At 66.5% G+C, this 55,939-nt stretch carries 57 protein-coding genes (2 of these 57 only partly in view); 29 read left to right on the top strand and 28 right to left on the bottom strand.

The genetic code is table 11. The features are described 5' to 3' along the window. The 3 genes from NDI89_RS17125 to NDI89_RS17135 all read right to left on the bottom strand — a co-directional run. Nucleotides 1-5, bottom strand: the 5' portion of a protein-coding gene (locus NDI89_RS17125; RefSeq protein WP_277523180.1) for a pyridoxal-phosphate-dependent aminotransferase family protein. Its footprint begins 1,108 nt before the window's first position; 5 of the gene's 1,113 nt are visible here — the first part of the coding sequence; the start codon lies at nt 3-5; its stop codon lies beyond the left edge, outside the window. A gap of 220 nt (nt 6-225) precedes the next feature. Beyond that, entirely contained in the window at nt 226-714 is a 489-nt protein-coding gene (locus NDI89_RS17130) for a plastocyanin/azurin family copper-binding protein (protein WP_277523182.1), read from the bottom strand. 121 nt (nt 715-835) lie between these two features. Further along, nucleotides 836-2,068, bottom strand: coding sequence for an MFS transporter (locus tag NDI89_RS17135; protein ID WP_277523386.1), 1,233 nt, complete (start codon nt 2,066-2,068; stop codon nt 836-838). Between the two features lie 137 nt (nt 2,069-2,205). Between NDI89_RS17135 and NDI89_RS17140 the strand changes: the two genes are divergently transcribed. Next, nucleotides 2,206-2,862, top strand: a complete 657-nt coding sequence (locus NDI89_RS17140; protein WP_277523184.1) for a DUF6517 family protein — start codon at nt 2,206-2,208, stop codon at nt 2,860-2,862. 56 nt (nt 2,863-2,918) lie between these two features. Here the strand turns inward: NDI89_RS17140 and NDI89_RS17145 are convergent, their stop codons facing one another. Then, nucleotides 2,919-3,257, bottom strand: a complete 339-nt coding sequence (locus NDI89_RS17145; protein ID WP_277523186.1) for a DsrE family protein — start codon at nt 3,255-3,257, stop codon at nt 2,919-2,921. 164 nt (nt 3,258-3,421) lie between these two features. Here NDI89_RS17145 and NDI89_RS17150 point away from each other — a divergent pair, with 164 nt between their 5' ends. Next, entirely contained in the window at nt 3,422-4,840 is a 1,419-nt protein-coding gene (locus NDI89_RS17150) for an O-acetylhomoserine aminocarboxypropyltransferase/cysteine synthase family protein (RefSeq protein ID WP_277523189.1), read from the top strand. Then, nucleotides 4,837-6,042 (top strand): homoserine O-acetyltransferase MetX, encoded by a 1,206-nt coding sequence (gene metX / locus NDI89_RS17155; RefSeq protein WP_277523192.1) that lies wholly within the window; start codon nt 4,837-4,839, stop codon nt 6,040-6,042. Before NDI89_RS17150 ends, metX begins: the two co-directional genes overlap by 4 nt. Before the next feature lie 47 nt (nt 6,043-6,089). Here metX and NDI89_RS17160 read toward each other — a convergent pair whose 3' ends face one another. Continuing rightward, complete coding sequence (locus NDI89_RS17160) at nt 6,090-6,467, bottom strand: hypothetical protein (protein WP_277523193.1); 378 nt, start codon at nt 6,465-6,467, stop codon at nt 6,090-6,092. Between the two features lie 187 nt (nt 6,468-6,654). Beyond that, on the bottom strand, nt 6,655-7,299 hold the full coding sequence (serB, locus tag NDI89_RS17165) for a phosphoserine phosphatase SerB (protein ID WP_277523195.1): 645 nt from the start codon (nt 7,297-7,299) through the stop codon (nt 6,655-6,657). A gap of 231 nt (nt 7,300-7,530) precedes the next feature. Here serB and NDI89_RS17170 point away from each other — a divergent pair, with 231 nt between their 5' ends. Further along, entirely contained in the window at nt 7,531-8,985 is a 1,455-nt protein-coding gene (locus tag NDI89_RS17170) for a PAS domain S-box protein (RefSeq protein ID WP_277523197.1), read from the top strand. An 11-nt stretch (nt 8,986-8,996) separates the two neighbouring features. Here the strand turns inward: NDI89_RS17170 and NDI89_RS17175 are convergent, their stop codons facing one another. Next, complete coding sequence (locus tag NDI89_RS17175; RefSeq protein WP_277523198.1) at nt 8,997-9,452, bottom strand: universal stress protein; 456 nt, start codon at nt 9,450-9,452, stop codon at nt 8,997-8,999. Nucleotides 9,453-9,737: 285 nt separating this feature from the next. On the opposite strand from NDI89_RS17175, the gene serA reads away from it, so the two are divergent. After that, on the top strand, nt 9,738-11,324 hold the full coding sequence (gene serA / locus NDI89_RS17180) for a phosphoglycerate dehydrogenase (RefSeq protein WP_277523200.1): 1,587 nt from the start codon (nt 9,738-9,740) through the stop codon (nt 11,322-11,324). Between the two features lie 151 nt (nt 11,325-11,475). On the opposite strand, the gene NDI89_RS17185 is transcribed toward serA, so the two are convergent. Next, nucleotides 11,476-11,847 carry a cupin domain-containing protein gene (locus NDI89_RS17185; protein WP_277523202.1) on the bottom strand — a complete coding sequence of 124 codons (372 nt, stop codon included), beginning with the start codon at nt 11,845-11,847 and terminating at the stop codon, nt 11,476-11,478. 150 nt (nt 11,848-11,997) lie between these two features. Here NDI89_RS17185 and hisI point away from each other — a divergent pair, with 150 nt between their 5' ends. The 3 genes from hisI (at nt 11,998) to NDI89_RS17200 (ending at nt 14,019) form a co-directional block, all read left to right on the top strand. After that, the gene (gene hisI, locus NDI89_RS17190) at nt 11,998-12,366 is read left to right on the top strand and encodes a phosphoribosyl-AMP cyclohydrolase (protein WP_277523204.1); all 369 of its coding nucleotides are present in this window, start codon (nt 11,998-12,000) and stop codon (nt 12,364-12,366) included. A 1-nt stretch (nt 12,367) separates the two neighbouring features. Next, nucleotides 12,368-13,549, top strand: coding sequence for a DUF7118 family protein (locus NDI89_RS17195; protein WP_277523205.1), 1,182 nt, complete (start codon nt 12,368-12,370; stop codon nt 13,547-13,549). Between the two features lie 74 nt (nt 13,550-13,623). Beyond that, nucleotides 13,624-14,019, top strand: a complete 396-nt coding sequence (locus NDI89_RS17200) for a universal stress protein (protein WP_277523207.1) — start codon at nt 13,624-13,626, stop codon at nt 14,017-14,019. A gap of 862 nt (nt 14,020-14,881) precedes the next feature. Here the strand turns inward: NDI89_RS17200 and glmM are convergent. Beyond that, nucleotides 14,882-16,258, bottom strand: coding sequence for a phosphoglucosamine mutase (gene glmM / locus NDI89_RS17205; protein ID WP_277523209.1), 1,377 nt, complete (start codon nt 16,256-16,258; stop codon nt 14,882-14,884). A 103-nt stretch (nt 16,259-16,361) separates the two neighbouring features. Between glmM and NDI89_RS17210 the strand changes: the two genes are divergently transcribed. The 3 genes from NDI89_RS17210 to NDI89_RS17220 all read left to right on the top strand — a co-directional run bounded on the left by NDI89_RS17210 (nt 16,362) and on the right by NDI89_RS17220 (nt 18,904). After that, nucleotides 16,362-17,228 carry an HVO_0234 family beta-propeller protein gene (locus tag NDI89_RS17210; RefSeq protein WP_277523211.1) on the top strand — a complete coding sequence of 289 codons (867 nt, stop codon included), beginning with the start codon at nt 16,362-16,364 and terminating at the stop codon, nt 17,226-17,228. A 155-nt stretch (nt 17,229-17,383) separates the two neighbouring features. Beyond that, a complete protein-coding gene (locus tag NDI89_RS17215) occupies nt 17,384-18,241 on the top strand; it encodes a ribose-phosphate diphosphokinase (protein ID WP_277523214.1) in 858 nt (285 codons plus the stop codon). Nucleotides 18,242-18,364: 123 nt separating this feature from the next. Then, nucleotides 18,365-18,904, top strand: coding sequence for a heme NO-binding domain-containing protein (locus NDI89_RS17220; RefSeq protein WP_277523388.1), 540 nt, complete (start codon nt 18,365-18,367; stop codon nt 18,902-18,904). Between the two features lie 86 nt (nt 18,905-18,990). Here NDI89_RS17220 and NDI89_RS17225 read toward each other — a convergent pair whose 3' ends face one another. The 3 genes from NDI89_RS17225 to NDI89_RS17235 all read right to left on the bottom strand — a co-directional run bounded on the left by NDI89_RS17225 (nt 18,991) and on the right by NDI89_RS17235 (nt 24,941). Continuing rightward, nucleotides 18,991-21,090 (bottom strand): CARDB domain-containing protein, encoded by a 2,100-nt coding sequence (locus NDI89_RS17225; protein ID WP_277523215.1) that lies wholly within the window; start codon nt 21,088-21,090, stop codon nt 18,991-18,993. Between the two features lie 322 nt (nt 21,091-21,412). Beyond that, complete coding sequence (gene ileS / locus NDI89_RS17230) at nt 21,413-24,619, bottom strand: isoleucine--tRNA ligase (RefSeq protein WP_277523218.1); 3,207 nt, start codon at nt 24,617-24,619, stop codon at nt 21,413-21,415. Nucleotides 24,620-24,710: 91 nt separating this feature from the next. Next, nucleotides 24,711-24,941 (bottom strand): DUF8151 family protein, encoded by a 231-nt coding sequence (locus tag NDI89_RS17235; RefSeq protein ID WP_277523221.1) that lies wholly within the window; start codon nt 24,939-24,941, stop codon nt 24,711-24,713. Nucleotides 24,942-25,059: 118 nt separating this feature from the next. On the opposite strand from NDI89_RS17235, the gene NDI89_RS17240 reads away from it, so the two are divergent. From NDI89_RS17240 to NDI89_RS17255, 4 genes are all read left to right on the top strand, one after another. After that, the gene (locus NDI89_RS17240; protein ID WP_277523222.1) at nt 25,060-25,746 is read left to right on the top strand and encodes a uracil-DNA glycosylase; all 687 of its coding nucleotides are present in this window, start codon (nt 25,060-25,062) and stop codon (nt 25,744-25,746) included. Nucleotides 25,747-26,298: 552 nt separating this feature from the next. Continuing rightward, the gene (locus tag NDI89_RS17245; protein WP_277523224.1) at nt 26,299-26,526 is read left to right on the top strand and encodes a HalOD1 output domain-containing protein; all 228 of its coding nucleotides are present in this window, start codon (nt 26,299-26,301) and stop codon (nt 26,524-26,526) included. A gap of 42 nt (nt 26,527-26,568) precedes the next feature. Further along, nucleotides 26,569-26,988: an HIT family protein gene (locus tag NDI89_RS17250; RefSeq protein ID WP_277523226.1), complete on the top strand. Its 420-nt coding sequence runs from the start codon at nt 26,569-26,571 to the stop codon at nt 26,986-26,988. 119 nt (nt 26,989-27,107) lie between these two features. Beyond that, nucleotides 27,108-27,338, top strand: a complete 231-nt coding sequence (locus tag NDI89_RS17255; RefSeq protein ID WP_277523227.1) for a hypothetical protein — start codon at nt 27,108-27,110, stop codon at nt 27,336-27,338. On the opposite strand, the gene NDI89_RS17260 is transcribed toward NDI89_RS17255, so the two are convergent. The 5 genes from NDI89_RS17260 to NDI89_RS17280 form a co-directional block, all read right to left on the bottom strand. Beyond that, on the bottom strand, nt 27,335-28,354 hold the full coding sequence (locus tag NDI89_RS17260) for an A24 family peptidase (RefSeq protein WP_277523228.1): 1,020 nt from the start codon (nt 28,352-28,354) through the stop codon (nt 27,335-27,337). The genes NDI89_RS17255 and NDI89_RS17260 overlap by 4 nt on opposite strands. A 152-nt stretch (nt 28,355-28,506) precedes the next feature. Continuing rightward, nucleotides 28,507-29,661 carry an ABC transporter ATP-binding protein gene (locus NDI89_RS17265; RefSeq protein ID WP_277523230.1) on the bottom strand — a complete coding sequence of 385 codons (1,155 nt, stop codon included), beginning with the start codon at nt 29,659-29,661 and terminating at the stop codon, nt 28,507-28,509. 31 nt (nt 29,662-29,692) lie between these two features. Further along, nucleotides 29,693-30,634 carry a carbohydrate ABC transporter permease gene (locus NDI89_RS17270; protein WP_277523233.1) on the bottom strand — a complete coding sequence of 314 codons (942 nt, stop codon included), beginning with the start codon at nt 30,632-30,634 and terminating at the stop codon, nt 29,693-29,695. Beyond that, nucleotides 30,631-31,623, bottom strand: coding sequence for a carbohydrate ABC transporter permease (locus NDI89_RS17275; protein WP_277523236.1), 993 nt, complete (start codon nt 31,621-31,623; stop codon nt 30,631-30,633). Before NDI89_RS17275 ends, NDI89_RS17270 begins: the two co-directional genes overlap by 4 nt. A gap of 24 nt (nt 31,624-31,647) precedes the next feature. Continuing rightward, the gene (locus NDI89_RS17280; protein ID WP_277523238.1) at nt 31,648-32,919 is read right to left on the bottom strand and encodes an ABC transporter substrate-binding protein; all 1,272 of its coding nucleotides are present in this window, start codon (nt 32,917-32,919) and stop codon (nt 31,648-31,650) included. Nucleotides 32,920-33,226: 307 nt separating this feature from the next. Between NDI89_RS17280 and NDI89_RS17285 the strand changes: the two genes are divergently transcribed. Then, nucleotides 33,227-33,733: an HPP family protein gene (locus tag NDI89_RS17285; protein ID WP_277523240.1), complete on the top strand. Its 507-nt coding sequence runs from the start codon at nt 33,227-33,229 to the stop codon at nt 33,731-33,733. A 363-nt stretch (nt 33,734-34,096) separates the two neighbouring features. Here the strand turns inward: NDI89_RS17285 and fer are convergent, their stop codons facing one another. From fer to NDI89_RS17305, 3 genes are all read right to left on the bottom strand, one after another. Continuing rightward, the gene (fer, locus tag NDI89_RS17295; RefSeq protein WP_226004777.1) at nt 34,097-34,486 is read right to left on the bottom strand and encodes a ferredoxin Fer; all 390 of its coding nucleotides are present in this window, start codon (nt 34,484-34,486) and stop codon (nt 34,097-34,099) included. A gap of 377 nt (nt 34,487-34,863) precedes the next feature. Next, on the bottom strand, nt 34,864-36,048 hold the full coding sequence (locus NDI89_RS17300) for an inorganic phosphate transporter (protein WP_226004778.1): 1,185 nt from the start codon (nt 36,046-36,048) through the stop codon (nt 34,864-34,866). 24 nt (nt 36,049-36,072) lie between these two features. Beyond that, entirely contained in the window at nt 36,073-38,100 is a 2,028-nt protein-coding gene (locus tag NDI89_RS17305; RefSeq protein ID WP_277523244.1) for an SLC13 family permease, read from the bottom strand. A 117-nt stretch (nt 38,101-38,217) separates the two neighbouring features. On the opposite strand from NDI89_RS17305, the gene hisA reads away from it, so the two are divergent. Then, complete coding sequence (gene hisA / locus NDI89_RS17310) at nt 38,218-38,970, top strand: 1-(5-phosphoribosyl)-5-[(5-phosphoribosylamino)methylideneamino]imidazole-4-carboxamide isomerase (RefSeq protein WP_277523247.1); 753 nt, start codon at nt 38,218-38,220, stop codon at nt 38,968-38,970. 400 nt (nt 38,971-39,370) lie between these two features. On the opposite strand, the gene NDI89_RS17315 is transcribed toward hisA, so the two are convergent. Both NDI89_RS17315 and NDI89_RS17320 read right to left on the bottom strand, forming a co-directional pair. Continuing rightward, nucleotides 39,371-40,867, bottom strand: a complete 1,497-nt coding sequence (locus NDI89_RS17315; protein WP_277523248.1) for a TrkH family potassium uptake protein — start codon at nt 40,865-40,867, stop codon at nt 39,371-39,373. Nucleotides 40,868-40,981: 114 nt separating this feature from the next. Continuing rightward, nucleotides 40,982-41,248 (bottom strand): DUF8028 family protein, encoded by a 267-nt coding sequence (locus NDI89_RS17320; protein WP_277523250.1) that lies wholly within the window; start codon nt 41,246-41,248, stop codon nt 40,982-40,984. A gap of 276 nt (nt 41,249-41,524) precedes the next feature. Here NDI89_RS17320 and hisB point away from each other — a divergent pair, with 276 nt between their 5' ends. Further along, a complete protein-coding gene (gene hisB / locus NDI89_RS17325; protein WP_277523252.1) occupies nt 41,525-42,112 on the top strand; it encodes an imidazoleglycerol-phosphate dehydratase HisB in 588 nt (195 codons plus the stop codon). Between the two features lie 67 nt (nt 42,113-42,179). Here the strand turns inward: hisB and NDI89_RS17330 are convergent, their stop codons facing one another. Continuing rightward, the gene (locus tag NDI89_RS17330) at nt 42,180-42,941 is read right to left on the bottom strand and encodes a hypothetical protein (RefSeq protein WP_277523254.1); all 762 of its coding nucleotides are present in this window, start codon (nt 42,939-42,941) and stop codon (nt 42,180-42,182) included. A gap of 146 nt (nt 42,942-43,087) precedes the next feature. Here NDI89_RS17330 and trpY point away from each other — a divergent pair, with 146 nt between their 5' ends. After that, a complete protein-coding gene (trpY, locus tag NDI89_RS17335) occupies nt 43,088-43,591 on the top strand; it encodes a TrpY family transcription regulator (RefSeq protein ID WP_277523256.1) in 504 nt (167 codons plus the stop codon). A 16-nt stretch (nt 43,592-43,607) separates the two neighbouring features. On the opposite strand, the gene NDI89_RS17340 is transcribed toward trpY, so the two are convergent. Then, entirely contained in the window at nt 43,608-44,015 is a 408-nt protein-coding gene (locus NDI89_RS17340) for a DUF7522 family protein (protein WP_277523257.1), read from the bottom strand. Nucleotides 44,016-44,198: 183 nt separating this feature from the next. Between NDI89_RS17340 and NDI89_RS17345 the strand changes: the two genes are divergently transcribed. Next, on the top strand, nt 44,199-44,822 hold the full coding sequence (locus NDI89_RS17345) for an IMPACT family protein (protein ID WP_277523260.1): 624 nt from the start codon (nt 44,199-44,201) through the stop codon (nt 44,820-44,822). 44 nt (nt 44,823-44,866) lie between these two features. Here NDI89_RS17345 and NDI89_RS17350 read toward each other — a convergent pair whose 3' ends face one another. Then, entirely contained in the window at nt 44,867-45,733 is an 867-nt protein-coding gene (locus NDI89_RS17350) for a hypothetical protein (RefSeq protein ID WP_277523262.1), read from the bottom strand. A gap of 161 nt (nt 45,734-45,894) precedes the next feature. On the opposite strand from NDI89_RS17350, the gene NDI89_RS17355 reads away from it, so the two are divergent. Both NDI89_RS17355 and NDI89_RS17360 read left to right on the top strand, forming a co-directional pair. Further along, nucleotides 45,895-48,009: a S9 family peptidase gene (locus NDI89_RS17355; RefSeq protein WP_277523264.1), complete on the top strand. Its 2,115-nt coding sequence runs from the start codon at nt 45,895-45,897 to the stop codon at nt 48,007-48,009. A gap of 133 nt (nt 48,010-48,142) precedes the next feature. Further along, nucleotides 48,143-48,346 carry a YgaP family membrane protein gene (locus NDI89_RS17360; protein WP_277523266.1) on the top strand — a complete coding sequence of 68 codons (204 nt, stop codon included), beginning with the start codon at nt 48,143-48,145 and terminating at the stop codon, nt 48,344-48,346. A 61-nt stretch (nt 48,347-48,407) separates the two neighbouring features. Here the strand turns inward: NDI89_RS17360 and NDI89_RS17365 are convergent, their stop codons facing one another. Beyond that, nucleotides 48,408-48,782 (bottom strand): cupin domain-containing protein, encoded by a 375-nt coding sequence (locus tag NDI89_RS17365; RefSeq protein WP_277523268.1) that lies wholly within the window; start codon nt 48,780-48,782, stop codon nt 48,408-48,410. Nucleotides 48,783-48,857: 75 nt separating this feature from the next. Continuing rightward, nucleotides 48,858-49,535, bottom strand: a complete 678-nt coding sequence (gene upp / locus NDI89_RS17370) for a uracil phosphoribosyltransferase (protein WP_277523270.1) — start codon at nt 49,533-49,535, stop codon at nt 48,858-48,860. Between the two features lie 182 nt (nt 49,536-49,717). Between upp and NDI89_RS17375 the strand changes: the two genes are divergently transcribed. The 4 genes from NDI89_RS17375 to NDI89_RS17390 all read left to right on the top strand — a co-directional run bounded on the left by NDI89_RS17375 (nt 49,718) and on the right by NDI89_RS17390 (nt 53,100). Continuing rightward, nucleotides 49,718-50,440, top strand: a complete 723-nt coding sequence (locus tag NDI89_RS17375; protein ID WP_277523272.1) for a DUF5828 family protein — start codon at nt 49,718-49,720, stop codon at nt 50,438-50,440. Between the two features lie 88 nt (nt 50,441-50,528). Next, a complete protein-coding gene (locus NDI89_RS17380; protein ID WP_277523274.1) occupies nt 50,529-50,960 on the top strand; it encodes a hypothetical protein in 432 nt (143 codons plus the stop codon). Between the two features lie 150 nt (nt 50,961-51,110). Next, entirely contained in the window at nt 51,111-52,304 is a 1,194-nt protein-coding gene (locus NDI89_RS17385; RefSeq protein WP_277523276.1) for an inorganic phosphate transporter, read from the top strand. Nucleotides 52,305-52,353: 49 nt separating this feature from the next. Further along, nucleotides 52,354-53,100 (top strand): hypothetical protein, encoded by a 747-nt coding sequence (locus NDI89_RS17390; protein WP_277523278.1) that lies wholly within the window; start codon nt 52,354-52,356, stop codon nt 53,098-53,100. Between the two features lie 3 nt (nt 53,101-53,103). Here NDI89_RS17390 and NDI89_RS17395 read toward each other — a convergent pair whose 3' ends face one another. Then, a complete protein-coding gene (locus tag NDI89_RS17395; RefSeq protein ID WP_277523279.1) occupies nt 53,104-54,510 on the bottom strand; it encodes a hemolysin family protein in 1,407 nt (468 codons plus the stop codon). A gap of 112 nt (nt 54,511-54,622) precedes the next feature. Between NDI89_RS17395 and NDI89_RS17400 the strand changes: the two genes are divergently transcribed. The 3 genes in view from NDI89_RS17400 to NDI89_RS17410 are tightly spaced (at most 58 nt apart) and all read left to right on the top strand, a layout consistent with a single transcriptional unit that may run on beyond the window. Next, nucleotides 54,623-54,928, top strand: coding sequence for a glutaredoxin family protein (locus tag NDI89_RS17400; RefSeq protein ID WP_277523281.1), 306 nt, complete (start codon nt 54,623-54,625; stop codon nt 54,926-54,928). Then, complete coding sequence (locus NDI89_RS17405; protein ID WP_277523283.1) at nt 54,928-55,443, top strand: redoxin domain-containing protein; 516 nt, start codon at nt 54,928-54,930, stop codon at nt 55,441-55,443. Before NDI89_RS17400 ends, NDI89_RS17405 begins: the two co-directional genes overlap by 1 nt. Before the next feature lie 58 nt (nt 55,444-55,501). Continuing rightward, nucleotides 55,502-55,939, top strand: the 5' portion of a protein-coding gene (locus NDI89_RS17410; RefSeq protein ID WP_277523285.1) for an L-threonylcarbamoyladenylate synthase. Its footprint extends 147 nt past the window's final position; only the first 438 of its 585 coding nucleotides appear in the window; its start codon is at nt 55,502-55,504; its stop codon lies beyond the right edge, outside the window.

Here is a 55,939-nt window from a genome sequence, read left to right on the forward strand (position 1 = left end):
GTCACGGAAACCACTCGAGTACGGGTCACTGGGACGCGTGACGGTATGGTACTTTTGATACCACAGCGGGAGTGGCGGGGTGAGTGACGCAGCGGTCGCTGCGACGGGAGCGGTACTCGCGGTAAAAACGGGCTGCGCCTCTCCGGCCCGACAGCCGTGCGATCGGATGCGAGCCGCGAGAGAGGACTCAGCGGCAGTCGCTGTCGGAAACGGCGGTGAGAGTCGTTACTCGACCGTGATGTCGCCGACCATCTGCGAGGAGTGGGGCTGGCAGACGTACGAAGTCATCTCGCTGCTGGCCGTGAAGGTCAGCGTCTGGTCCTCGCCCGGCTCGGACACCGTCTCGGTAGAGAGATCGTTGACGACCTCGTCGCTGTCGTTACGGATCTCGATGTTGTGTGGCTGGCCGTTGCCCTCGTTCCAGCCGATCGTGTACTCCTCGCCCTCCGAGAGGATGAGCGTCGGGTTCGACGAGCCCTCGATCGCCGAGGGGCTGACTCCCGTCCACTCGGAGGTCTGGCCGCTGAACATGATCTCGTCGCCGGCGCTGGCTTCGTACTCGCTTGCGCCGCCACCGTTGCCGTTACCGTTGCCGTTACCGTTTCCGTTACCGCCGCCGTTGCCGCCACTGCAACCGGCGACGAGCGCCGTCGATGCGGCCGCGCCCGTGAGCTTCAGTGCTGTCCGCCGTGAAACTGCCTTGTCTCGTGCCATCATCGGAAGTTGGGGTCGGCCACATAAAAATTGATACCTTCTATCACTCCGATGTTATGACAATACATACCACAATATACGTACTGTCGATCGGGGAGACAGTATGCGCTTCCGGACCGGTTCAGGCGTCGCCTCGATCCTCCGATCGGAACCGATCGGTCGGTTCGAGCGAGAGCCGCAGGAACGCCGGCACGGTGACGACGGCGATCGCGATCTCGAGGCCGCCGACGACGACGAACGCGAGGTCGTAGCCGTAGGTGCCGGCGACGGTGCCGCCGACGAGGAAGCCGCCGAGGAAGCCGAGGCTTCCGGCGAGGTTGAACCCCGCCATGGCGACGCCGCGCTCGTTTTCGTCCGCGAGGTCCGTGACCAGCGCCATCGTCGCGGGGGCGACGAGCGCGCCGAGGACGCCGACGCCCGCCATCGCGACCGCGGCGGTCGCCACCGAGGGGGAGGCACCGACGAGGAGGATCCCGCCGCCGTAACAGACGGATCCGACGACGATCGGGACCGTGCGGCCGATCCGGTCCGAGAGCGCGCCCATCGGGTACTGCAAGAGCGCGAAGGGCGCAAAGAAACACGCCAGCAGGAGCCCGGTCATTCGGGCGTCGAGGCCGAAGGTCTCCTGAAAGTAGAGCGTCCCGACGAGCGCGAAGAAGCCCGCCGTGAGCCGGTCGACGAAGCCGAACGCGTACGGAATGGATAACGTCGGCCGCCGGCGGATGCCGTCCGCGAGCGCGCTGATACTCCGCCGCTCGTCGGGAATTCGATCCTCGACGAGCGTGACGAGGGTACCCACGCAGACGAGCAAGCCGGCGGCGACGAGCAACGGCGCGACCGGATCGACCGCCGTCAGCTGCCCGCCGATCGGCGCGCCGAGCGCGGCACCGAGCCCGATCGCGATCCCGGCCGCACCCATGTTCCGGCCGTGGCCGCCCTCGAGGTCCATCAGCATGGTCATCGTCAGGGAGAACGCGCCGATGGTCATCGCGCCCTGACCGACGCGCAGGAGAAGCACCCCCTCGAAGGGGACAGTGCCGATGGCCGGGACCGCCGCGAGGGTAGCGTAGCTGAGCGCCCCGCCGAACGCGCCGACGACGATGAAGGGAGTCCGGCGTCCGGTGGCGTCGCTCGCGAGTCCCCAGAGCCCGACGAACGCGACGTAGGCGGCGAACTCGGCGACCAGGAACCACATGCTCGCGTCGAGGGACGTCGCCGCGAACGCCGAGGTCGCCGCGTCGGCGCCCAGCGTCTCGACGAGCGTCGCGACGCCCGGATAGAGCAGGAGCTGCGAGAACAACACTGCGAAGACGAGCGCGGCGAGCACCACCCGATCGCGGTCGCTCGAGTGCACGGACGTCCGTTGGTTCTCCGGGAGTATGAACTCGTTCGTTTCGATCCGGACGAGCATGATTTCTCCGGATCGGTAGAGGTGCCCATCCGGCGACCGGAACCGACGCGTTTTCGTTCATTGCGGACCTGTAACTACCGATGACAGTCACTCGCCGACAGCTCCTCGCCGCGGGGGCGACCGCCGGAACCGGAGTCGTCGCCGGCTGTACGGATATCGTCCGGGATTCGCTCTCGTCGACGCGGGGGACCGTGTCCGAGGCGGCGCTCGAGGAGACCGGGTACAGCGAACACACCGTCGAGGAAGTCGTCGTGGAACGGACCGTGGGCCGGTTCGGAATCGAACGGACGATCGAGGCCCGGAACTGGTACGCCGAGTACGATCGGTCGATCGCGCTCGATTCGGTCGGTCTGACGCGCGCACAGGCGGCGATCGTCTCCGTCCTCACGACGCCGCAGGTGTCGGTCCTCGGGAAGACGTTCAACCCCGTCGGCGAGTACTCGACCGACGAGCTCGTCGAACTGATCCAGAGCCGATACGACCGGCTCGAGGACGTCCGCTCCGCCGGCGAGGAGTCCGTGTCGATTCTGGGCACCGAAACGACGCTCGCCCGCTACGAGGGGCGCGCTCGGCTGCTCGAGCCCGGCGTGACGCTCGACGTCTACCTGCAGATCAGCGAGCCCGTCGCCCACGGCGACGACTTCGTGATCGCCATCGCGGTCTACCCGCAGTTTCAGGGCCTCGAGACCGAGTCGGGTGCGGTTCGGACGATGCTCGAGTCCCTCGAGCACGAGTGAGCCCCTCGAAACGCGGCGAGACCTATGGGCGCACGTGGTCTCGAAATCCGAGGGTCCTACGGACGAATGTAGGCGTACCCCTCGCTCTGTAGCCGGGTGAGCTCGCCGCCGCCGGAGGGGACTGTTTCGACGCCTTCGACGAGGTCCGAGTCGGCGAGGTCTTTCATTTCGAGCGTGTTGCTGCAGGCTTTGACTGCGATGCCGGCCTCGAGCAGCGATTTGACCGTCTCGCTGCCGTCCCCGCCGGCCGTCAGGGGTTCGATCCCGTCGGCTTGCGCGACGATCGCGACGTCGTCGATTTCCACGGAGTCGTCCTCCGTGAGGTTCTCCGCGATGGTGAGTGCGGTCCGTTGCTGCGCCGGTTCGTCGGCGATGAGGTGGAAAACTGTCTGCACGTCTCGATAGCAGCGTCGTCTCTCAATAGTGGTTGAGCCTGCGAGCGAACGCGTTCGACGCGACCGCCGGCCCGAGCCCAGTGGTTCGTGCGTGACATTCTCTAGTCTTCGTTTTTTGCCGTTACTGCGACGCATATGAATCTGGAGGAGTATGCATACTAAACATGAGCGACGACGCGAGCGACGGGCACGATGCCGACCGCGAGACGTCTTCGACGTCTCGAAAAGGAGGCGGTGAAACCGCCGACTCCGACCACGAGACGCCGGAGGCGTCTCGAGACGGCGAGCACGGACTCGGCACGCGCAGCGTCCACGCCGGCCAGTCTCCCGATCCGGAGACCGGCGCGATGGCACCGCCGATCTATCAGACGACCTCCTACGTCTTCGAGGACGCCGACACCGCCGCCGATCGCTACGCCCTCAAGGACGACGGCTACATCTACTCTCGCATCGCGAACCCGACCGTCAGCACGCTCGAGGATCGCCTCGCGGACCTCGAGGGCGGCGCGGGCGCGGTGGCGACGGGCAGCGGCATGGCCGCGCTGGATTCTGCAGTACTGATCCTCGCCGAGGCGGGCGACAACGTGGTCTGTTCGACCGACACCTACGGCGGGACGACCGCCTACTTCTCGAAGACGGCGACCCGACGGGACATCGAGCCGAAATTCGTCCCCACCCTCGAGTACGACGCCTACGAGGACGCCATCGACGAGGACACCGCCTTCGTCCACGTCGAGACGATCGGGAACCCCTCGCTGGTGACGCCCGACTTCGAGCGCGTCGCCGAGATCGCCCACGACAACGGCGTCCCGCTGGTCGTGGACAACACCTTCGCGACGCCGGCGCTCTGTCGCCCCCTCGAGCACGGGGCTGACGTCGTCTGGGAGTCGACCACCAAGTGGCTCCACGGCTCGGGCACGACGGTCGGCGGGGTCCTCGTCGACGGCGGCTCGTTCCCCTGGGGCGAGCACGGCTACGAGGAGATCGCGGGGCCGAACCACGCCTACCACGACGTCGACTTCTCGCGGGACTTCCCCGAGGCACCCTTCGCGGCGACGGCCAGGTTCCGGTCGCTGCGCAGTCTGGGCAACCAGCAGTCACCGTTCGACGCCTGGCAAACGCTGCAGGGGCTCGAGACGATGCCCCTGCGCGTCGAGAAGCACTGCGAGAACGCCTCGATCGTGGCGGACTACCTCGACGACCACGAGGACGTCGCCTGGGTCACCCATCCGGGGCTCGTGGACCATCCCACCCACGACAATGCCAGACGATACCTCGAGGACTACGGCGGGATGGTCGCGTTCGGACTCGAAGAGGGATTCGAGGCGGGGAAGGCTTTCTGCGAGAACGTGGAGGTCGCCCAGTTCCTCGCGAACATCGGCGACGCGAAGACGCTCGTAATCCACCCGGCGAGTACGACTCACGGGCAGCTCTCGCCCGAAGAGCGGGCAGAGGCGGGCGTTACGGACGACCTGATCCGGATGTCGGTCGGGATCGAGGATCCCGCGGACATTCTCGCCGACCTCGAGCAAGCGATCGCGGCGGCGACGCGAGCCTGTCGCGAGGAGGGTGAGACATCGTGACGACGAAGAACACGGTCAGTCTCGGGCAGTTCCAGTTCGAGAGCGGGGAGTCGATCCCGAGCCTCGAGGTCGCCTACGAGACCTACGGTGAGTTCACCGGCGACAACGCGGTGCTGGCCTGTCACGCGCTGACCGGCAGCGCCCACGTCGCCCGCCGGCCGGACGCGGGCGGCGACACGGCGGGGCAGGCCCGGGCCTGGTGGGGCGACGTCGTCGGCCCCGGGAAGGCGATCGACACGAACGAGTACTACGTCATCTGTGCGAACGCGCCCGGCTCGTGTTACGGGACGACGGGGCCCGCGAGCGAGAACCCGGAGACGGGCGAGCCCTACGGGACCGACTTCCCGCCGGTCACGGTCGGCGACTGGACCCGGGCTCAGCGACAGCTACTCGACGAGCTCGGCGTCGGGCGGCTCCACGCCGTCGTGGGCGGCAGCGTCGGCGGGATGAACGTCCTCGACTGGCTGCGCCGGTATCCCGACGACGTCGAGCGGGCCGGCGCGGTCGCCACCGCCGCTCGGCTCGACGCCCAGTGTCTCGCGCTCGATACCGTCGCTCGGCGGGCGATCACGGGCGATCCCAACTGGAACGGCGGCCACTACTACGGCGGCCCCGAACCCGAGGAGGGGCTGGCTCGAGCGCGCCAGATCGGCCACATCATGTACCTCTCGAAGGCCTCGATGGGACGCAAGTTCGGCCGCCGGTCGGCGGGGCGGGCGGCGGTTCGCGAAGAGCCGCCGGACCCCGCGGCCGCGTTCTTCCCGTATCGGGAGGTCGAGTCCTATCTGGACTACCAGGCCGACAAGTTCACCGATCGGTTCGACGCCAACAGCTACCTGTACATGACGCGCGCGATGGACGATTTCGACCTGTCGGCGGGCTACGAGTCCGACGCCGACGCGCTCGCGGCCTTCGAAGGGGAACTCCTCCTCCTCTCGTTTACCGGCGACTGGCACTTCACCGTCGAACAGGCCGAAGCGCTGGCCGAGTCCTGCCGCGAGGCCGAGGTCGACGTCGCCCACCACGTCGTCGAATCCGATCACGGCCACGACGCGTTCCTCGTCGAGCCGGAAAAAGTCGGGCCGCCGCTGGCCGACCTGCTCGAGGACGGGCTCGCCGGCCGTGCGATCACCGACACGGCACCGGAGGCCGACGACTCCGGCGAGTTCGCTCCGGTCCACACGAGTCTGTTTTCGGAGTGAAGAGACGCGATTCGACCGTTCGAATAGCGACGAATCCCGAGTCCGTTCTACAGTCGATCGATGTCCGCGGACTCGAACGAGACGTACTGATCGGCGACCGACCGGTCCGACCGGCGGCGGGCGAGCCAGTGTTGCACGTCGGAGGCGAACAGCGCGAGGTTTTCGCGGCCGAGCAGCGCGATCGAGATCCCCTGCGGCGAACGGAACAGGGCGATCAGCGACCACATGGTACCGGCCGCGACCGCGCCGGCGGCGGAGAAACTCATTCCCAGCGTGAAGAAGGTCATTCCGTACACGAATCCGATCCCCATCGACGGGAGGCTCGTGCCGAGCGGAACCCGCGCGCTCGCGTCGCGCAGGGTCGGCGCGAGAAAGACGATCGAGAGGCCGCTTCCGAGCATGAATACGAGGTCTTGCCACATCATCAAAACTACTTACTCGCTCACGAGTTAATAACTTCGTCGGTGCCGAAATCGGTCGTTAGCCATGACAGTCGCTGGAATCGGCCGTTCGAACGGATCGGTGAGTAGAAACCGCAGACGGGTATCGGTGCCGCGCCGGAGAAGTGCAAGCCGGATTACGACGGCGAGAATCGGCTCGGTCGCCTCCCGATCAGCGCTCGGCGAGGACGCCGTCGTCGACGAGCGTCTCGCGAGCCTCGGCCATCGACGTGACGACGACGTCGCAGTGCGGTTCGACCGCCGGTTTCGGCTCGAAACCGATCGCCAGCCCCGCGACCTCGAGCATCGGCAGATCGTTGGCCCCGTCGCCGACCGCGACGGTGTCCGCGAGGTCGACGCCGACGTCGGCGGCGAGGTCCGCGAGCGCGTCGTCCTTGGTGCCCTCGATCAGCGGCCCGTCGACCGCGCCGGTGAGCTCGCCGGCTTTCATCGGGAGCCGGTTCGAGACGATGTGATCCACGGAGACGCCTTCCCGCTCGAGCGCCGTCGCGACGCCGCGTTCGAACCCGCCGGTGAGGATAGCGGTCGTGACGCCGGCCTCGTTCAGTTCCGCGATGAGGTCGGCGGCCCCCTCGCGGAGGACGACCTCGTCGAAGGCGGCCTCGGCCTCGGCGTCCGGCAGTCCCTCGAGCAGCGCCGCGCGCCGGCGCAGGCTCTCGGCGTACCCGATCTCGTCGTTCATCGCGCGCTCCGTGATATCGGCCATGCTATCGGCGACGCTGCGGCGGTCGCCGAGCAGCACGGTCATTTCGGAGTCGGAAAGCGTCCCGTCGAAGTCGAACGCAACGACTGTCATTGCCCCCCGATTGTCGGGCCCCGGATAAACCAGTTCAGGTTTTCCCGTCGCGATCGTCGTCGCGGCCCCTCTCGGTGCGGTCGTCGCTATCCGGCCGCTGCGCAGGCGTTCGCGGCGATCGGGACCGCCGTTTCGTGTCCATCGCGACAACCCGAGAACCCGACAGTCGCTCGTCTCGCGTCACGACGGGTAGCCGGTGTATATATAAGGAGTCCCACCTGTTTCCCTGGTGTGACCGACGGCGATCGGAAGCGCGAGCGGTCGAGATCGACCGACGCTCTCGAGTCGCCGCTGTACCCCTTCGAGGAGGGCGAGTTCTTCCGACAGCTGGTCGCCAACACTTCGGAGGGGTTGTTGACCATCGACGAGGAGAGCACCATCGTCTTCGCCAACCCCGCGATCGAGTCGATCCTCGGCTACGACCCCGCGGAACTCATCGGCTCCTCGAAGATGACGCTGATTCCCGACCGACTTCAGCCGGCCCACGCCGCCGGGTTAGAAAAGTACCTCCGGACCGGCGAGAAACACATCGACTGGGACGGGATCGAACTTCCCGCCGTACACAAGCACGGCCACGAGGTGCCCGTGCTGGTAAGTCTGCGGGAACACACCCACGACGGCGAGCGGCTGTTCACCGGCCTCTTTCGGGACATCTCCGACCGAAAGGCCCGAGAGCGCCGCTTCGAGGCCGTCTTCAACAACACCTACCACTTCACCGGCCTCCTCGATCCCGACGGCACCGTCCTCGAGGTGAACGAGACCGCGCTGGCGTTCGCCGGGCTCGAGCGGGACGACGTCGTCGGGAAACCGATCTGGGACACCTACTGGTTCCAGTTCGGAGACGAGTCGCGCGAAACGGCCCTCGAAGGAGTCGAACGCGCTGGCGAGGGAGAGCTGTTCCGGGACGAAATCCGTGTTCGAGGAAACGACCGAACCGCCATCATCGACTTTTCGATCCGACCGATCACCGACGAGCGGGGCGAGATTCAGCTGCTCGTCCCCGAGGGGCGAGACGTCACCCCACTGAAACTCCGGGAGCAGCACCTGCGAGTCCTCCACCGACTGCTCCGGCACAACCTCCGCAACGAACTCAACGTCATCGGCGGGTACGCAGAGACGCTGCTCGCGGAACTGACGGACGAGGCCCACCGCGAGGAGGCGGCCGAGATCGCGGCGGCGGCCGAATCCCTGATCGAACTCAACGAGTCGGCGAAGGAACTCGCCGACGCGACCCTCGAGGACGGTCGCCTGCGGACGCCGGTGGCCGTCGGCGACGTCCTCGAGACGGTGGTCGACGACCTCCGCGATCGATATCCCGCGAGTACGGTCACGATCACCGGGGCCACGGACGCGGTCGTCCTCGGCGACGATCGGGTCGCGACCGTTCTCGACGAACTCGTCCAGAACGCGATCGTTCACACCGACGAGTCGGTCGTGGAAATCGTCGTCGACGAGGGCACCGAGACGGTCTCCGTTCACGTCCACGACACTGGCCCCGGTATCCCCGCGTCCGAGCGGGCCGGAATCTTCAACGACGAACCGGTCACGCAAGTCAGACACGGCAACGGGCTGGGACTGTGGCTCGCCAGCCTGATCGTCGACGACTACGGCGGCTATTTCGACTACGCGCCGCGCGACGACGGCGAGGGGAGTTGCGTCACCGTCCACCTCCCGCGAACGCAGTGACGAAGGCGGGGCTACTCGCCGTCCACGACCGGGGTCTTGACGATCGTCACCGGACGGGAGGCCAATCGGGCGACGCGGTCGGTGACGCTGCCGAGCAACTGGCGGTACTCGCCGGATCGTTCCTTCGACCCCATGACGATCAGATCGGCGTCCGCCTCGTCGGCGTACCCGATGATCTGCTCGTGTGGCGAGCCGTGCCTGACGACCGTCGTCGGCTCGAGTCCCGCCGCCCGGGCCGCCTCGGCGGCCGATCCGAGCGCGTCCTCGCCGATCTGCTCGAGGGCGGCCTCGAGCCCCTCGAACTCGTGGACGTACTCGTCGCCGCTGTAGGAGCTGTAGACGTCGCTATCGACGACGTACAGCAGGTCCAGCGCGGCGTCGGTGTGTTCCGCGAGGGCGATCGCGTGTTCGATCGCCAGTTCCGTCCCCTCCTCCGCGTCGGTCGGCAGTAGGATCCGATCGTACATACGAAACAGTGTGTTCCGGAGACATATAACGGCGACCGGTAGTTCCCGACTGGCGGGAGCGAGACGCCGAATCCACTGACGGCGATCGCGGGAGGTTCCGGTGCCGATCGGTTACCGTTCACCGTCGAATACGACACGGCCCGTGGCGGCGTCGACAGCGTCGGGGCCCACGCCTGCGTCGTTCGTCCCGCGTGCTCCCTCCCTCGATCGCGACAGGCAGCGGTATTTTTTGCCGCGCACGACCACAACGGAAGGGTTTACGTGTTCCGCGCGATTGTCTCGCGCATGAAGGTTCTCGTCACGGATCCCATCGCGGATGCGGGTCTGGACGTACTCAGAGACGCCGGGCACGAAGTCGAGACGGGCTACGAACTCGAGGGCGACGCCCTCCTCGAGGCGGTCTCCGACGCGAACGGACTGATCGTCCGCTCGGGAACGGAGGTCACCGAGGAGGTCCTCGATGCTGCGGAGGATCTGGTTATCGTCGGCCGAGCGGGGATCGGCGTCGACAACATCGACATCGACGCCGCGAAAGATCACGGCGTCATCGTCGCCAACGCTCCCGAAGGGAACGTTCGCGCGGCCGCCGAGCACACCGTCGCGATGACGTTCGCGACCGCCCGATCCATCCCGCAGGCCCACATCCGCCTGAAAAACGGCGAGTGGGCGAAGAGCGACTACCTCGGGACCGAACTGGACGGCAAGACCCTGGGCGTCGTCGGCCTCGGCCGCGTCGGCCAGGAGGTCGCAAAGAAGCTCGACTCGCTGGGGATGGACATCGTCGCCTACGACCCCTACATCAGCGAGGAGCGCGCCGACCGCATCGGTGCCGACCTCGTCGAGTTCGAGCCGTGTCTCGAGGCCGCGGACTTCCTGACCGTTCACACGCCGCTGACCCCCGAGACGGAGGGGCTGATCGCCGAGGACGAACTGGACCTGCTGGGCGACGGCTACCTGGTCAACTGCGCCCGCGGGGGCGTCGTCGACGAGGACGCGCTGGCCGCCAAGGTCGAGGACGGGACCCTCGCCGGCGCGGCGATCGACGTCTTCGCCGAGGAGCCGCTCCCGGCCGACTCGCCGCTGCTCGAGCACGACGACATCATCGTCACGCCCCACCTCGGTGCCTCGACGGAGGCCGCACAGGAGAACGTCGCCACCTCGACGGCGAAACAGGTCAACGCCGCACTGATCGGCGAACCCGTCGCGAACGCCCTGAACGCGCCCTCGATCGACGAGAGCGCGTTCCCCCGCGTCGAGCCCTACATCGACCTCGCGGAGACCGCCGGCAAGGTCGCCGCACAGCTCCTCGACGGCCGCATCGAGGACATCGAAGTCGTCTACGAAGGAGACATCGCCGACGAGGACGTCGAGTTCGTCACCGCGAGCGCGCTCAAGGGCGTCTTCGAACCCCTCGAGTGGCAGGTCAACGCGGTCAACGCGCCCCAGATCGCCGAGGACCGGGGCGTCGACGTCACCGAGTCCAAGACCAGACAGGCCGAGGACTTCCAGAGCCTGATCTCCGTGACCGTCAGCAACGACGACGACGAGGTGTCCGTCGACGGCACCCTCTTCGCCGGCGACGACCCGCGCATCGTTCGCATCGACGGCTACCGCGTCGACGCCATCCCCCACGGACGGATGGTCATCGCGCGCAACACGGACGAGCCCGGCGTCATCGGCCTGATCGGCTCGGTAATGGGCGACCACGACGTCAACATCGCCGGCATGTTCAACGCCCGCGAGACCATCGGCGGCGAGGCGCTGACCGTCTACAACGTCGACAGCGAGGTCCCCGACGCGGCCAAGGAGGAGCTTGAGGCCGACGAGCGAATCATCGGCATCAGCGACATCACGCTGAACGGGCAGGCCTGAGCGGGCTCGAGGATACCGACCGACGCGGCAGTCGCTTTCGTCTCGTGCGTTCTTTCTCTCAGGACCGCAGTAGCCGCTGAAACTCACTGCACACCTGATCGCACGACTGCATTGCGATCAGTGTGTGAATCGGTTCAGTGGCGACTATAGATCAATCCTCGTAGGCGTGGGCGTCGCTGACCGGCGGTGCCCCCATTCCGATAACCGTCGCCTCGCCGTCGGCGTCGGAATCGGTGTACGCCCGGTGCGGGCTCCCCGGTTCGGCGACGAAGAACTGGCCTCGATCGACGCGGTAGTCGCGATCCGGCGTCTCGACGCTGAGCGTCCCGTCGGCGACGTAGAACACCTCCTCCTGCTCGTCGTGGTAGTGGAGGCCCGATAGCGGGATTTCCTCCCCTGGCGCGACGCGATACATCCGAAGGCCCAGGTTCGCCATGCCGATCGCGTCACTGATGTAGCGCGTCTCCGACGGCCGATTCGATTCCGGCGCGATGTCATCCGGGTCGACGACGTGATATCCCATAGGAAACAGTTGCAGGCCGTCTCTATAACGGTGATCCGTCTGCCGGCGAATACCGACGGTACTGAGCGGGATCGGTCGCCCGAACCGATCGCGCCGCGAACGCTCCGCCGCGGCAAAAGACCTATCGCTCGGACGACCGATATCGCGAGTATGGACGACGACGTTTCGGTCGACTTCGGCGAGGACGGGCTCGTCCCCGCCGTGGCACAGGACGCCGACACCGGCGAGGTACTCATGCTCGCGTACGTCTCGCCGGCGGCCCTCGAGCGGACCCGCGAGACCGGCCGAGCGCACTACTACTCCCGGAGCCGCGATGAACTCTGGGAGAAAGGGGCGACGAGCGGCCACGTGCAAGCAGTCCGGGAGGTGCGAGTCGATTGCGACGCCGACACCCTCCTCTACCTGGTCGACCAGGAGGGCGGCGCGTGTCACACCGGCCACCGGTCGTGTTTCTACCGGACGGTCGAAGGCGAAAACGTCGGCGAACGGGTGTTCGATCCCGAAGCAGTCTACGAGTGAGATGAGCGAGCGCGTCCCTCCAGCCGACGCCCGCTCGAACACCGGTACCGGGACCGACGACGGCGAGCCGACGCCGCTCGAGTCCCTCGAGGCCGCCCGGCAGCGACTCGAGACGGTCGAGACGCGGATCGGCGACCACGGCGAAGAGACCGTCGCGGAGGTCGCGACGGCCTACCGGAACGCGACGAAATTACTGGACGACTACGTCGACCGCGCGACGGGCACCGGCAAGGAGAACTTCCAGGCGTACATCGAACTCGAGGGAAAGTTCGACGGACTGGTGTCGGGACTGTCGGACGACATCCCCGAATACGAGGCCTTCGAGGAGGCCCTCGAGCGGATCGACAAGCGTCGGCTCAGCGAGTCGGACTTCGAGCGAGCCACGGAGGCCCTCGAGCCGGCCGCCGAGTACGCCGACCTGCTCGAGGAGCGAGAGGCCGCCCGCGAGGAACTGGCGGAGGCCCGCAAAGAAGCGAATAAACGCCTGCGGACCATCGGTGACGAGATCGAGGAGCGCGAACGGCTCCTCGAGCTGGCGACCGCGGATCTGGACGCGCCCGTCGACCGCCTCCGGGAGCCGATCGAGACGTACAACGAAGCGATCCGCGAGGCGTTTCGAGAGTATCGGCTCGAGGCCAGCGCCCGCGAGGTGTTCGACCTGCTCGAGCGAAGTCAGTGGTACCCGTTCGTGGACTACGAGCAGCCGCCCGACGAACTGTTGGCGTACGTCCGCGAGAACGAGGCCGGCGAGTATACGATCCCCGAGTTGCTCGAGTACGCGGACTACTCCCGATCGAAGCTCTCCCACTACGTCGAGAGCGCCGACGAACTCAAGCGATCGGTCGCGACCCAGCAGACGTATCTGGACGGCATCGACGCCGAACCGCTGACGATCGACTGGCCGCCGGAACCCGCCGGCGCGCTCCGTTCCCGGGCGCGCGAGTACCGGCCCTTCGTCGCTCGGATCGCCGACGAAGACGTGGTCGCGACCCTGCGCGAGGTCCGCCTGCTCGCGACGGAGTCCGACTACGGCCGGCTGCAGACCGCCGCCCGGGCCGTCGCACAGCTCACCCCCGCCGAACGCGAGCGGCTGACCGACGGCCGCGTCGCGGACGAACTCGAGGCCCTGCGGACCGAACGGGAGCGACTCGAGGCGGCGCTCGAGGTCGACGACCCGGTCTGACGGTCGCCGTGCCCGTCGACGTCGGCGTCGGCTGGCGACCTCGGATTTTAGCCGTCGCCGCCCGAAGGAGACGTATGTCCAGACACGTCCTCGTCCCGATGGACGACTCCGACCCGGCGCGAGCCGCCCTCGAGCACGCGTTCGAGTGGGTTCCCGCCGATCAGATGTCGATCGTCCACGCGGTCGGCGATCTCGAGGCGGACTACGGCAGCATCGTCTCGGCGGACGACGAACCCCCGTTCTTCGCTGACGTGCGAGCGATCGCCGACGAGTACGACCGCTCGACCGAAACGGCCGTCGTCGACGGCGACGGCGTGGCGGACGCGATCCTCGAGTACGCCGACGAGGCGGGCGTCGACGCGATCGTCATGGGGAGCGAAGGAAAAGCCGGCGTCTCGCGGATGTTGCTCGGGAGCGTCGCGGAAGCGGTCACGCGCCGCGCGGCGATTCCGGTGACGATCGTGCCGTGAGAGCGGTCCCGGTTGCGGGCCGACCACCCGACGGCGTCGTCGATTGTGGTGGTCGAGGGGCGGTGTGTCTCGAATGGTGGGTTCGACCGAGCGCGATCGAGTGGTCGGCTCTCCGCCGGGGCTCGAGGGTCCCGCGCACGACCGAACATCCGCGGGGGGAGGCAGTCGGAGAACGAGGCCCCGAGGCGATCGAACGCCGTTTCGATCGAGGAGGCCGTCTCTGGGTGCCATCGCCGGATCACACCCGTCCGTTCAGGAGTTGCTACTGGGGTGTGTCCCCTTCCCCGTCGGTCATCGCGGCCTCCGGGAACGGCACGGACGGTCCGTGCGCCGAGTGCTGTCGCTCCTCGACGGCGTTAATTTCACTCCGTTTCAGGACGTTTATATCTCGGCGGGATGTACGTGTGCATGCTTCCGAAACCCTCGGTAGGGGTTTGGAAGCAAGTCTCGGGTGTCCTAACCACCCGGGGCGTTTGGGTGCGCTGCCCCCTGCGCTCGTGCCTTTGGAGACTTGCTCCAGTTGAACGTTACCGTAACCTTACTTATAACTAATGAAAACGTGACAGGTAATTATCTGGTGCCGGTTCGAGTACCGATGGAATTTCTCGAGTGCGGAGCGAAAGCGGAAGGTCGCTGGCATCGCGGGGCGGCGTTACCGCATCGAACGACTTCGTTCACTGCGTCTTCGCGCGGCAACGCCGCGCGAACGATCCGAGTGACCGCTGGTCCCCCGCTATTCACGAAAACCACGGGCAAATTCGTTCCGCGGGTCGCCCAACGGCGACCCGATCACAGCGCGTCACCGCACGTCGGCTCCCCTACTCGAGACGAGCGATCGCCGAATTATCGAGCCGAAGCGACCTCAGGCGTCGGCCTTCGCCTCGGCCAGCGCCTCGTACATGTCCTCGGCGAGCGTCTCGGCGCGGTCGCCGTCGCGAGCCTCGGCGTAGATCCGGACGAGCGGTTCGGTTCCGGAGGGACGGGCGAGCACCCAGGCGTCGCCGTAATCCAGCCGGTAGCCGTCTCGAGTGTTGAGTTCCGCCTCGGCGGCCTGCGCCTGGTTGGCCGCCGCGTCGAGCATCGCGTCGCGCTCGGCCGTCGACTCGTACTCGATGTTGCGCCGGACGTTGACGTAGCCGTCGTAGGGGGAGACGATCTCGCTGACGGGCCGTTCGGCCACTAGCTCGAGGAATCGCGCGGCCGTGAAAGCGCCGTCCCGTGAGAGCCGATAGTCGGGGAAGAAGATCCCGCCGTTGCCCTCGCCCGCGACCGGCACCCGTTCGCCGTTGTCCTCGAGTTCCTCGATCCGCGTGATGATGTTCGTGGAGCCGATTGGGGTGAGCTCGAGCTCGGCCCCGACCTCGTTCACGACGTCGACCAGCCGCTGGGAGACGTTGACCGCGGAGACGGTGGTGTCGCCGGGCTCGAGTTCGGCGGCGGCGAGCGCGGCGAGAGTGGCGTCGCCCTCGACGTACTCGCCGTGCTCGTCGAAGAAGATGGCGCGGTCGGCGTCGCCGTCGTGGGCGATGCCGACGTCGGCGTCGGTGGCCCGAACGAGCCGACCGAGATCGGTGAGATTGTCCGGGACCGGCTCGGGATCGCGGCCGGGGAAGTGGCCGTCCGGCTGGGCGTTGACCGTCACGACGCGACAGCCGAGTTCGCGAAAGAACTCGGGGCTGGTCAGCGATCCCGCACCGTGACCCGGATCGAGCGCGACGGTGAGGTCGGCGTCGGCGATCGTCTCGCGGTCCGCGGCCGCGAGCAGGTCGGCGACGTACTCCCGGCCGACGCCGTCGATCTCGTGGACGCGACCGGTCTCGTCCCAGGGAGCGACGGTGAACGACTCCGCGAGCAGGGTCTCCTCGATCGCCTCGAGGTCGGCGACCGCGAGTTCGACGCCGTCGCTCCCGACGAGTTTGACCCCGTTGTACGGCGGCGGATTGTGCGACGCCGTGATCACCATCACGGGGACCCCTTCCCGTTCGGCGTAGGCCTGTGCGCCCGGCGTGGGGACGATCCCGAGGCGGTCGACGTCGGTTCCCGTACTCGCCAGCCCGCTGGCGGCCGCGTCGGCCAGCATGCGTCCCGTATGGCGCGTGTCGCGAGCGATGGCGACCCGGTCCCCACCGTCGCCGTCCCCCCAGGTCGTCCCCGCCGCTTTCGCGACCCGCAGGACGAACGCGGGCGTCAACTCCTCGTTGGCGACGCCTCGAGTCCCGCTCGATCCGAAGACTTGCATTACCGGCTAGTCTGACCGGCCACCTCAAAGGGATTCCGCAAACCGATTCGACCACAGCCGCCGCGGACGGAACGTTTTCGGCCCGCCGCCGCCACGGTCCCGTATGGACTCGATCGAAGAGAAACGCGTCTACGGCGATCGCGGCGGGGCGATTACCGTCTACATCGCGAGCGGAATCGGCGTCGTCCGCGTCCGCGTGGCCGGCGACGCCGTCGGCGAATTCGGTCTCTGCGAGCGGTGTGACGCTCGAGACGTCGCGGCGACCCGCGGCGGCGTCGCGGTCGCGACCGACGAGGACGTTCGGCTACTCGACCTTCCGGACGGAGCCGGTGTCGACGAACCGGCAGACGAGACCTTCGTCGGGACGGACTTCGGCCCGGCGGTCGCCGTCGGCAACGACGACGGCGAGCTGATCGCGGCCGGCCCGGACGGCCGCGTGGCCGCTCGACCGGCCGGAACCGACGAGTGGACGACGCTCGAGGACGAGGTCGGTCGAGCGGTGCGAGCGATCGACGGCGATCTCGTCGGGACCGACGGCGGCGTCTACCGCGTCCACGACGGCGGGCTCGACCACGCCGGACTGACGGACGTCCGGGACGTCTCGGCCGCCGGCGTCCCGCTCGCCGCCACCGCCGACGGACTCTACAAGCTCGGCAACGGCTGGATGGAGATCCGCGAGGGGGCGTTCGACGTCGTCGCGGCCGATCCGCGCACGGAACCCGGCCGTCTCGAGCGCGCACACGCGGTCGCGGACCGGATCCTCTACGAGTACGACGCGACCGACGACGAGTGGCAGAAGGGGAGTCGCTCGAGCGACCGGATCGTCGGCGTCGACTACGGCGAAACGGTGTACGCCGTCACGGCCGGCGGCGTGTTCCGCACGGCGACGGACGGGACGTGGCGAAAACGAGCGCTCGGCGTCACCGACGTAACGGGCATCGCAGTGCCGCGCTACGCGGCCGACAGCTGACGCTGCGAGTCCGGAACCGAGCACTCGTTTAAGTGGTTCTGGTCACAAGGTGAAGCTACGAAGGGCTTTTGCGGACAGCGCTACCGCTCGCGGAGCGGCGCGTCTCTCGGTCCGAGAACGAAAACTGGTTTACCCCCCGGCCTGTCCCACCGACTATGATCGTTAGCGGATCCACGTCGCAGACGCTCGCCGCAGCGCTCGCACGCGAACTCGAGGAACCGCTCGCTGCGGTCGAGTACGACCGGTTCCCCGACGGCGAACTGCTGGCGGCCGTCCCCGGCGTGGCCGAGGCCGAGCCGTATCGGGCGGTGATCGTCGCGTCGACGCTCTCGAGCGACGCCCACCTCGAGGTGCTCCAGTTACAGGACGCCGTCCGGGAGGCGGGCGTCGAGAAGGTCGTCACCGTCCTTCCCTACATGGGATACGGCCGACAGGACGCCGCGTTCGAGCCGGGACATCCCGTTTCCGCGCGGGCCGTCGCCCGTGCGATTTCGACGGGCGCGGACCGCGTGGTGACGGTCAATCCCCACGAACGGGCGGTCTGCAAGTTCTTCGAGCCGACCGCGACCGCGGTCGACGCGGCGGGTCGACTGGCCGAGCCGCTCCCCGCCGACCTCGCGGATCCGGTCTTCCTCTCTCCCGACGCGGGTGCCGTCGAGCTCGCGGAGACGGTCCGGGACACGTACGGCGCGGGCGAGACCGACTACTTCGAAAAGACGCGCCACTCCGGTACTGAGGTGGATATCTCGCCCAGCGACGTCGACGTCGCGGGCCGCGACGTGGTCGTCGTCGACGACATCATCGCGACGGGATCCACCATGAGCGAAGCGGTCGCCGTGTTACAGGAACGAGACGTCGGTCGGGTCTTCGTCACCTGCGTTCATCCGCTCCTCGCGCGCGACGCCGTCACGAAACTCTCGCGGGCCGGCGTCGAGGCGATCTACGGCACCGACACCATCGAGCGCGGTGTCGAGACTATTTCGGTCGCCCCGGCGCTCGCAACGAACCTGTAACTAAACGATTAAGTGGTGGCCAGACATCGTGCTTAGTTGGTAGCGCGTGGCACGAGACGGTCTCGGCCGCGACGAATGCGAATCGGAATCGGACCGATTGCGGACAACGGACTAATCGACCAGATGCACGGAATCGTCCACAAGACCCTCAAGGAGTACGTCGTCGACCGAACCGACGACGGCACCTGGGACACGATCGTCGAGCGATCCGACCTCGAGCCGAAGCTGTACCTCCCCGTCTCCCACTACGACGACGCGGAGATCGACGCGATCCTCGAGACGCTCTCGACGATGGCGACCCAGGACAGACGCGCGATCGAGCGGGATTTCGGCAAGACGCTCGCTCCCGAACTACTCTCGACGTTCAGCGCTCACATCCGCGGCGACTGGGACGTCGACGAACTCCTCGGCGGACTCGAGGACGTTTACGACGACATCGATAGCGCGACCGAGGAAACGTCGCTTCCGGCGATATCCTGTACGCTGGAGTCCGATCACGCGGTCGTCACGTACGACACTCACCGCGACCAGCAGTACTGCGGGCTGGCCCACGGGGTCCTCGAGGGCGTGATCGCCGCGTTCGACGGCGACGCGCCCGTCACGAAAACGGCCTGTGTCGACGACGGCGCCGAGCGCTGTGAGTTCCGCGTCGACCTCGAGTGAGGCGGCGAAACGACCGTCGCCGTCGATTTCTGTGTCGGAGAATGCACCGGGTAGCCGACCGAAAGACGTGTCGGTGCCCGCGAGCGTCAGCCGCGCCGAGCGAGCAGTGTAGCTGCGAGCGCCGTCACGAAGGCGACGAGCGCAGCTGGCATACCGAATCCGGGTACGTCATCGACCGCCGCGGCCGGGCCGCCGCCGACGCTGACGACCGCGGTCCGGTCGCCGACGGCCACCTCGTACCGGCCGTCCTCGTCGAACCGGAGTTCGGCATCGACAGTCGTCGTCTCGCCGGGTCGGAGCGCCACCGACCGGTTGGCGACGGTGCCGTCTACCGTCCGGAACTCGAGGACGGCCGCCGCCGGCCGATCATCGGCGGCTTCGACCGTCGCGGTCGCCGTTACCGGTTCGCCTGGCTCGATGCTGTCGGGCGCGACCTGCAGGTCGGTGACGGTCACGCTCGCGGACGAACGGACGACCGCCGTGAGCCGATCCGAGCCGACGCGGATATCGTACTCGCCGGGATCGGATGGCGTCCACGAGAGGGCGTGGCTCGTCTCCTCGCCCGGTGGGAGGGTCCCCCGCCGGTGGTCGACCACCCGTCCGTCGACCTCCAGGGTCGCGTCGTAGGTTCCCTCGCGATCGCCGGCGTTCGTGACGGTGCTCGGAATCGTCACCGGTTCGCCGGCCGGAACCGCGATGACGTCGGGGTCTCCGTCGGTACCGCTGGTCTCCGCGGCCGTCCAGCGCGGCCACTCCTGTCCCCCGACCTCGATCGGATCGGACCCCAGTCCGTACTCGAAGGCGGCCACCTCCTGATCGAAGGCGCTCCGGTGTTGGCTCCGGCTCCACATCTCCGGGGTGGACTCGGTTCGCGTGTACTGTTCCGCCACGGCGCGGACCTTCGCGCCGCCGTTGTCCTCGATCGCCCCCAGGAAATCCGCCTCGGTCACCGTCCCCTCCTGAGCGTTCAGCGTCCGGAACACGTCCTCGAGCGTGCGATCGCCGTCCGTCGCGATTCGGAGCTGTCGATCGATCTCGCCGTAGGCGAGCGCTCCTTTCGTGTACGGCGTGTTCGGATCGTCCCACGTCGAGGGATCGGAGAGCACCGCGTCGGCGTAGGACGACCGTTCACCCCGCTCGAGGAGGCCGCTGAAGTCGCCGAAATCGGTACGCCCGCTCTCGAGGGCGAGCAGGCCCGCGTAGTAGTCGGCCTGCCCCTCGACGACCCACTTCGTCTCGGGGGCGGTGTCGTCGCTCCTGCCGGAAAACCGCTGACGAACGTGGACGTACTCGTGAAGCCAGACCGGGTTCGGCTCGTCGAGCGTGGCGTCGTCGACGACCCACGCGTCCGACGCTCCGTACTGAATCCCACGTTTCGATCCCCAGTCGATATCGCTCGGCACTGCGACCATGAAGACCTCGTCCCGCCGCGATCCGACCGCGAGTCGTTCGCGAGCGTCCGCGAGCGCTGTGAGGATCGCGTCCGGCGACTCTTCGAGGTCCGCGACCTCGGGAACGATCAGCCTGATCCGCCCGCCGTCGACGGCTCGCTCGTGCTCCGTTACTTCGCCGAAGAAGGCGATGTCGCCGCCGGTCGCCCCCGGTCCGTCGACGCGCGCCGACCGCTCGAGGCCGACCGACTCGGTTCCTCGCACCGAGATTCCCACGTCGGGGACCGGTACGATACCCCACTCGCCGGTGTCGATGAACGTGTAGCCCTCGCTCGAGGAACCCACGCCGCTCTCGTCGCCACCGCCCCGTCGATCCGCCGGCATCGTGTACCGGATCATCGGTTTATCGGTGTCCTCGGTCCACTCGAACGTCCGCTCGCCGGTCCGCTCGAATCCCGACATCGACTCGACGGTCGCAGCCCCCGCGAGTTCGATCTCGAGTTCCGTCACCGAATCCGGCACGTGGACCGTCAGTTCCGCCTCGAAAACGTCGGGGTCGTCAGGTCGATGGTGAAGGACCGTCTCCCGGAGAACGACGTCCTCGGAGCCGCTGGTCGCCGCCGAGCCGGCGTTCGTCCCGACCGACGCGAGCGACTCGCTGGGGACGGGGCCAGCGGTCGACTCAGCGGTGACTGGCGACGCAGTCGCCTGTGCCGGCTCGAGCGCACCGACGCCAGCTGGCAGACTACCGACGAGCAAGACGACGAACGCGAGGACGGCGACCCGAGAGTTCACTACTCATAGCTGGTAAGTCAGCGGCCAAGACGTTTATGGCAGCGTTACTGTCACCGGTTCGGAAAAATAAACACGGACGGAACCGACACGAGTCAGAGACAAACGAAAAAACCGCTAGTCCGACGCTTCCGCGGCCGCCAGCGGCTCGATCGCAATCTCTGCATCCACCTTTTTCCGCTTCGGGATTCGCTCGCTCCGCGAGCGAACCACTCGCCGCAAAAATCTGGACCAAAAAACCCGCCTCGCTGCTCACGGGTCACTTCGTTCCCGTTCGCTATCGAGGACTTCGCATTCGCTCAGTCCTCGCGCCGCTCGGCGGTGACTAGTCCGACGCTTCCGCGGCCGCCAGCGGCTCGATCGCGATTTCGATCGTCACGCCTTCGACCTCCCACTCCTTGCGGTGGCCGTCCTCGACGTCCCGGCGCTCGTCGGCGCGAACCTCCTCGCTGATCAGGTCCTTCCGGTCCGAGACGAGGTCGGCGATCCGCTCGTCGTCGATGGAAAACTCGAGCGCGATCCGCTCTTCGACGTCGAGCTCGAGGTCCTTGCGCATCTCCTGGACGCGGCGGATGACCTCGCGAGCGTAGCCCTCGCTCTCGATGTCGTCGGTCAGCGAAGCATCGACGTAGGCCACGCCGCGATCGTCGCCGTCGGTTCCGAAGGCAGTGCCGGCGACGCTGTCGGGCGTCTGCGTCACGAAGGACACCATCTCGTCAGTGATCTCTTCGCCGTCCTCGAGGACGTCCGAGACGGCGTCCTCGATCGCCTCGAGGCTCGGCTCGTCGATGCGGGCCTCGTTGAGCGCGTTCATGACCTGTCCGGCGCGGTCGCCGAAGGCTGGGCCGAGTTCGCTCATGTCCGCTTCCGCGCTGTACTGAAGCTCCTCCCAGCGATCATCGGGCGAGACGAGTTCGATCTCGCGGGCGTTGAGCCGGTCCTCGAGCAGTTCGGTGTGTCGTTCGACGGCGTCGACCACGCGCTCGTCGTCCGCCGCGACGACGACGCGCGGAACGGGCCAGCGCAGCTTGCGGCCGGCCTGCTGGCGGGCGTTCGCGCCGGCTTCCTCGATCGCGCGGAGGAGCGAGACGTCCACCTCGAGCCGGTCGTCCTGGAAGTACTCGTCGACCGCCGGCCAGTCCTCCATGTGGACGGTGTCGAACCCGTCCTCGCCGGTTAACGTGGCGTAGATCTCCTCGCTGATGAACGGCGCGTACGGCGCGAGCAGGGCGATGCTCTCGCGGAGTACGCGGTAGATCGTCGCGTAGGCGGCCCGTTTCGAGCCGCTGTCCTCCTCGGCCCACATGCGCTCGCGGACCGCCTGCACGTAGAACCGGGAGACGTCGTCGACGACGAACTCGATGAGCGCGTCGAGCGCCCGATCCTGCCGGCGGTCCTCGAAGGCGTCGGTCATCTCCGCCTTCGTGGACTGCAAGCGGGCGAGCACCCACTCGTCGATCAGCTCGAGGTCTTCATCCACGTCCTCGAGCGTCGTTTCGGTGGGGTCGAACTCGTCCAGGCGCATGTACGGCAGCGGGAACCGGAAGACGTTCCACAGCGTCCGGAGGTGGTTCTCCATCGTCTGCATCCCGTCCCAGTCGAAGCGCATGTCCTCGCCCTGCGGGTTGTTCGAGAGGAGGAACATGCGCATCACGTCCCGCCCGTGGCGGTCGATCGCCTCGTGGGGATCGATCAGGATGTCCTTGGACTTGCTCATCGCGCGACCGTCGGGCATGAGCGCGTGGCCGTGCATCAGGACCTCCTGATACGGGCTCTCGCCGAGCGCGGCGGTGCCCATCCCCAGCTGGGACCAGAACCAGCCCCGGGTCTGGTCGTGGGCCTCGAGGATGAAGTCCGCGGGCCAGAGCTCGTCGAATCGGCTGTCGTCCGAGGGGTAGTCCAGCGTGCCCCACGACGCGACGGAGGAGTCGAGCCAGACGTCGAACACGTCGGGGACGCGGGTGTAGGTAGTGTCCCCGTCAGTGATCGTCAGATCGTCGACCGTGTCCTTGTGGAGGTCGACGTCGTCGGCGTCGACGTCCTGATCGACGCGCTCGGCGAGTTCCTCGCGGTCGCTGACGACGATTCGGTCTTCGTCGTCGTCCCGATCCTCCGGCGTCCAGATCGGGAGCGGGATTCCCCAGTAGCGCTGTCGGGAGACGTTCCAGTCGGGGGCCTCCTCGACGAAGTCCCGGAACCGATTGTCCCGGGCCCACTCGGGGTGCCACTCGCTGTCCTCGATGTTCTCGAGGAGATCCTCCTTGATGTCCGTGATCGTGATGAACCACTGGTCGGTGACGATCTGGAGGATCCCCGTGTCACAGCGCCAGCAGTGGCCGTAACTGTGATTGACGGTGCCGGAGGCGAGCAGTGCGCCGTTGTCCTCGAGGTCGGCCGTGATCTCCGGATCGGCGTCTTTGACGAACTGACCCGCGTACTTGCCGCCTTCTTCGGTGTAGACGCCGTCGCCGCCGACGGGACAGAAGATCGGGAAGCCGAGTTCGCGACCGCGCTCGAAGTCCACCTCACCGTGGCCCGGTGCGGAGTGGACGAGCCCGGTCCCGTCGCCGTCGGTATCGACGTAGTCGGCCGCGTAGACCTCGAACGCGCCCTCGGCGTCGACGTGGTCGGGCACTTCCTCTGCGAGGGGGTGCTCATAGGACCAACCGAGCAGTTCCTCGCCGGACAACTCCTCGACGACCTCGTAGTCGTCGTAGCGGCCCTCTTTCAGGACCTCCTCGTGTTTCGCGTCGGCGACGTAGAGGAGTTCCTCCTCGCCGTCCTTCTCGGCGCGCACGCCGACGTAGTCCCCGTCCTCGTCGACGGCGACGAAGGTGTTCGCCGGGACCGTCCACGGCGTCGTCGTCCAGATGACGATCGACCCGTCGCGGTCGGCGAGGTCGAATTTGACGTAGATCGAGGGGTCCTCGACGTCCTCGTACTCGACCTCGTTGTTCGCGATGGCGGTCTCACAGCGCGGACACTGGGAGATCGAGCGATGGCCCTTCTCGACGAGGCCGCGGTCGGCGGCCTTCGAGAAGCCCCACCAGGCGGCCTCCATGTACTCCGGTTCGACCGTCCGGTAGGGGTCGTCCCAGTCCATCCAGACGCCGAAGTCCTGGAAGTCCTCCTGGAGCCCCTCGAGTTGCTCGTTGGCGTAGTCCTTGCACTCCTGGATGAAGTTCTCCTCGCCGAACTCCTCGATGTCCTGTTTGTTCTCGAACCCGAGTCGCTCCTCGACGCGGGTCTCGATGGGGAGCCCGTGCATGTCGTAGCCCGGGCGGTCGGTCACGTCGTACCCCTGCATCCGGAGGAAGCGGAGGTAGACGTCCTTCAGCGACTTGTTCCAGGTGGTTCCCATGTGCGCCGAGCCCGACGTGTACGGCGGGCCGTCGACGAAGAAGTAGGACTCGCCGTCCGATCGATGCTCGACCGTCTGCTCGTAGGCGTCGACCTCGTCCCAGTACTCGAACACCTGCTGCTCGAGTTCGTGTGGGTCGTACTGGTCGTCGACCTCGTCGAACCTGCTCATACCCGACCTAATCGCTTCCGACAGTAAAGAGGAATCGATATCGCGGATCTCTCGATCCGGTCGCTCGGGAAACCCAGTCGCGATTCAGCGCTCAGACGTACTGCGAGAGGACCTTCTGGTAGCCGACTCCGTACGCGCCGGCGTAGAGCATGACGCCGCCGAGGACGGCCAGCCAGACCGCGATCATCGCCTCGCCCGATCCGAGATGCTGCAGACTCGCCTGTTCGACGAGCACGCCGCCGACCGTCAACGCGCCCGCGACGAGGGTGTAGAGGATCAACGAGAGCGATTCCACGAGTAGTTCCGGGCCGATCGATGTCATTAGCACGCCTGTATCCGCCCAGCCACCGTAAACCTGTCCCCTCGCGTGCGACTCGATCGCACGGCCGCGAGCGCGCCGAACCGACCGGGCTAAAACCGCTGCAGCCGTCCCTCCGAACGTGCCCGCGTCCGATCCCGACGCAGAATCCGAATCGGTACCAACCGACGACCCCGCCTATCCGAGCGACCGCAACGTCCTCGAGCCCGACTGCACCCGCTGCCCGGCCTTAGCCGACTCCCGAGAGTGCATCTCGTGGGGGACCGGCGACCGCGACGCCGATATCGTAGTCGTCGGGGAGGCTCCCGGCCACGGCGACCTGGAAGCCGACCGCTGGCAGGGCGGGAACTGGACCGGCAAGGCCTACACCTCGCGCCACTCCGGCCGGCGCATTCGCCGGATGGTCGCTCAGATCGGCTACGGCGACGACGCCTACTACACGAACGCAGTGAAGTGTTTCCCAGCGGATCCCGACGACCCGGCGAGCAACCGCGAGCCCACTCCCGAAGAGCGCGCGAGCTGTCGAACCCACCTGCTGACAGAACTCGAGGCGATCGATCCCTCGGTCGTCCTCGCCACCGGCAAGCACGCGACGAAGACCGTGCTCGCGGCCGAGGATCGGGAACTCGAGGGATTCATCGACAGCGTCCTCGAACCGGTGCGCTGTGAGCGCCTCGACGTGTGGCTGGTGCCGATCCTCCATCCGTCCTATCAGGACGTCTGGATCGGCCGGCTGGGATACGAACCGGAGGGGTATCTCGAGGCGATCCGCGAGGTGCTGGCGGAGACGGTCGGGACGGACGTGTAACAGTCGCCGGGCGGAGCGCGACGCGGCTTCGAAGGGAAGCGATCAAAGCTGCTTGCCGTCACTCGATGGATCAGGCGGTGTTCGGACGATGCTCGAGCGAGAGTTCGACGGGAATTCGGTGGGAGTCGAACGGCGAGGCCCATTCGAGGCCTGCAGTGACGAGAGAGACCGCCGAACAGTTCAGTATCCTAACGTTTTTTACGACCGGTTGAGTACCAGAGAAACGCGCACGAAAGTGCGCAGAGCCGGAGCGCACGGGTCCAACCAGCACTCCGGCTCACACAAACTCCCGCGTAGCGGGAGCAACTCACGCTTGACAGCGATGAAATAAAGATGTGCCGACGTCTCGCCGCATCAGTTCCAGCAGCGTAGTTGCTCTTCGGTACGACGGGGCCACCCCTAAGAGAGATACATGTCCACGCGCATCCCCGGACACGGCGACTGTGGTACCGACGAACGCACGGAACCGACTGGCGGCGCGGGCACGCGTCCGCACTGCGAGTCGGTGTTCGCTGCGACGACAATCGACCGACGAACGGGTGCCGACTCGTGATGCATCCGACCATCGCTGCTGCACTCGAGCGCGTCGCGGCCCTCGAAGGCCGCGAGTCGACGGCGCTCCCTCCGCTCGGCGAGACCGTCGACCCCGAGGCGCTCGGCTCGCTGCTCGAGTCGACCGGCGACGTCGCCGTTCGCTTCGAGTACGACGGCTACCGCATCGCGATCGGACCCGACCCCCGCGAGGTGGAGGTGGTGGAGGTGATCGATAGCGTGCGGTGAGGTCGGGTAACCTTCTTGGGATGGGCCGACACACACTCGAGCATGAGTACGATCTTCAGCCAGATCATCGAGGGGGAGATCCCCGCGCGAATCGTGTACGAGGACGAGACGACGGTCGCCTTCCTCGACGCCAACCCGCTGGCCCCGGGCCACACGCTGGTCGTCCCCAGAGACGAGTACGAGCGGTTGAATGACGTGCCCGACGACGTGGCGACAGACCTCTACGCGACCATCCACCGCATGGTTCCCGCCGTCGAGGACGCGGTCGACGCCGACGCGACCACCGTCGCGTTCAACAACGGCGAGGCCGCGGGGCAGGAGGTCCCCCACGTCCACTGCCACATCGTTCCGCGCTTCGAGGGCGACGGCGGCGGCCCCATCCACGCCGTCGCGGGCGAGCGGCCCGACCTCGCGGACGACGAACTCGACGACATCGCCGCCGACATCGAGTCTCGAGCCTGAATCGACCGGAAGCGCTGCCGACGCCGGACGCTGCGATCGCCACTCCGACGCCGATCCGCGGCGCGACCGACGCGTTCGATCGCCGTGACGTTTTTCCGATCACCGACCGAGTGTCGCGTATGACGCTCGCCGGCATCGCCGCCCAGTTTCGCGCCCACCCCGTCGCCATCACCCTCGAGCTCGGCAGCGTCCTCGTCTGCTGTCTGCTGTTCGCGGGCACCTTCGTCCTCCTCTCGCAGGGAGCCCCCACCGGCAGGGGCGACGCCTGGCTGGCGCTGATCGGCGTCGGCGTCGCCTTCGTGCTCGTCTGGACGGCGCTCGTCCCGCTGTACGAGCGGACGCTGCGCTAGAACAGGATCCCGAACAGCAGATCGCCGTAGCCCAGCGCGATCACCAGTCCCACGAAGATCGGGACGAGAAACGGCGTCCCCGGCGAGATCCAGACCGTCTCTTCCTCGGCGAGTACCTCGAGCCCCTCGCGGAGCGTCTCGGGCGTCGTTCCGTATGCCGAGCTATCGATATCGTCCAGAAAGGCGGCTGCACCCCACGGATCGTCGTACTCCGCGGCTGACGCCGGATCCGGGTCGCGATCCTCGTCGGGATCCGACTCGAGCGCGCCGCCGTCTCCGCGAACCGACACGTCCGCGGTCACCGCGCCGTCGGTCGGCGGGTTCGGCTCGTCGGGAAGCGTCGCCGGGTCCCGATATCGGTCGGGCCGCTCGCGCAGATCGGCCAGCGAGAGTCCCCGCCAGCGGAGGTACATCCGCAGCGCGTCGAGGTCGAGCCCGCCGCGAGAGAGCCCCGTCGGCGTCTCGAGCAGGCGGCCGTGGGTCTCCGGAATCCGATCCCAGGAGACGGGCCAGCCGACGAACATGACCGGGGCGATCCGGCCCGCGGCGGCGTTGCGGACGGCGAGGGCGAGCGGGAGCGCGACCCCGACGAGGACGGTGTTCGTCAGGATCGTAAACGAAAACGTCCCGATGCGGGTCGTCTCGAGCGGCAGCGTCACCGATCCCAAGGCGTACTCGGGAAACGTCGGGAAGAGGACGGCGAGGACGAGCAGGGCCTTCGCGTCGGCCCCACCGAAGCCGCCGAACCACCAGAACAGGTAGGCGATCGGGACGACCACGCCCAGACTGATCGCCGTCGGAATCAGGAACTCGTAGGTCCACGCGGTCCCGCCGGCGGTCCAGGAGAGCCATCCCTCCCAGGCCAACAGCGCGGCACCGAGCAGCGAGAGGGGGATCCAGACGGCACTCGAGACCCGCCGCGTCTCGATATCGCGGTAGGCGGCCCAGGCGAAGACCGGAACGGCGACGAGTCGAAGGAGGTCCGGACTCGTCGCCGAGACGCCGGAAACTGTCACGGATAGCTCTCTCGAGCGAAGGAGCGTTACGTTTTCGGCTCGGGCGAGCGCTCGAGAGGGGGAGCGAGCCGTCGGCTCCGCGGTCACGAGCGTCCGTTCGAAATAACGGGACGAAACGAATCAACCGGGGAAAACCGCCGTCGCGACTCGAGTCAGGTCGGTGCCACGGCGTCGACCTCGGACAGCGAGCGATTTTTCACCGCCCGTCCGTCGCGGTCGTCGAAGAGGTGGATCGCGTCCGGCGGGATGGTGGCGACGACGCGGTCGCCGCTGGAGACGTTTCGCATCCCGCTGATCGTGACGATAAACGTGTCCGGATCGGGGCCGTCGTCGTCGGCGAATCGGAGGTAGATGTTGTTCGACTCCCCGACCGGTTCGACCACGTCGACGACGCATTCGAAATCGTGTTCGCCGACCGAGGACTTCGTCGCGTGGAACTCGATGTCCTCCGGCCGGACGCCGAGCGTGAACTCCGTCGCGTCGCCCAGCGACGATCGAACGTCGCCGGGGAGCGGATAGGAGAAACGCTCGCCGGTCAGCGCATCGTCCGACAGCGTCACGTCGAAGAAGTTCATCGACGGCTCGCCGATGAAGCCGGCGACGAATCGGTTGTTCGGTGTGTGGTAACACTCCAGTGGCGTGCCGACCTGCTGGAGGACGCCGTCGTTGAGGACCGCGATGCGGTCGCCCATCGTCATCGCCTCCGTCTGGTCGTGCGTGACGTAGACCGTCGTCACGCTGAGGTCCTCCTGAATCCGCTGGAGCTCCGTCCGCATCGTCGCGCGGAGCTTGGCGTCGAGGTTCGAGAGCGGCTCGTCCATCAGGAAGGCCTCCGGATCGCGGACGATGGCGCGGCCGAGCGCCACCCGCTGTTGCTGACCGCCGGAGAGCTCCGACGGTTTGCGATCGAGGAGGTCCTCGATACCCATCATCGCGGCCGTCTCCTCGACGATCGACGTCATCTCGTCGTCGGCCATGTCAGTCGATTCCTCCAGCCCGAAGCGCATGTTCTCCCGGACGGTCATGTGCGGGTACAGCGCGTACGACTGGAACACCATCGCGATGTTCCGGTCGGCGGGCGGCGTGTTGTTGATCAGTCGATTACCGAGGCGGATCTCGCCGTCGGTGACCGTCTCGAGACCCGCGATCATGCGGAGCGTCGTCGATTTCCCGCAGCCGGAGGGGCCGACGAGCACGAGGAACTCGCCGTCGTCGATGTCGATATCTACGCCGTCGACGGCGACGATCTCGTTGCTGTCGCCGTCGTTGAACACCTTCGTTACCGTATCGAGCGTTAGTTCTGCCATAGTGAATCACCTGTGGAAGTCGTCAGGGGGGTCATGCTGTCACCCCTTCGGCGAACTTGTCGCCGAACAGGATGTAGACGATCAGTGTCGGGAACGCCGCCAGCATCGCCGCGGCCATCCGCAGCGGGAAGTTCGTCCCCGACTGGGAGACGCCGATCCCCACCAGCTCTTGGGTCACGACCGATGCCTCGCCGAACTGGACGATGGTCAACGCGAACAGGAGGTCGTTCCAGACCTGCGTGAACTGGTAGATGAAGACGACCGCGAACATCGGAATCGACAGCGGCAGCACGATGCGACGGTAGATCGTCGACACCGACGCCCCGTCGAGCCGGGCCGCCTCGATCATCTCGCTGGAGAGTTTCTTGTAGTGGGCACGGAACAGGAGCGTACAGATCGGAATCCCGTACGCCGTGTGGGTAATGATGAGCGCGACCAGCTTCCAGTGGTACTCCTGAACGAAGGGGATGCCGGTGAGCGCGACGAACATCGTCCGCAGCGGCACCACGTTGTACCAGAACTGGGTCAGCGGCACCAGAACCGCCTGATACGGAATGAAGATGCCGGCGATGAACAGCGCGTAGATGCCGACCTGACCGCGCCAGTCGACGTTCGTCAGCCCGTACGCCGCCATGCTCCCGAGCAGTCCCGACAGGATCGTGGCCGGGACGACGAGGATGACGCTGTTGACCAGCCCCCTCGACAGCCCGTCGAACGCGTTCCCGAACGGCTCGAGCGAGAACGAGCCGGTACCGGGCACCAGCGGCTCGAGCGGTGGGAGATACGGCGTCGACCCGGTGTACGTACCGGGGTCCGTAATGGCCGTCATCAGCCCCGTCTCGATGGGGATGAGATAGAACACTGCCATCCCGACCAGGACGGCGTAGAGGACGACTCGGTTGAGAGCGGTGCGCGTTTCGGTCTCGTCGCTCGTCGCCGTCGTCGCACTCTCGTCGCTCGTTGCGCCGCTCATAGTTCACCTCGCGTGTACTGCGTGTAAATATACGGTGTCACGATGAACAGTGCCATGACGAACAGGATGACGGCGATGGTCGACCCGTACGCCCAGTTCTGATTGGCGTAGGCCTCCCTGACCATCCGCGTCGCGAGGATGTCGGCCGACGGACCGGGCTGGTAGCCGCCGTACATCGAGAACAGGAAGTCGAACGCCTTCAGCGCGAACACCGTGATGACGACCAGCGCGCTCACGGTCGCCGTCCGGAGCTGTGGAATGATGACGCGCCAGTACATCCGGACCGTGCTCGCACCGTCGACGCGTGCCGCCTCGAAGTGACTCGTCGGAATGCCCCGCAGCGCAGCCAGATAGACGATCATGGCGTAGCCGCTGAACTGCCAGATCAGGGCGAAGGCGACGGCTCCGAGCTTCAGGTCCGGGTTCTGAACGATCTCGACCGGCCCGATTCCCACCAGCCCGATAGCGGCGTTGATCAGCCCCGTCTGCGGGTTGTACATGTAGAGCCAGAACTTCGCCGTGACGACGAACGAGAGGCTCATCGGGAGCAGGTAGATCGTCCGGAACGTGTCCTCGAAGCGGATATTTCGGTCGACGAGGATTGCCAACAGCAATCCGAGCACGAGACAGACGACGGCGAACACGACCATCAGTATGATCGTGTTCTGGAGGGAGTTCCAGACCGGATCGACCGTCAGCTCCGACCACGTCGGCGTTCCGCCGTTGAACGCGATGACGTAGTTCTCGAAGTCGAGAGAACTGTAATCGGGGGCACCGAGGCCCTGAAAATCGGTCAACGACAGGACGAAGTTCCAGAGGACGGCACCGTACACGAACAGCCCGACGAGCAGGAAGGGTGGCAACCAGAAGGGGGCCGAGCGAATCGAATCGCGACGCAACAGCGAGCGCTCTGCGGAGACCTCACCGCCGTCCGTACGGACGTCGCTGTCGGACCAGCGATTCCGGACTCTGGCTATCAGTTTGCGCATAATATAATACTCTGAGGCCCTCTCTTACTGGAAGGCGCTGATGAGCGCGTCCGCAGTCGCGTCGGGGTCGTTCTCTTCGAGGAAGCCACTGAACGCGTCACTGATGTTCGTTTTTATGTTAGGCGAGACGGCCAGCCCGTGTTCGATGGACGGCGGCTGGTTGTCCGAGCTCGTGAAGTCTTCGTACTGGTCCTGCTGGAACGTGTTGAGCTCCGAGACGTCGGCGTCCTCCCGCGGCGGGATGGATCCCTTCTCCTTGTTGAACAGGACCTGAGCCTCGGCGGTGCCACAGTAGCTGAGGAAGGTCTTGGTCGCCTCCGCCGACGGGTTGTTGTCGAAGTACGGGAACGAGTCCATGTTCAGCAGGTAGTTCCCGCTCGTGCCGGGGTAGGTGATCTGGCCCCAGTCCTCGCCGTAGTTGAACTCGTCGTTGCCGCTGTAGGCACCCGCCGCCCAGTCACCCTGATGGATGAACGCGGCGTCGCCCTCCATGACCATCGTGTTGGCCTCCGTAAAGCTGATCGAGGACGCGTCGCTCGGGTAGTACTCGCTGAGTTCGACGACGTTCTCGAGCGCGGATCGGACCTGATCGACGTCGCCGTCGCCCTCGATGAACGCGTTGTAGCCGTCTATGCCACCCTCTGCGAGCAGGATCGTCTCCCATAGCTGCGTGGTCGACCACGAACCGCTGGTCTGGTGTGCGAACGGGACCGCGTCGGTGTTCTGCGAGACGGCCTCGCAGGCGTCCACGACGTCGGCGGGAGTGGACAGCGACTCGGGATCGACGTCCGCCTCCTCCAGGACCGACGTGTTGTAAAAGAGGTTGTTGATGCGGTGGATGTTGAGCGGGACCGTCACGTACGTCCCGTCGAGTTGGGCCTGCTCCTTCGGGCCCGCGAGGTAGTTGTTCTTGAGGTCGTCGGTCCACACGTCGCCCTCGATATCGGCGTATGCATCACCGAACTTCGTCAGCGTCTGGCCCGGCCACGTCTGGAACGTACTCGGCGGGTCGTTGGCCTGCAGCCGGTTGGAGACGACCTGGTCGAGGTTGCTCCGAGCGGCACCGTTGACCGGATCTTCGCCGAACTCGATGTCAGGGTGTTCCTCCCTGAACCCTCCGACGAGCGCTTCGATGGCGGCGTTTCCGTCGCCGGAAGACCAGGCGTGGAGCAGCTCGATGGCGTCCGACCCCGAGCCGTTACCGCCACCCGTACAGCCGGCCAGGCCGGCCGCTCCTGCGACAGCGGTCGATTTGAGCACGGTACGGCGCGAAAGAGGTGTATCGTTGTCTGCCATAGTTTTGAATTCTACGTGCCCCCCATCACGGAGCGGGCGTCCCCTTCCGGGAATTCTCCGTGTGATGCCTTGACGACACGTATGAGGAAAAAGTACATCCTTCTGAGTAAATCTTTCGGTATACCCTCATAGTCGTTCGTTCGGTATAGAGAGGCAAACGGACAGGTCGGCAAGAGACGCTCGATATCGGTCACATCGCCAAATAAGGATATCGGCCGCTCGGTACGGAAGACACAGGCAGATCCGTCCCGCTCGAGGGACCGGTACAACGAACAGTATATCCGTCCGTGCTAACAAGGCAGCGGCCATGAGAGAGGGTGCGGCGTTTTCGACACTGTACGTCGGCGTCCTGCTCGCGATCCCCGGACTGTTGGCCTGGGTGACCGGGCAAGCGCTGCTCTTCCCGAGTCTCGGCCCCTCCGCGTTTCTGTTGGCGACCGTTCGGGACGGAGAGGTCACCGCGCCGCGACGGGTGATCGGCGGCCATCTCGTCGGCATCGTCACCGGGCTGGTGGCGTACCACACCATCGCACCGGGTCTCGAAGTGTCCACTGCCGCACCGATGCTCGCGATCGCGCAACTCCGACTGGTGGCCAGCGGCATCGTCGCCGTCGTCCTGACGTCGGGCGGGATGCTGGCGACCGAGACGGTCCACCCGCCCGCCTGCGCGACGACGCTGATCGTCTCGCTCGGCCTCCTCCCGACGGTCGTCGACGGCGCGTTCATCGCCGTCGCCGTCGTCGCCCTCGTCGCTGTACACGAGCTCGTGACCGCAGAGCGATCCCTCGGAGACGGCGGTCCGCTCGGGCGCTGAACCGGCTATTTGGACTCAGAGAGGGTACTGAACTCGTCGACCAGCGGGGGAACCTGTCACGAGTCTCGTATTCGGCCGCGGGGTCGCGTCGGTCGCGTTCCCGCTCCGCGAACGCGATCGACGTTTGCGACCGGCCTGCGTTCCGGATGCGTCGGAAAGCGATACGGATCGGCTCGTCGGGAGCACCGGACGACGCGATGAACGGAGAACGCCGACAGCGCTCTCGACGGGATTTCGCGAGATCGACTCGAGCGCGTCTTCGAAAATCGACGGAGCGGGCGCTGCTCGGGCGATGCGACTCGGGAGAGCGAATAAAACGCACCCCGGGAACCGGGGTGGGGTCGATCGCTGCGCGGGACGTCGTTAAATGACGCGGTTCTGCAGGTAGTCGAGGTGCTTCGCGTTGTAGACGATCTTGACCTCATCGGTCTCCGCCGACCCGATACAGGTCAGACGGACGTTCTTTTCCTCGACCTCCTCGTCAGAGAGGATCTGCTGCATGTCCATGTCGATCTCGCCCTCGAAGACGATGGCTGCGCAGTTCGCACAGGCACCGGCGCGACACGAGAAGGGCCAGTCGTAGCCCTGGGCTTCGGCCGCCTCGAGGATGTACTCGCCCTCGGCGACGTCGAGCGTGCCGTAGTCCTCGTCGTCGAGGCCGGCGTCGGCGGCCTCCTCGAAGAGATTGTCGTCGTCCATGTCCCAGCCCTGGTCGTCCAGTACTTCGTAGTTGAGGTATTCTACCGTGGGCATCACTCTGTGATTCGAGTCCCGGACTGGTATAGCTTGCTGTTCAGTCCTAAATTGTCTATCAGTCAAAATTGACCAATTCGAAGGAAAGAACGTCCCGGTTTCGAACAATATCAGCGACCGAACGGAAGAGAAAAAAGAAATGTTCGGACGAATTCGAACGAGGGACGCGTTCTTTGCCGGATTCGAAACCAATCGGGAGTCGCCCGATCGATGTCCCTGCGAGGGGTGTCGACGGATGTCTTCGCGAGGGGACCCACGAAAGAGACGAATGCCGGGCGGACGAGTAACGGAACCGACGGGCCGAAAACGACACGCGACGTCGTCCAGCAGTTCGGATTGCCGAACTCGAGAACGGAGGGAACGACGAGAGCGACCGTTCAGAACCCGAAAATCGGCACGAATCGGAAGGTGAGATAGGCTCCGATCGTCGAGATGGCCGGGACGACGTTTTGCATGAGGATGACGCGGGCGGTCGTGGAGGGGTCGAACAGATCCGACGCCTTGGGGATGTCCTCGACGTCTTCCTCGCCGATCTCGGGCGAGCGTTCGCCCTCCTCTTCGGCGGTCAGCGCCCCGACGGAGACGCGCGTCTCTTCGCCGGCCCGGACGCCCGACAGCGTCGTCGTTCGGGTCGCTCGCCCCCACCCCAGGCCGACGATGCTCATCGTCGCGATGACGACGAAACTCGCGGGGATACCGATCGAGGAGAGGGCGACGACGATGCCCGAGCTGATGACCGCGACGACGATCGCCGCCGTCAGCGGGAGGTTCGTGATGTCGTTGCCCAGCGTGTCGAGGGTGCGGCGGGCGATCGTAAAGCAGCCGACCGCGACCGCTGCACAGCCGATCAGGATCAGCGGCACCATCCCGACGTCGCCGGTCCCGTAGATCGGCGCGATCGCGTTGGCGATGTTGCTCGTCCCCGATGCAAAGCCCATCAGGCAGCCGATCGCGACGACCACCAGCGCACCGGTGATCTCCCGGCGATTGGCATCGACGCCGAACTGGAGTCGCGGGACGAGGCCCGAGTTGTCGATCGAGACCATCGGTCTCCCGCCCTGTTTGCTCTCGATAGCGACCCAGGCGTTGATTCGGGGGTAAAAGTACCGACCGACGACGCCGGCCACCCAGAAGCCGAGGATCGGCGCGACGATCCACCAGACGGCGATCTCGCCGAGCGTGTCCCAGTTGAGCTCGCCGGTCGCCAGCCCGAGCGCGGCGATCGCCCCGACTGCGGTCATCGACGTCGATGCGGGGACGCCCGCGTAGTTACCGACGAACAGCGCGCCGCCGATGAAGAAGAGCACGGCGACGTTCGAGCGCAGCGTGAAGATGGAGGTGTCGTTGACGAGACCGGTGCCGAGCGTATCGACGACGTTCGGGCCGATCGTGTAGGCCCCAACGAAGAAGAAGATCGACATCAGTCCGGCGGCCATCACTTTCGTGATCACGTTCGCGCCGACGGCCGGTCCGAAGGCTGGTCCGGTCGTCGAGCCACCGATGTTGTAGCCGACGAAGATCGCAGTGAGGATTCCGACGATAAGCAGCGGTTCCGCGTTCACGCTCGGAAGTCACGCGAGCCGATACTAAAAACTCGCCCATTCGCTCCCGTTCTGTGAAACCGGTGGCAGGAACGAGGTCCCTCGGGGTTCGGTTGTCAGTGTGATACGTGTGCAGTAGCGATAGATCCCCGATCGACCGATCGGAGACGGACGACGAGACGAGCGTCGACTGAGGACGAGACGGGTTCGGTCATCAAACGCCCAGAAGAACGCGATTCCGAGGACGGTGACGACCGACAGTAGCAGCTGTAGCGGTGCGCCGATCCGGGCGTAGTCGCTGAACCGGTAGCCGCCGGGACCGTAGACGAACAGGTTCGTTTGATAGCCGATCGGCCCCAGGAAGGCGGTGCTCGCGGCGAAGGTCACCGCCAGCACGAACGCGAACGGATTCGCGTCGATCCCCGCGGCCGCGGCCGCCGCGACCGGAATCAACAGGACGACGCTGGCGTTGTTGCTGATGACGTTGGTCAGGAGCGCCGTGAGCAGGTAGAACAGCCAGAGAACCGCGATCGCCGGAAGCACCGCCGCGGCCTCGACGATTCCGAACGCGAGCAGCGCCGCTGCCCCGGTTCGTTCGAGCGCGATCCCCAGCGGAATCACCCCCGCGAGCAGGAAGATAATGTCCCACTCGACCGCGTCGTAGAGTTCGTTGGGCTCGAGCACGCCCGTGACGACCATCGCAACCACGGCCGCGAGCGCGGACACGAGGATCGGGTAGAGCTCGAGGGCGGCGACGGCGACGACGCCGACCATGATGGCGACGGCGACGGGTGCCTTTTCGGTGCGGTAATCCGGTCGAGGGGGTTCGCGAGCGACGATCACGTCGTCGCCGCGGGCGAGCCGGTCGAGCGTCTCCGGCGGTGCCTGCACGAGCAGCGTGTCGCCGACGGCGAGGCGCGTGCCGACGATGCGATCCCCGACGAGTTCGCCGCGGCTGCGCAGCCCGAGCACGGCGGCGTCGAACTCCTCCCGAAACCACTCGAGATCGAGGCGTTCCCCGACGAGCCGCGAATCCAGGGAGACGACCAGTTCAGTGAGCACGCCCTCGTCCGACGTCGAAAGCGCCGCGGCCCCGGCCGGTCTGCCGAGCGGTTCGACGCCCGCCGCGTCCTCGAGCGTCGTGATCGCGTCGCGGTCGGTCCGCACGACGAGGACGTCGCCTTCCGCGAGCGACGTGCCCTGTTGCGGTGCGACCGACCGCTCCCCCTCGCGAACGACCTGAACCACGTCGACGGCCGGTCCGAGCGCCGCGGTCGCGTCGCGAACGGTCCCGCCCGCGAGCGGAGACCCCGGAACGACCGCGACGTCGGCCAGATAGTTACCGACGGCGTACTCCTCGAGGTAGTCTGCGTTGGGCGGGACCCGTTCGGGGAGCAGATAGTGACCGACGAAGATCAGGTAGAGCGAGCCGACGAGGACGACGATTGCACCCAGTTTCGTGAACTCGAACATCGAGAACCGGTGGAGCTCGGGATACTCGGAGCCGAGTCGGGCGCTGACGTCGCTCGCGAGGATGTTCGTCGAGGTGCCGATGAGGGTGAGCATCCCGCCCAGCTGCGAGGCGTAGGAGAGCGGAATGAGCAATTTCGAGGGAGACGTGTTTCCCCGGTTCGCGACGTCGGTGACGATCGGCACCAGCAGCGCGACGACCGGCGTGTTGTTCAGGAAGCCGGAGACGGGAGCCGTCGCGGCGACGGTCGCGAACACCTGTTTTCGGGTGCTTTCGCCGGCGAAATCGGCCATCCGTCGCCCGAGCTCTTGCACGATTCCGGTCCGGCTGATCCCGCCGCTCAGGATCAACATCGCCAGCACGGTGATCGTCGCCTCGTTCGCGAATCCCGAGATGCCGGTCTCCGGATCGATCCCCGTCCAGGGCTCGAGGACGACCAGCACGACGATCAACAGGATCGCGGTGACGTCGATCGGCAGGCGCTCGGTGAGAAAGAGGACCAGCGCGAAGCCGACGACGCCGAAGACGACGAGGACGTCGGTCGTCACGTCGGGCTGCGCGGTCGTCGCCTGTGCGAGGAAACCGCACGCCGACAGCGGCATGGAACGGTCCACACCGACCACACATGTAATAATTCCGTAAAGATAAACGACAGTGTCGCGGCGATGGCGGTCATCGAAACCGTCGCCTTTACTCGCGCCGGGCCCGCGCTCACTGGTATGAACAGCGACGACGCGAGCGGCGAGTTCGGGAGGTTCGAGGTCATCCCGGCGGTCGACATTCAGGACGGCGAGGTCGTCCAGCTCGTCCAGGGCGAACGCGGCACGGAGAAGACCTACGGCGACCCCGTCGAGGCCGCCCGGCGGTGGATCGACGCCGGCGCGGACACGCTCCACCTCGTCGATCTCGACGGCGCGTTCGAGGGCGAACGCGAGAACGCGGACGCCATCGATGCCGTGATCGACGCCGTCGAGGTGCCGACCCAGTTAGGCGGCGGGATCCGCACCGCCGACGACGCGATCGACCTGCTCGAGCGGGGCGTCGACCGCGTCATTCTCGGCACGGCGGCGGTCGAAAACCCCGGCATCGTCGCGGACATCAGCGAGGCGCATCCGGACAGTGTCGTCGTGAGCCTCGACGCGAAAGACGGCGAAGTCGTCGTCGAAGGATGGACCGAAGGGGCCGGGATCTCGCCCGTCGAAGCCGCCGAGCGGTACGCGGACCTCGGCGCCGCCGCGATCCTCTTCACGAACGTCGACGTCGAGGGCCGACTCGAGGGCGTCGCCACCGAACCGGTCCGCGAACTGGTCGCGGCGACCGATATCCCCGTGATCGCGAGCGGCGGGGTGGCGACGCTCGAGGACGTCCGGGCGCTCGCCGATGCCGGTGCGGCCGCGGTCGTCGTCGGCAGCGCGCTCTACGAGGGGAAGTTCACGCTCGCGGAGGCGCAGGCAGCGGTCGACGACGCCTGACGAGGCGTCGCGGTCGGTGTCCCGACAGTTGTCGGGGCCGGGAACACGGCTCGAGCAACGCGAGAGCCGTGTGACCCACTGTCAGAGCAAGCTCTGACACGCATCGCAGAAGTAAGCTTCCGCTCAACGGGGGAGGGCAGGCCGTTCCCAGTTCGGTGACCGCGAGCGAGCGCAGCGAGCGAGCGGGCCGACGACCGATGTGGAGGGCCGCTGTGCGGCCCGGAACGGAGGGAGGAGCGTCTTCGTGAGCGGAGCGAACGAAGGCTCGGAAGTCGCAGCCCGCGAACGAAGTGAGCAGGAACGTCTTCCGGTGCTTTTGATCGAAATTTTGCCGAGGGACGCGACGGCGTGCGGCAGCGTAGCTGCCGTCGCCGTCACAGACCGCAGAGCAAAATTTCGGTTATGATTTCCAGAACGTCGGCGTCAACAGCACGAGTACCGGGATGATTTCGATGCGGCCGACCCACATCATGACGATCATCACCGTCCGAGTGAACGGCGAGAAGGCCAGGTAGTTGTCGAACGGGCCGGCGACGCCGAACGCGGGACCGATGTTGAGGAAGATCGAGGCGGCGGCACCGAGCGCGTCGAACTCGTCGACGGGATTGCCGACGCGGGCCGAGTCGACGACGATGACGACCGTCAACAGGAAGAAGATCACCACCACGAGCATGACGTACGTGAAGACGTCGCCGACGGTCTCCTCGTCGATCACGGCGTCGTCGAGTCGGACCGGGCGAACGGCGTCCGGGTGAACGGCGGTAAACAGGTTCCGACGAAACGTCTTACCGATGACCAGCCAGCGGAGCGACTTGATCGAACACGTCGTCGACCCGGCCATTCCCCCCGTGAACATACAGAGGAACAGCATGTGCTTCGCGCCGGGCGACCAGAGATCGAAATTCGCCGAGGCGTAGCCCGTCGTCGTCACCATCGAGACCACGTTGAACAGGCCGTGACGGACCGTCGGCTCGAGTCCCATCGCGAGGTCGGGATCGAGCGCGAGGGTGACGACGACGATCGCCGTAACCGACGCGAGCAACCCGAGGTAGAAGCGGAACTCGTCGGACTCGAGGGGACGCCGGAACTCGCCCCGAGAGATCGCATAGAGGAGGACGAAGTTGGTCGCACCGAGGATCATGACGGGGATCAGCGTCCACTGGACCGCCGGCGAAAACGCACCGATGCTGTCCGGCTGGGGCGAGAAGCCGGCGGTCGAGACGCTCGTAAGCGCGTGTGCGACGGCATTGAACGGGTCCATTTCGGGTGCGATCCCGATCCAGGAGAGCGCAAGGAGGAGGAGCGTCGTGACGACCGTCAGTCCGACGTACAGTCCCCAGATGAGCCGCGCGGTCTCGTCGAGATGGGGCCGAAGTTTGCGGACGTTCTGCGTCTGGGATTCCGTTTCCATCAGCTGGGCGCCGCCGACGAGCAGATGGGAGAACAGGCCGATCGCGACGATCAGAATGCCGAGCCCCCCGAGCCACTGGAGGATCGCCCGCCAGAGCATGATCGATCGAGGGTGTGCATCGAAGTCAGCGATTACCGTCGCTCCCGTCGTCGTCACGCCGCTCGTACTCTCGAAGACGGCGTTGACCGGCCGTGCGAGCACACCGTTCCCCGCGAGGAGAAACGGGATCGCGCCGACCAGCGCGACGCCGAGCCACGTCAGTGCGACCATCAGGAACGCCTCCCGCTGACCGATCTCGTGATGGTCCGTCAGCGCCTCGAGACCGACGCCGAGGACGACGGTGACCGCGATCGTGACGAGAAAGGGAAGCGGATCGGTGCCGTCGACGAACGCGAGAGCGAGCGGCGCGCCTAACGGGACGGCGAGCCATTTCAGGACCAGCCCGGTGAGACTACAGCTCGAGCGCCAGTCGACGCGAATCAACATCGAACAGCCGTATCTGTACGACCGAGCGGAATAACAGTTCGGATGGAACGAGACGGATCGAACCCGAGCGGGACGCGGACCGGCGGCCGAGGACTCAGGCGGCGACGCGAACCCTCAACCGTCGTAGCCGTGACCGACGTAGAGGGCGAGGACGTTGGCCGCCAGCAAGGTGACGAACGTCACTATCACGGTCGTATCGCCGAGCCCCTGTACGAGGAGGGGAATGTACATGAAGGGCAAGGCGATAGCGGCCCAGAACGAGAGGAACTGGACGGGTCCTTTGAGCGAGCGGACGAACCGGTCGTAGTACTCGCGGCGGGGCGTTGCCTCGTGGTTCGACGGGGCGATCGATTCGTTCGACAGGGGGGAGGGGTTGGACATCGAAGCGGGTCACCTCTGCTCGAGTAAGACATTCACCCAACCCATCATATAACAGGCCGAATATTGGCGCCGTTTCGGTCCGTTTTACCTCGTTAATGGTATACAACTGACGTTTTTAAACCGCTTTAGAAAGAGCCAGACATTTCATGATCGGTTTTAATTCCCTTATTCTGAATTGGCACCGGAACTGTCCGACTTCGATCAGGTTCCCCCGCCGGCGACGTGCCGAGGGCGACGAGCGGAATCCCCTTGTACCGGGGGCGGAATGACTCTCTCATGAGCGAGCGAACGGCGACTGTCACGCGCGAGACTGCCGAGACGACGATCGAGTGCACGCTCGAGATCGACGGCAGCGGCACGGCCACGGTCGACACCGGCATCGGGTTCTTCGACCACATGTTGACGTCGTTCGCCAAGCACGGTCTGTTCGACCTCGCGGTGGAGTGCGACGGCGACCTCGAGATCGACGACCACCACACGGTCGAAGACGTGGCGATCGTCCTCGGCGAGGCGCTCGACGAGGCGCTGGGCGACCGGGCTGGGATCGTTCGCTACGCCGACCGGCGGATCCCCCTGGACGAGGCCGTCGCGGGCGTGGTCGTCGACGTAAGCGGCCGGCCGCGGTTCTACTTCGACGGCACGTTCTCGCAGGCCCAGATCGGCGAGTTCACCAGCGACATGGCGAGGCACTTCGGCGAGTCGCTCGCGATGAACGCCGGACTGACGCTCCACGTCGAGGTCGCGGGGGAGAACGCCCACCACGAGGTCGAGGCCCTGTTCAAGGCGCTGGCGCGGAGCCTCGACGACGCGACGCGGCTCGACGAGCGGCGGGAGGGGACGCCGAGTACGAAGGGAACGCTGTAGCCGTCGGTGGGGACACCTTTCCTCACCGTGTAACGGGAGCCGGACAGCGACCGGCGGTCGCGACCTGCTACGGGCGGCGAAGCCGTCCGTTCTCTTCGACGAACTCGCCGTCCTCGATCGCGTGATCGACGATCGCTTCGACCTCGTGACTCTCGAGCTCGTAAGCTCCGGCGGCGAGCTCTTCGACGGCGCTTCGTTTCATCGGGAATTCGCGGTTGCGGAGGAGACGGACGACCTTGTTGTACGCCGCCGGGGGCCGGCTCGGCGAGCCCGCCGACGGATCGGTCGACGACTCGGTCGGCGCGTCGTTTGGCTCCGGCCGGTCGTCGGCGTCGACCGCGTCCGCGGAATCGGACGTGGCCCCCGCGTCGGTCGTGGAGTCCGGCTCGGCCCCGCTTTCGTCCGCTCGCTCGTCGCGCTCGAAGGTGATCCCATCCTCGAGAACGGATTCCGTAGTCGATCCGGGTTCGGAGTCGGAAGCGGCCCCGTCTTCGGCGTCGGCTCCGTCTGTCGGGTCCGAGACGCTCGCGCTCGGGCTGGCCGTCCGAGATCGGTTCTCCGTCGACTCGTCGGCGGTGGCGACGACGGACCCGGAGCCGTCCGTTTCCCGGGTCGCAGTCGCCTCGTCCGTCCCGTTCTCGGGTCCCTTTCCGTCGGCACCGGCACGGGCGAGTAGCGGCTCGATGAGGGTCTCGAGGCGCTCCTTGCAGTCGGGGCAACAGACGACGCGGCGCTGTTCGGCCTCCGTCGGCTCGAGTTCGGGCGGGACGATCTCGAACGCGCCGACGGCGTCGGCGTCACAGAAGTCACAGTTCCGGAGTTCGCGCATAGTGTCGGCTATCACGGAGGGAGTAAAAAACCACCCGTCAGACGGGCGTGCGGGCCGTCGAACCCCTCGCCGCTCACGGGAGAGCCCGACTCGAGCGACGTCGATCACTGGGCATTATACTGACGCGTCCGTACAGCCGACATCGAATGTTCGACGAGATCATGGAGAAGTTCGAGGGATCGCCGAGTCAGCAGGCAGTTATTCGCCTGCTGCTCGAGCGGGGCTTCTCGGTCAACGACGACGGACGAGTCGTATCGGGCGGGATCGAAATTCCGAACACGGGGATCGCCCGCGAGATCGGTGTCGACCGACGGGTCGTCGACTCGACGACCGACGTGATTCTCGAGGACCCCGAGCTGCGCCGGATCTTCCAGAACATCTCGCAGGTGCCGAGCCTGATGGATCTGGCACCGGTCCTCGACCTCACGGTGCTCTCTATCGAGGTCGGCGACGCCGAGCAGAAGGGAATCGTCGCCCAGGTCACGGGTACGCTGGCCGATCACGACATTTCGATCCGCCAGACGATCAGCGAGGATCCAGAGTTCACGGACGAACCGCGACTCTACCTGATCACCGACGAGGAGCTCCCGGGTGACGTGATCACCGCGATCCGCGACCTCGAGTTCGTCCGGAAGATCGAAATTCAGTGAGCGCGGTCCCGACGGCTCACTCCTCGCGCTCGACGGCGACGGTGTCCGCGAAGCTATCGAGTACCGACGCGAGCGCGCTCGTGAGTTCCTCGAACCGCTCCATCGACATCTCGTCGGTCGTCACCCAGACGCCGTGTGGACCGCGGATGACCCGCGACAGGTAGCCGTTCTCGAACATCCGAATCGTCGCCTGATACTCGCCGAGTTGCGTGTTCCGGTAGGCCGACTGCGAGCGAAAGCCCAGCCGCTCGTGTTCGGCGAACCCGATCAGATCGGCGGTCTGCTCCAGATCCGATCGGAGATACAGCTGCTCGACGTCGTCCTCGGTGAAGTACGTGATACTGCGCAGTTCGTCGCCGACCGTCGTCCGACAGACGCTGTGGAGCTCGCTCTCGAGCTCGGAGTCGATAGTCTCACCGTTCATGTGTGCACACAGCGCACGGAGGGACAATAGCGTAGGGGTCCGGGCGAAACGTTCGGGTGTCGAACTCGTTTTCTCGCGCCGAACGGACCGACGGCCTCTTTTCGCCGGCCGAGGTACCACAGCCATGGCCAGCCTCGAGGGGCGACACCGAGACCGACGGCGAGACGCGGCGGGTGAGCGGCCGTGAGCGGGGCGTATCGTACCGTCGCGGAGCCGGCCACCGCCGAGTTCGTCGTGCAGGGCTCGGAGTTCATCGGTCACGTCCGGCCCGTCCAATCGGTCGACGCGGCCGAGGACTTCGTCGATGCCGTCCGCGAGGAGTACGCCGATGCCACGCACAACGTCCCCGCCTACCGAGTGCGGGCCGGCGACGAGGAAAGCGATGGCCACTTCCTGCGCGAGTACTCGAGCGACGACGGCGAGCCCTCTGGGTCGGCCGGGAAACCGGCGCTGAACGTCCTCACCCAGCGAGAGCTCGAGAACTGCGCGGTCGTCGTGACCCGCTACTACGGCGGGACGAACCTCGGCGTCGGCGGTCTCGTCCGCGCGTACTCCCGGGCGGTGAAAGACGCCGTCGAGAACGCTGGTGTCCTCGAGGAACGGCCCCACGAGCAGGTCGAGATCACCGTCGAATACGACGACTCCGGAACCGTCCGCTCGATCCTCGAGAGCGAGGGCTACGAATTCGAGGCCGACTACGAGGCCGCGGTCAGCTTCGACGTCCGCGTTCCGATCGCGGAGGGCGAGGCGTTACGGGATCGGATTCGGAGCGCGACGAGCGGTCGGGCCGACCTCTCGACCGAGTGACCGTGCGGGCGCGACCGGTCCGAGAAATCGGCGGTCCGGCTTCGCTATCGTGTGCCGGCCTCCTCGAGGCGGCGTTCGATCGCCGCGAGGACGGCCTCGGGGTCCTCGAGCTCGTCGCGGTCGAACCGCCAGTCGAAGAAGCCGCGATCGATGACGAGTTCGTCGTTTCGAAGGCGGACGTGGGAGACTGATTTCCACGGGACGAACTCCTGCATGTACGGACGCGTCATGACGATCCCGGCCTCGTAAACGCGAACCTCGGGTGGGGTGTCGGGCTCACCCGGGAGCCACTGCTCGACTCGACCGCGAGCGGGGCCGAAAGCCACAACAGTGGTTGCCAAACCGACCCAGGTGACAGCAGTCAACGGTTCACCGGAGACGCCGTGAATGACGGCCAGGCCACCCCACGCGAAAACGAGAAGGCGGTCGTGGTTTACGAAGCTAGACGGCTCCCACTGCCACGTCTCGAGAGGCTCGTCGCAGGTGACCGCATCCACGTAGCGGTTCTCCGCACACCTCGCGACGACGAGTCCCGCGACGGCGACGCCGAACGTCGATCCGAGGGCGACGACCCCGGATCGCGATTCGACGACGCCGAGCAGCGAGACGAGGACGGTGAGGACGAGCAGCGCCATCGAGACGGCGATCGTCACTCGGCGCGGCCACGTCCGACCGAGCCAGACGGGCAGTCCGTGGAGGCGTCTCGTGAGAACGACACCGACCGCACTCCCGACCAGGAAGGCCGCGAACGCGGTTCCGAGGAGGGCGATCGTCGACGGTGCGTTCGGTTCGACGACCGTCGTCGCGCTACCCGCGACGATGACTCCCGTATAGACACCGAACACGACCTGAAATACCCCGTCCGGGGGTCCGGATTCGGGGTCGGCAGTCGCCTTCGTGTTCCGGCCCACGACTACAAAATCTTCTCACTCGACTGTTAAAATATTTTTCATAACGGGCGGTCTGATTCGGACCCGGGTTCGAAACGGCCAGCGGATACTCGAGTGTCGACGCCTTCTCGAGACCCGAAGCTGGGGACGAAATATATAATCGGTCGGATTCGACAGCGGGTATGAACGAAATCGAGGCTGTCGACTACCATGACATCGCCAGCGTGGGGGAGCCCCGACTCTCGCCGGACGACGAGCGCGTCGCGTTCGTCGCGCAGCGTCCCGAGGACGAGGAGTCGTACGCGACGACGATTCACGTCGTTCCGATCGGCGGCGGCGAACCGACGCAGTTCACCGTCAGCGACGGGGTGGACAGCCAGCCCCGGTGGAGTCCCGACGGCGAGTACCTCGCGTTCGCCAGCACCCGCGGCGAAGAGGGCGACCGCGAGCAGGTCTGGATCCTGCCGACGGACGGCGGTGAGGCCCGGCGAGTCACGTCGGTCGTCGGCGGCGTCACCGACCTCGAGTGGAGCCCGGACGGCTCGCGACTGCTCTTTACCCAGCGAGTTACCGCGGCCGACCGAGAGGCGGAGCGCGATCGGTCCGTCTATCCCGACTACGAGCGTGACGAGCCGGATCCGCGCGTGATCGACCGCATGATCTACCGTGCGGACACGGCGTACCTCGACGGCCGACGCAGTCACGTCTACGTCCTCGAGGTCGAGCCGGCGCTCTCGAATAGCCCGGAGCCGGACGGCGACGCGGTCACGCGGCTCACCGGCGACGACGAGCCGGTCGACGGCGACCGCGACTACGTCGCCCCCACGTGGGGTGACGAAGAGACCGTCTACTACGCCGCCAAGACCGGCGACGAGCCCGACGACTCGCTCGAATACGAGCTATTCGAGCATGACCTCGAGACCGAGGCAGTCGAGGCTATCACCACCACGACGGGCTGGCTCGAGTCGATCGACGCCACCGCGGACGGCAGGATCGCGTTCGAGTACACGCCGGAAGAAAGGGCGTCGATGCGCCAGACGGAGATTCGCGTCCACGACCGCGAGGACGGGACGGAAACCACACCGACGGCACCGCTGGATCGGACCGTCGGCTACCGGTGTACGTTCCAGTGGGGGCCCGACGGCGACGCGCTCTACTTCACAACGCCAGACGAGGGCTCGCGCGTCGTCTGGTCGGTTCCCGGCGACGCGAGCGGGGAGCCGACGGCGGTCTACGGCGACGGCGTGACCGTCGAGTCGTTCGACGTCGGTCGGAACGCGATCGCCTACGTCCAGAGCGAGTGGGACCACCCCGGCGACGTCTTCGTGACGACCCGGGGCGGCCGCGAGACGACCCGACTGACGCGGATCAACGACGAGTATCTCGCGGACCGGCCCGTCCGCCAGCCGGAAGAGATCCGGTTCGAGAGCGACGAAGACGCCGGCCGGCTACAGGGGTGGTTCCTCACCCCGCCCGACTTCGATCCCGACGAGACCTACCCGCTCGTCGTCGAGATTCACGGCGGCCCGCACGCCCACTGGACGACGACCGGCACGATGTGGCACGAGTTCCAGACGCTCGCGGCGCGGGGCTACGTCGTCTTCTGGTGCAATCCGCGGGGGTCGACGGGCTACGGCGAGGACCGGGCGACGGCCATCGAACGCGACTGGGGAGCGGTCACGCTGACCGACGTCCTCGCCGGCGTCGACGCGGTCTGCGAGCGCGATTTCGTCGACGCCGACAACGCGTTCGTCACCGGCGGTAGCTTCGGCGGATTCATGACCGCCTGGACGGTCGGCCACACCGACCGGTTCCGCGCGGCCGTCTCCCAGCGGGGCGTCTACGACCTCACCGGTTTCTACGGCTCGACGGACGCCTTCAAACTCGTCGAAGGCGACTTCGGGACGACGCCCTGGGAGGAGCCCGAGTTCCTCTGGGAGCAGTCACCCGTCGCCGCCGTCCCCGAGGTCGACACGCCCACCCTCGTGATGCACTCGGACCGCGACTACCGCACGCCGGCGAACACGGCCGAGCTGTTCTACCTCGGGCTGCGGAAACACCGCGTCGACACCCGACTCGTCCGCTACCCCCGCGAGGGCCACGAGCTCTCCCGCTCCGGCGAGCCGGCACACGTCGTCGACCGCATCGAGCGCATCGCCCGCTGGTTCGACGGCTACTCGGACCACCACGAGGCTCCGCCGGCGCTCGAGCGCGACCCCGAGGCGGGCCTCTCCGCGGGGTCGGACGAATCGGGCGAGAAAGGGGCGGCTGACGACGACACGGACACGACGGCGTGACGCGAGCGGGCGCTCAAACGTCCGCTTCGTCTGGATCCCGCCGAGACGAATTCCGCAGACGGGGACCGGGTTCGACCGGAAACGAGGGGGTTACGGGGAACACCTATACCTGCGTCTCGCTCGTCCGTCCAATATGGACAGGAACGTCTGTGGAGTCGACCGCCTCGGCCGTCTCGTCCTCGCGGCGACGCTACTGCTCGTCGGCTACCGGAACCGGAATCGAACGCTCGGCGCGCTGGTGTTCATCGCCGGAAGCGACATCCTCGCGACAGCGATCATCCAGCGGTGTCCGGTCAACGCCGTACTGGGGATCGACACCTGCGGAACGAATCAGTAGCAGTGTGGGTGTCACGGCCAGCAGAGTCGGCTCGAGGCCGAGCGCTCGAGCGCTCGAGCGCTTACTCCGCCGGTTCGTACGGCGCGACGTCGTCGACCGACGGAGCGCCGATGGCGACGACCGAGACCGGTTCCTCGGCGTCGTCGGGATTGTACGCGCGGTGGGGCGACTCGGGCTGGGCCGCGAACATCGAGCCCTCGGGGACGACGAGTTCCCCCTCCGGCGTCTCGACGTGAAGCGTTCCCGAGAGCACGAGGAACGCCTCCTCCTGCGTATCGTGAACGTGATAGGCCAGGGGCAACTGCTCGCCCGGCTTCGCGTCGAACCGGTTGATCGCGACGTTGTCCATCCCGGCCGCTTCGCTCAGCCGGCGGAGATCGCAGGGCCGCTCGTCGACTCGCTCGAGATCGTCCGGATCGACGACGCTGTAATCCATGGGAACTCGATGCGAGTCGATCCGCAAAAGTCCGTCGGCACTCGTCGAGAAGTGACGGGCGCGAGAAACGTTCGCTCAGGTCGTCCGGAAGGCGCGGTCGCCGGCGTCGCCGAGGCCTGGAACGATGAAGCCGTCGTCGTCGAGCCGGTCGTCGATCGACACGGTCAGCAGGTCGGCCTCGTCGAACTCCTCGTTGACGCGGAGCAGTCCCTCCGGTGCCGACACCGCCGAGAGCACGATCAGGTTCTCCGGCCGAACCGCGTTCTCGACAACGTGCTCGAGGACGGTACACATCGTACTCCCCGTCGCGAGCATCGGATCGGCGATGATGACCGTATCTTCCTCGTGGATTTCGGGGAGTTTCACGTAGTCCACCGAGATCGGGAACGAGCCGTCCTCGGCGCGACCGGCTTCCTCGTCGCGGCTCGCGCTGATGACGCCCTGCCGCGCCCGCGGGAAGGCCTTGAGCAGTCCCTCGACGAACGGCGTCGCGGCGCGCAAGACGTTGATGATGACCACGTCGTCGAGCCCGCGGACCCGTTCGCCCATCGTCTGCTCGAGGGGCGTCTCGATCTCGACGTACTCGGTCTCCATCCGGCCGTCGATGATCTCGTAGCCGCAGATCCGGCCGAGTTTGACCAGTCCCTTGCGGAAGCTGACCTGCTCGGTCTCGACGTCGCGCAGCCGCGAGAGCGTGTCCTTCGCCAGTGCGTGCGTGATGAGATAGGCGTTGTCCCGGTCTTCGATCGGCATACCAGTACAGCCACCCGCCGGGTAGTTCACAGTATCGATCACTCGCGGGGCGCGGCGTCACCGGCGAACTCGAGTCACGCCACCCTCGCGACCCAGCTATCGCGATCGATCGGCCGACCGGGACAGGCGAGCGTCGGCAGAGAGGTTTATATCCGTCCACCCGTTATCACCGGCCCAACCGAATGGAAGAGAGCATCTCGGGGTTCAAAGTTCGCGGTGACTGGGGCGACATCGTCGAACACGGCGAGCGCATCACGCGCGCGCTTCGAGACGTGGACGTGCACGAACCTGATCAGGAATACGGCGACCGCTTCGCGAGCGCCTTCGAGGAGTGGGACGAGTGGCGCCCCAAGGCCCACGAAACACTCGATTCCGACGTCAGCGAAAAGACCGCGGATCAGGCCAGCGTCGAAGAAGGCAAGGGCGAGAAGGCCGGCAAGGAGCCCGACGAGGACATCAAGACCGCCGGCGAGAAGCTCTCCGAGTCCTACGAGCGACTCGAGGACGACGACGCCGAGGGCGCGGTCGGCAACTGGAAAGAGTCGATCGATTACGTCGCGCGGGCGGCCGACTCCGCGAGCCGCAAGGCGCTGCGCCGCGTCGAGGACACGGTCTACCAGAACGTGATGACCCAGCTCGCGCCCTACTACTTCGACAACGAACTCGTCAGCGCCAACGTCCAGCAGGCCGCGCGCAACGGCGGCAACGGCGAGCAATTCGTCTTCGAGGTTAACGTCAACGACGACGACCTCAAAGAGGAGGTCTCCGACCGCCTCGCCGAGTACGCCGACGAAATCGACCGCTGGCACGTCGAGGTCGAGAAGGACACCGACGCCGCCGAAGCCATCGAGGGCGCGGAAGCGCCGCCGGAAAACGGCGACAACTCCAGATCTACGACGAACTGAGGCAGCCGGCCGGGTTGCCATCCCCTCGCCCCCGGAATAATACGGACTGAATCATTCGAAATTTATGCCTCGCGAGCGGTCCTTCCCCATGGGACGCGATCTGCGGGGTATCGCGGAGTGGCTGCTCGAGCCGAGCACCGGTGAGGCACCCCTCGGCGTGGGACTACTGGGGTGGCTCGTCCTTTTCAACGGGATTCGAATTATCGTTCGAGGCAGTAGCGGCGAAACCGTTCCCGGAATGTGGCCCGCAATCGCCGTCGGTGGGTGTCTGGTCACTCTCGCAGTGGTGATCGTTACCGGCCGACCGATCGGCCTCGCAAGCGGAGTCCTCGCCTGGAGTTTTCACATCACATTGGGATTTTTTGGGGTTCTCGAGTCAGGTACCGTCGAAGATGATGTCGATTTGCTACTGGGTATCGTGGCCGCCACGACACTCTGGGTAACCGGACTCTGGATCCTGTACAGAAACGCCGATTTCTTTCTCGCCGCCGATCCGAGCGACGCTGAACCAGCAGGCTAAGCAAATCTCGGAGCGGCGTCCGATCGATACCGACGCAGACGAGACTCGGATCGAAAGCAGCGAGTTACCCGTGACACACCGACGCACAGCCGCCGCTGGCGACCGCAGGTCGGCACACACTTGTAGGGGCCGCCAATATGGACCGGATAGATGGTCGAAATCGCCACGCTGGGGACCTTCGCCGTGGCCGCACTCGCGAGTCTCTTCATGGCCTGGGCGATCGGTGCCGGCTCGAGCGGCTCCACTCCCTTCGCCCCGGCGGTCGGCGCGAACGCGATTTCAGTCATGCGCGCGGGCTTTCTCGTGGGGCTTCTGGGATTCAGCGGCGCGGTCTTGCAGGGCGCAAACGTCTCCGAAGCGGTGGGGACCGAACTGATCGCCGGCGACGTCACGCTGTCGTCGCTGGCCGCCACGATCGCCCTGCTCATCGCGGCCGGGCTGGTGGCGATCGGCATCTTCACCGGGTATCCGATAGCCACGGCGTTCACCGTCACCGGGGCGGTCATCGGCGTCGGCCTCGCCATGGGCGGTTCCCCCGCGTGGGCGAAGTACACCGAAATCGCCACGCTGTGGGTGCTGACGCCGTTCGTCGGCGGCGGCATCGCGTACGCGGTCGCTCGAGCGCTCCGCGCCGACGGGCTCTCCGAGGAGTATCTCGTCATCGTCCTCGCGGCGCTGGTCGGCGCGATCGTCGCCAACATCGAGTTCGCGATCCTCGGCTCCGGTGCCGGCGGCGCGTCGATCGCGCAGGCCTCGAGCGGCTGGCTTCCGGGGCCGGCGATCGCCGGCACGGCCGCCGCGACGCTCGCGATCGCGATCGCCTGGGCGGGTGCGATCGCGTTCGACCTCCGGAGCGGAACGGAACAGGGCGAGCGCCACTTCCTGCTCGTCCTCGGCGGGCTCGTGGCCTTCTCCGCCGGCGGCAGTCAGGTCGGGCTGGCGATCGGCCCGCTGATCCCGCTCTCGGGCGAGCTCGAGCTCCCGCTGCTCGCGATGCTCGTCGGTGGCGGGTTCGGCCTCCTGCTCGGCTCGTGGACCGGCGCGCCGCGGATGATCAAGGCGATCTCGCAGGACTACTCTTCGCTGGGACCGCGGCGGTCGATCGCCGCGCTCATCCCCTCCTTTATCATCGCGCAGGCCGCGGTGTTCTACGGGATTCCGGTCTCGTTCAACGAGATCATCGTCAGCGCGATCATCGGGAGCGGCTACGCCGCGGCCGGTGCCGGCGGCGGCGTCAGCCCCCGGAAGATGGGCTTTACCGTGCTCGCGTGGATCGGGTCGCTGGCCGGCGCGATTATCGTCTCCTACACCGGCTACGCCGCCATCGCCGCACTCTTGCTCTGAGCCGCGCGACATCGAACGGTCTTTACACGAGAGGTCGTGAGTGCGACGTATGGACGAGGACGCCGTCGACGTCACCGCCGACGGAGACGCTGACGAGACGATCCAGTGGCGGCGAGACGCCAGTACCTCGCGCACCGTGCGTCTCCTGTGGGCGTTCGGCGTCGGCACCTTCTTCGCCGCGATCGGCACCGTCGTCTGCTGGCGGCTGTACAGGCTCGCCGGAGAGGCCGCGGGCAGCGCCGGCCGAACCGTCATCGTCGCCCTCATCGTCTCGCTCTCCGCGACCGTGCTCGCGCTGGCAGCGTCCCGTCACACCGAAGGCCACCTCGAGGCGCTGACCCGTCGGGTTCCCGTCGACGTCCCGTCGGGGGCGAGTCTGGACCGCGCGATGGACGCCGCCGTCGGTACAGTGGTCATGGGCGCGATCATCGGCGCGCTGATGGGTATCGGTCGATACGTGTCACAGAACGAACTGCTGGCCGTCGGTGCCGGCCCCTTCACCGGGCTGGCAGCACTCAGTATTCCGCTCGCCTTGCTCGCGCTCGTCCTCGCCTCGTTTCTCCAGTCGGTCGGGACGTTCGACCGCGACGGGCGGACGATCTACCTCTACGAACCTGAACAGGCGATCGACCTCGCGGTGATCGACGCCGTCTCGGTCCGATACGTCGGTGACATCGCCGTCCTCCGGCTCAGATACGCACAGCCGGACGGACAGTACGTGCAGGGACCGCGCCGGATCGTCGTTCCACCCGCGGTCGCACACGACGTCGCCGCCCTCGTCGACTCGGACCCCTGAGGATCACTCGTCGTTCTCGTCGATTTCCAGCGGCGGGGCCTCTCCCTCCGTCTCCTCGTCCGGTTCTTCGCCCGGGATCTCGAGTTTCTTGAGGCGGGCCTTCATGATACGGGTGTTTTCGACGGTTTCGACGGTGATTCTGACGCCGTCGTAGGTGATCTCCTCGCCCTCCTCGACGAGCCGACCGGCGCGGTTGAAGATGAAGCCGGCGATCGTTTCGAACTCCTGGCCCTCCGGCAGGTCGATGTCCAGGGCCTCGTTGACGTCCTCGATGTTGACCTCGCCGCGGACGAGGACCGTATCGTCGTCGATCTCCTCGATGGGCTGATCCTCGCCGCCCTCCAGGATTTCGCCGACGATCTCCTCGATCATGTCCTCCATCGTCACCAGCCCCTCCGTCGTCCCGAACTCGTCGATGACGAGCGCCATGTGCATCCGGTTTTCGCGCATCTCCCCGAGCAACTCGTCGACGTTCTTGGATTCGGGGACGTGCAGCGTCGGCTGGATGAGATCCGCGATCTCGAGCTCGTCGTTGACCGGCTCGCCGTAGTTGAGATCGCGGACGAGATCGCGGATGTGGACGACGCCCTGAACGTTGTCGAGGCTCCCCTCGTAGACCGGAACGCGAGCGTGGCCGCTCTGGATACAGGTTTCGATGGCCTCGTCGATGTCGGCGTCCTTCGGAACCGCCGTCATGTCCAGCCGCGGCGTCATGACCTCCTTGACGATCGTGTTATTGAAGCGGAATATCCGCTGGAGCATCTCGTGTTCCTCCTCCTCGAGGACCCCCTCGCGCTCGCCGGACTCGATCATTTCCTGAATCTCGTCGCGCGTGACGTACGGCGTCTCGATCGCGCCCGTCGAGCCGGTCAGCCGGTTGATCTGGCGGGTGAGGTAGTCGAAGAGGACGACGAGCGGCAGCATCAGTTTCTCGGCGGCCTTCAGCGGTCCGGCGACGCGGATCGACCAGGACTCCGTGTTCTCGACCGCGTAGGACTTGGGTGCACTCTCACCGAACAGTAACACGACGGCGGTGATCCCGAGCGTCGCCGCCGTCACGGCCGCCAGACCGCCGAGGTACAGCCCGAGAATGGCCGTCGCGATCGAGGACATCGCGATGTTGACGATGTTGTTCCCGACGAGGATCGTCACGAGCAACCGGTGTGGATCCGACTTCAGCGCCTTCACGCGTTCCGCGCCCGGAATCCCGTCTTCCGCCATCCCTTCGACGCGGTGTTTCGGGATGGAGAACAGCGCGATCTCCGACGACGAGAAGAACGCAGAGAGACCGACGAGGGCGACGAGGGCGACCGCTCCGAGGATCGTCACCATCGACTTCTCGATCTGGAGTCCTACCACTGGGACCTCGTAAACAGCCAACACGGCCGCAGGGAGCGAAGACAACGCCATTGATATACAGCCTTATGGCTGGATCGGTTAACAGTTTCCCATTTTACCCCGAAAATCGGTCATCGCCGCCGGCGACGACACGTTTACCCGACCGTTTCCCCTACGATTGATCATGAGTGAGACCGCCGATCCACCGATCACGTTCTACCGGCTGCAGGGGTGCCCGTACTGCGAGCGGGTCACTCGCCTGTTGAACGAGTACGGCCTCGAGTACCGGTCGCGATTCGTCGAGCCGATGCACTCCGAGCGGAACGTCGTCAAACGCGTCGCCGGCGTCCGGACCGTTCCCGTCGTGGTCGACGACAACACCGGCGTCACGATGGCGGAAAGCGCCAACATCGTCGACTACCTCGAGTCGACCTACGGCGAGGGCGAGCGGCCCGACGCGGCCGCAGCGGGCGCGGGAGGTGACGACTGATGCCCGAGTTCGACGTCGTCGAGCTCGGTCCGACGGACCATCCCGAACCCGGCGAGGAGGCCCCCGAGTTCACCCGCCCGCTCGTCACCGACGAGTTCTGGGAGGACCGGACGCTGTCGGAGCTCGTCGGCGAGAGTGACGGACCGACCATCCTCGTCTTCACGCCGATGACCGGCTCCTTCCTCGCCAAGTACATTTGGGACGAGTTGACGGAGCGAAACTGGGACGAGCGCGCGGGACGAGTCGTCGGCGTCACCGCCTCGACGCCATACGGCATCAAGCGATTCCTCGGCGACAACGACTATCCGTTCGCGTTCTTCGCCGACCCGAGCAACCGGGTCGCCGAGTCCTACGGGATCGACCACGAACTCGACGGCATGACCGGCATCAGCGAACCGCGCGCCGCCTTCTTCGCGCTCGACGACGACCGGACGATCACGGGCGCGTGGGTCGCCACCGACTGGCCCCATTTCCCCGACTACGACGAACTCGAGTCGGAACTCGGCCTCGAGTAACGAGCCGGACGACCCCGAACGACAGCTTTTTGCCCGATATGGGCCGAGTTCGAACCGTATGAGCGATCTCGACCGCGCAGCCGACGCGATCGATGCGGGGGAGCTCGTCGTCTACCCCACGGAAACCGTCTACGGCCTCGGCGCGGCCGCGCTGGATCCCGCCGCCGTCGAGCGCGTCTTCGACGTGAAGGGACGCGACCGCTCGAAGCCGCTCTCCTTCGCCGTGCCGTCGATCCCGTCGGCGCTCGAGTACGTCCGTGCCACAGACCGGGAACGGCGGTTCATGGCGACCGTTCTCCCCGGCCCCGTGACGGTCCTCTGTCGTCGCCGGGACGCCGTCCCGGACGTGCTCACCGCCGGCCGCGACCGCGTCGGCGTCCGCGTGCCGGACAACGATCTCGCGCTCGCACTGTGCGAACGGGCCGGGACGCCGATCACCGCGACGAGCGCGAACGTCAGCGGCCGGGCGAGCGCGCGAACGCTCGCGGATCTCGAT

It is taken from the genome of Natrinema salsiterrestre (assembly GCF_029502005.1).
GTDB classification, from domain to species: domain Archaea; phylum Halobacteriota; class Halobacteria; order Halobacteriales; family Natrialbaceae; genus Natrinema; species Natrinema salsiterrestre.

Coding starts and splice junctions, on each gene's coding strand:
- NDI89_RS17280 (WP_277523238.1), bottom strand. CDS start 32,919: ATGGCAGACAACGATACACCTCTTTCGCGCCGTACCGTGCTCAAATCG.
- NDI89_RS17270 (WP_277523233.1), bottom strand. CDS start 30,634: ATGAGCGGCGCAACGAGCGACGAGAGTGCGACGACGGCGACGAGCGAC.
- ileS (WP_277523218.1), bottom strand. CDS start 24,619: ATGAGCAGGTTCGACGAGGTCGACGACCAGTACGACCCACACGAACTC.
- serB (WP_277523195.1), bottom strand. CDS start 7,299: ATGACAGTCGTTGCGTTCGACTTCGACGGGACGCTTTCCGACTCCGAA.
- NDI89_RS17305 (WP_277523244.1), bottom strand. CDS start 38,100: ATGCCGCTGTCGGCGTGCGGTTTCCTCGCACAGGCGACGACCGCGCAG.
- NDI89_RS17200 (WP_277523207.1), top strand. CDS start 13,624: ATGTCCAGACACGTCCTCGTCCCGATGGACGACTCCGACCCGGCGCGA.
- trpY (WP_277523256.1), top strand. CDS start 43,088: ATGTTCGACGAGATCATGGAGAAGTTCGAGGGATCGCCGAGTCAGCAG.
- hisB (WP_277523252.1), top strand. CDS start 41,525: ATGAGCGAGCGAACGGCGACTGTCACGCGCGAGACTGCCGAGACGACG.
- NDI89_RS17395 (WP_277523279.1), bottom strand. CDS start 54,510: ATGGCGTTGTCTTCGCTCCCTGCGGCCGTGTTGGCTGTTTACGAGGTC.
- NDI89_RS17220 (WP_277523388.1), top strand. CDS start 18,365: ATGCACGGAATCGTCCACAAGACCCTCAAGGAGTACGTCGTCGACCGA.
- NDI89_RS17285 (WP_277523240.1), top strand. CDS start 33,227: ATGAGAGAGGGTGCGGCGTTTTCGACACTGTACGTCGGCGTCCTGCTC.
- NDI89_RS17400 (WP_277523281.1), top strand. CDS start 54,623: ATGAGTGAGACCGCCGATCCACCGATCACGTTCTACCGGCTGCAGGGG.
- NDI89_RS17185 (WP_277523202.1), bottom strand. CDS start 11,847: ATGGGATATCACGTCGTCGACCCGGATGACATCGCGCCGGAATCGAAT.
- NDI89_RS17175 (WP_277523198.1), bottom strand. CDS start 9,452: ATGTACGATCGGATCCTACTGCCGACCGACGCGGAGGAGGGGACGGAA.
- NDI89_RS17330 (WP_277523254.1), bottom strand. CDS start 42,941: ATGCGCGAACTCCGGAACTGTGACTTCTGTGACGCCGACGCCGTCGGC.
- NDI89_RS17210 (WP_277523211.1), top strand. CDS start 16,362: ATGGACTCGATCGAAGAGAAACGCGTCTACGGCGATCGCGGCGGGGCG.
- NDI89_RS17365 (WP_277523268.1), bottom strand. CDS start 48,782: ATGGATTACAGCGTCGTCGATCCGGACGATCTCGAGCGAGTCGACGAG.
- NDI89_RS17195 (WP_277523205.1), top strand. CDS start 12,368: ATGAGCGAGCGCGTCCCTCCAGCCGACGCCCGCTCGAACACCGGTACC.
- NDI89_RS17320 (WP_277523250.1), bottom strand. CDS start 41,248: ATGTCCAACCCCTCCCCCCTGTCGAACGAATCGATCGCCCCGTCGAAC.
- NDI89_RS17140 (WP_277523184.1), top strand. CDS start 2,206: ATGACAGTCACTCGCCGACAGCTCCTCGCCGCGGGGGCGACCGCCGGA.
- hisI (WP_277523204.1), top strand. CDS start 11,998: ATGGACGACGACGTTTCGGTCGACTTCGGCGAGGACGGGCTCGTCCCC.
- NDI89_RS17360 (WP_277523266.1), top strand. CDS start 48,143: ATGGACAGGAACGTCTGTGGAGTCGACCGCCTCGGCCGTCTCGTCCTC.
- NDI89_RS17315 (WP_277523248.1), bottom strand. CDS start 40,867: ATGTTGATTCGCGTCGACTGGCGCTCGAGCTGTAGTCTCACCGGGCTG.
- serA (WP_277523200.1), top strand. CDS start 9,738: ATGAAGGTTCTCGTCACGGATCCCATCGCGGATGCGGGTCTGGACGTA.
- NDI89_RS17215 (WP_277523214.1), top strand. CDS start 17,384: ATGATCGTTAGCGGATCCACGTCGCAGACGCTCGCCGCAGCGCTCGCA.
- NDI89_RS17375 (WP_277523272.1), top strand. CDS start 49,718: ATGGAAGAGAGCATCTCGGGGTTCAAAGTTCGCGGTGACTGGGGCGAC.
- NDI89_RS17355 (WP_277523264.1), top strand. CDS start 45,895: ATGAACGAAATCGAGGCTGTCGACTACCATGACATCGCCAGCGTGGGG.
- NDI89_RS17160 (WP_277523193.1), bottom strand. CDS start 6,467: ATGATGTGGCAAGACCTCGTATTCATGCTCGGAAGCGGCCTCTCGATC.
- NDI89_RS17235 (WP_277523221.1), bottom strand. CDS start 24,941: ATGACATCGATCGGCCCGGAACTACTCGTGGAATCGCTCTCGTTGATC.
- hisA (WP_277523247.1), top strand. CDS start 38,218: ATGAACAGCGACGACGCGAGCGGCGAGTTCGGGAGGTTCGAGGTCATC.
- NDI89_RS17250 (WP_277523226.1), top strand. CDS start 26,569: ATGAGTACGATCTTCAGCCAGATCATCGAGGGGGAGATCCCCGCGCGA.
- NDI89_RS17265 (WP_277523230.1), bottom strand. CDS start 29,661: ATGGCAGAACTAACGCTCGATACGGTAACGAAGGTGTTCAACGACGGC.
- glmM (WP_277523209.1), bottom strand. CDS start 16,258: ATGCAAGTCTTCGGATCGAGCGGGACTCGAGGCGTCGCCAACGAGGAG.
- NDI89_RS17245 (WP_277523224.1), top strand. CDS start 26,299: ATGCATCCGACCATCGCTGCTGCACTCGAGCGCGTCGCGGCCCTCGAA.
- NDI89_RS17130 (WP_277523182.1), bottom strand. CDS start 714: ATGGCACGAGACAAGGCAGTTTCACGGCGGACAGCACTGAAGCTCACG.
- NDI89_RS17340 (WP_277523257.1), bottom strand. CDS start 44,015: ATGAACGGTGAGACTATCGACTCCGAGCTCGAGAGCGAGCTCCACAGC.
- NDI89_RS17385 (WP_277523276.1), top strand. CDS start 51,111: ATGGTCGAAATCGCCACGCTGGGGACCTTCGCCGTGGCCGCACTCGCG.
- NDI89_RS17150 (WP_277523189.1), top strand. CDS start 3,422: ATGAGCGACGACGCGAGCGACGGGCACGATGCCGACCGCGAGACGTCT.
- NDI89_RS17380 (WP_277523274.1), top strand. CDS start 50,529: ATGGGACGCGATCTGCGGGGTATCGCGGAGTGGCTGCTCGAGCCGAGC.
- NDI89_RS17390 (WP_277523278.1), top strand. CDS start 52,354: ATGGACGAGGACGCCGTCGACGTCACCGCCGACGGAGACGCTGACGAG.
- upp (WP_277523270.1), bottom strand. CDS start 49,535: ATGCCGATCGAAGACCGGGACAACGCCTATCTCATCACGCACGCACTG.
- NDI89_RS17255 (WP_277523227.1), top strand. CDS start 27,108: ATGACGCTCGCCGGCATCGCCGCCCAGTTTCGCGCCCACCCCGTCGCC.
- fer (WP_226004777.1), bottom strand. CDS start 34,486: ATGCCCACGGTAGAATACCTCAACTACGAAGTACTGGACGACCAGGGC.
- NDI89_RS17275 (WP_277523236.1), bottom strand. CDS start 31,623: ATGCGCAAACTGATAGCCAGAGTCCGGAATCGCTGGTCCGACAGCGAC.
- NDI89_RS17405 (WP_277523283.1), top strand. CDS start 54,928: ATGCCCGAGTTCGACGTCGTCGAGCTCGGTCCGACGGACCATCCCGAA.